Origin of the sequence: Halobacillus sp. K22, assembly GCF_052246795.1 — a bacterium.
Classification (GTDB): Bacteria; Bacillota; Bacilli; order Bacillales; family Halobacillaceae; genus Halobacillus.
Map to the genome: position 1 here is coordinate 1 of NZ_JBQQCN010000001.1, position 57671 is coordinate 57671.

General features: G+C 39.0%; 54 protein-coding genes, 2 pseudogenes and 1 riboswitch (1 of these 57 running past the window's edge). Of the genes and pseudogenes, 20 read left to right on the forward strand and 36 right to left on the reverse strand.

Going from position 1 to position 57671, the window contains the following annotated elements:
* Positions 1-758 precede the first annotated feature (758 nt).
* On the reverse strand, positions 759-1805 hold the full coding sequence (locus tag ACTWPM_RS00005) for a dipeptidase (RefSeq protein ID WP_443131023.1): 1047 nt from the start codon (positions 1803-1805) through the stop codon (positions 759-761).
* A 690-nt stretch (positions 1806-2495) separates the two neighbouring features.
* Between ACTWPM_RS00005 and ACTWPM_RS00010 the strand changes: the two genes are divergently transcribed.
* A complete protein-coding gene (locus ACTWPM_RS00010) occupies positions 2496-3644 on the forward strand; it encodes a glycosyltransferase family 4 protein (protein ID WP_443131024.1) in 1149 nt (382 codons plus the stop codon).
* A 209-nt stretch (positions 3645-3853) separates the two neighbouring features.
* Entirely contained in the window at positions 3854-5305 is a 1452-nt protein-coding gene (locus ACTWPM_RS00015; RefSeq protein WP_443131025.1) for a DHA2 family efflux MFS transporter permease subunit, read from the forward strand.
* A 17-nt stretch (positions 5306-5322) separates the two neighbouring features.
* Here the strand turns inward: ACTWPM_RS00015 and ACTWPM_RS00020 are convergent, their stop codons facing one another.
* Together ACTWPM_RS00020 and ACTWPM_RS00025 are read right to left on the reverse strand one after the other, a co-directional pair.
* A complete protein-coding gene (locus tag ACTWPM_RS00020) occupies positions 5323-6453 on the reverse strand; it encodes an NAD(P)/FAD-dependent oxidoreductase (protein ID WP_443131026.1) in 1131 nt (376 codons plus the stop codon).
* A 181-nt stretch (positions 6454-6634) separates the two neighbouring features.
* On the reverse strand, positions 6635-8311 hold the full coding sequence (locus ACTWPM_RS00025) for a peptide ABC transporter substrate-binding protein (protein WP_443131027.1): 1677 nt from the start codon (positions 8309-8311) through the stop codon (positions 6635-6637).
* 724 nt (positions 8312-9035) lie between these two features.
* Here ACTWPM_RS00025 and sppA point away from each other — a divergent pair.
* The 3 genes from sppA to ACTWPM_RS00040 all read left to right on the forward strand — a co-directional run bounded on the left by sppA (position 9036) and on the right by ACTWPM_RS00040 (position 12108).
* Positions 9036-10031, forward strand: a complete 996-nt coding sequence (gene sppA / locus ACTWPM_RS00030) for a signal peptide peptidase SppA (protein WP_443131028.1) — start codon at positions 9036-9038, stop codon at positions 10029-10031.
* 13 nt (positions 10032-10044) lie between these two features.
* The gene (locus ACTWPM_RS00035; protein WP_443131029.1) at positions 10045-10587 is read left to right on the forward strand and encodes an RDD family protein; all 543 of its coding nucleotides are present in this window, start codon (positions 10045-10047) and stop codon (positions 10585-10587) included.
* Positions 10588-10893: 306 nt separating this feature from the next.
* Positions 10894-12108: a cytochrome P450 family protein gene (locus tag ACTWPM_RS00040; protein ID WP_443131030.1), complete on the forward strand. Its 1215-nt coding sequence runs from the start codon at positions 10894-10896 to the stop codon at positions 12106-12108.
* 75 nt (positions 12109-12183) lie between these two features.
* Here the strand turns inward: ACTWPM_RS00040 and nhaC are convergent, their stop codons facing one another.
* From nhaC to ACTWPM_RS00075, 7 genes are all read right to left on the reverse strand, one after another.
* Positions 12184-13584, reverse strand: coding sequence for a Na+/H+ antiporter NhaC (nhaC, locus tag ACTWPM_RS00045; protein ID WP_443131312.1), 1401 nt, complete (start codon positions 13582-13584; stop codon positions 12184-12186).
* Positions 13585-13656: 72 nt separating this feature from the next.
* The gene (locus ACTWPM_RS00050; RefSeq protein WP_443131031.1) at positions 13657-14334 is read right to left on the reverse strand and encodes a class D sortase; all 678 of its coding nucleotides are present in this window, start codon (positions 14332-14334) and stop codon (positions 13657-13659) included.
* 84 nt (positions 14335-14418) lie between these two features.
* Positions 14419-15345 (reverse strand): DUF6612 family protein, encoded by a 927-nt coding sequence (locus ACTWPM_RS00055; RefSeq protein WP_443131032.1) that lies wholly within the window; start codon positions 15343-15345, stop codon positions 14419-14421.
* 223 nt (positions 15346-15568) lie between these two features.
* The gene (locus tag ACTWPM_RS00060; protein ID WP_443131313.1) at positions 15569-16921 is read right to left on the reverse strand and encodes an NAD(FAD)-utilizing dehydrogenase; all 1353 of its coding nucleotides are present in this window, start codon (positions 16919-16921) and stop codon (positions 15569-15571) included.
* 43 nt (positions 16922-16964) lie between these two features.
* On the reverse strand, positions 16965-17528 hold the full coding sequence (locus tag ACTWPM_RS00065) for a GNAT family N-acetyltransferase (RefSeq protein ID WP_443131033.1): 564 nt from the start codon (positions 17526-17528) through the stop codon (positions 16965-16967).
* 589 nt (positions 17529-18117) lie between these two features.
* Positions 18118-18825 (reverse strand): FadR/GntR family transcriptional regulator, encoded by a 708-nt coding sequence (locus ACTWPM_RS00070; protein ID WP_443131034.1) that lies wholly within the window; start codon positions 18823-18825, stop codon positions 18118-18120.
* Between the two features lie 575 nt (positions 18826-19400).
* Entirely contained in the window at positions 19401-20099 is a 699-nt protein-coding gene (locus ACTWPM_RS00075) for a DUF2294 domain-containing protein (RefSeq protein WP_443131035.1), read from the reverse strand.
* A gap of 489 nt (positions 20100-20588) precedes the next feature.
* Here ACTWPM_RS00075 and ACTWPM_RS00080 point away from each other — a divergent pair.
* Positions 20589-20654: pseudogene (locus ACTWPM_RS00080) on the forward strand (YjzC family protein); the annotation flags it as partial.
* Positions 20655-20735: 81 nt separating this feature from the next.
* On the opposite strand, the gene ACTWPM_RS00085 reads toward ACTWPM_RS00080, so the two are convergent.
* Positions 20736-21020 (reverse strand): hypothetical protein, encoded by a 285-nt coding sequence (locus ACTWPM_RS00085; RefSeq protein WP_443131036.1) that lies wholly within the window; start codon positions 21018-21020, stop codon positions 20736-20738.
* A 385-nt stretch (positions 21021-21405) separates the two neighbouring features.
* On the opposite strand from ACTWPM_RS00085, the gene ACTWPM_RS00090 reads away from it, so the two are divergent.
* Complete coding sequence (locus tag ACTWPM_RS00090) at positions 21406-22128, forward strand: 3-ketoacyl-ACP reductase (RefSeq protein ID WP_443131037.1); 723 nt, start codon at positions 21406-21408, stop codon at positions 22126-22128.
* Between the two features lie 114 nt (positions 22129-22242).
* On the opposite strand, the pseudogene ACTWPM_RS00095 reads toward ACTWPM_RS00090, so the two are convergent.
* A pseudogene (locus ACTWPM_RS00095) lies at positions 22243-22854 on the reverse strand (MetQ/NlpA family ABC transporter substrate-binding protein); the annotation flags it as partial.
* 193 nt (positions 22855-23047) lie between these two features.
* Between ACTWPM_RS00095 and ACTWPM_RS00100 the strand changes: the two are divergent.
* Complete coding sequence (locus tag ACTWPM_RS00100) at positions 23048-23962, forward strand: DMT family transporter (protein ID WP_443131038.1); 915 nt, start codon at positions 23048-23050, stop codon at positions 23960-23962.
* A gap of 123 nt (positions 23963-24085) precedes the next feature.
* Here the strand turns inward: ACTWPM_RS00100 and ACTWPM_RS00105 are convergent, their stop codons facing one another.
* Positions 24086-25159, reverse strand: coding sequence for an NAD(P)H-dependent flavin oxidoreductase (locus tag ACTWPM_RS00105; protein WP_443131039.1), 1074 nt, complete (start codon positions 25157-25159; stop codon positions 24086-24088).
* 173 nt (positions 25160-25332) lie between these two features.
* On the opposite strand from ACTWPM_RS00105, the gene ACTWPM_RS00110 reads away from it, so the two are divergent.
* The 5 genes from ACTWPM_RS00110 to ACTWPM_RS00130 all read left to right on the forward strand — a co-directional run bounded on the left by ACTWPM_RS00110 (position 25333) and on the right by ACTWPM_RS00130 (position 29095).
* Positions 25333-26004, forward strand: coding sequence for an LPXTG cell wall anchor domain-containing protein (locus ACTWPM_RS00110; RefSeq protein ID WP_443131040.1), 672 nt, complete (start codon positions 25333-25335; stop codon positions 26002-26004).
* A gap of 341 nt (positions 26005-26345) precedes the next feature.
* On the forward strand, positions 26346-26750 hold the full coding sequence (locus tag ACTWPM_RS00115; protein WP_443131041.1) for a flavoprotein: 405 nt from the start codon (positions 26346-26348) through the stop codon (positions 26748-26750).
* 511 nt (positions 26751-27261) lie between these two features.
* Positions 27262-27552 carry a hypothetical protein gene (locus tag ACTWPM_RS00120; RefSeq protein WP_443131042.1) on the forward strand — a complete coding sequence of 97 codons (291 nt, stop codon included), beginning with the start codon at positions 27262-27264 and terminating at the stop codon, positions 27550-27552.
* Positions 27553-27766: 214 nt separating this feature from the next.
* Positions 27767-28099, forward strand: coding sequence for a DUF4257 domain-containing protein (locus tag ACTWPM_RS00125; protein WP_224892683.1), 333 nt, complete (start codon positions 27767-27769; stop codon positions 28097-28099).
* 357 nt (positions 28100-28456) lie between these two features.
* Positions 28457-29095, forward strand: coding sequence for a FusB/FusC family EF-G-binding protein (locus ACTWPM_RS00130; RefSeq protein WP_443131043.1), 639 nt, complete (start codon positions 28457-28459; stop codon positions 29093-29095).
* A gap of 185 nt (positions 29096-29280) precedes the next feature.
* Here the strand turns inward: ACTWPM_RS00130 and ACTWPM_RS00135 are convergent, their stop codons facing one another.
* From ACTWPM_RS00135 to ACTWPM_RS00145, 3 genes are all read right to left on the reverse strand, one after another.
* On the reverse strand, positions 29281-30174 hold the full coding sequence (locus ACTWPM_RS00135) for an NAD(P)/FAD-dependent oxidoreductase (protein ID WP_443131044.1): 894 nt from the start codon (positions 30172-30174) through the stop codon (positions 29281-29283).
* Positions 30175-30261: 87 nt separating this feature from the next.
* Complete coding sequence (locus ACTWPM_RS00140; RefSeq protein ID WP_443131045.1) at positions 30262-30711, reverse strand: hypothetical protein; 450 nt, start codon at positions 30709-30711, stop codon at positions 30262-30264.
* Positions 30712-30827: 116 nt separating this feature from the next.
* Positions 30828-31196, reverse strand: a complete 369-nt coding sequence (locus tag ACTWPM_RS00145; RefSeq protein WP_443131046.1) for a hypothetical protein — start codon at positions 31194-31196, stop codon at positions 30828-30830.
* A gap of 92 nt (positions 31197-31288) precedes the next feature.
* On the opposite strand from ACTWPM_RS00145, the gene ACTWPM_RS00150 reads away from it, so the two are divergent.
* Positions 31289-31783 carry a L,D-transpeptidase family protein gene (locus tag ACTWPM_RS00150; protein ID WP_443131047.1) on the forward strand — a complete coding sequence of 165 codons (495 nt, stop codon included), beginning with the start codon at positions 31289-31291 and terminating at the stop codon, positions 31781-31783.
* 100 nt (positions 31784-31883) lie between these two features.
* Here the strand turns inward: ACTWPM_RS00150 and ACTWPM_RS00155 are convergent, their stop codons facing one another.
* The 3 genes from ACTWPM_RS00155 to ACTWPM_RS00165 form a co-directional block, all read right to left on the reverse strand.
* On the reverse strand, positions 31884-32375 hold the full coding sequence (locus tag ACTWPM_RS00155; protein ID WP_443131048.1) for a GNAT family N-acetyltransferase: 492 nt from the start codon (positions 32373-32375) through the stop codon (positions 31884-31886).
* Between the two features lie 33 nt (positions 32376-32408).
* Entirely contained in the window at positions 32409-33068 is a 660-nt protein-coding gene (locus tag ACTWPM_RS00160; protein WP_443131049.1) for a reverse transcriptase-like protein, read from the reverse strand.
* 1220 nt (positions 33069-34288) lie between these two features.
* Complete coding sequence (locus ACTWPM_RS00165; RefSeq protein WP_443131050.1) at positions 34289-35314, reverse strand: LLM class flavin-dependent oxidoreductase; 1026 nt, start codon at positions 35312-35314, stop codon at positions 34289-34291.
* 321 nt (positions 35315-35635) lie between these two features.
* Between ACTWPM_RS00165 and ACTWPM_RS00170 the strand changes: the two genes are divergently transcribed.
* Positions 35636-36529: a proline 4-hydroxylase gene (locus tag ACTWPM_RS00170; RefSeq protein ID WP_443131051.1), complete on the forward strand. Its 894-nt coding sequence runs from the start codon at positions 35636-35638 to the stop codon at positions 36527-36529.
* A gap of 858 nt (positions 36530-37387) precedes the next feature.
* Here the strand turns inward: ACTWPM_RS00170 and ACTWPM_RS00175 are convergent.
* Positions 37388-37633, reverse strand: coding sequence for a hypothetical protein (locus tag ACTWPM_RS00175; RefSeq protein ID WP_443131052.1), 246 nt, complete (start codon positions 37631-37633; stop codon positions 37388-37390).
* A 239-nt stretch (positions 37634-37872) separates the two neighbouring features.
* Here ACTWPM_RS00175 and ACTWPM_RS00180 point away from each other — a divergent pair, with 239 nt between their 5' ends.
* The gene (locus ACTWPM_RS00180) at positions 37873-39429 is read left to right on the forward strand and encodes an ABC-F family ATP-binding cassette domain-containing protein (RefSeq protein ID WP_443131053.1); all 1557 of its coding nucleotides are present in this window, start codon (positions 37873-37875) and stop codon (positions 39427-39429) included.
* A 29-nt stretch (positions 39430-39458) separates the two neighbouring features.
* On the opposite strand, the gene ACTWPM_RS00185 is transcribed toward ACTWPM_RS00180, so the two are convergent.
* From ACTWPM_RS00185 to ACTWPM_RS00200, 4 genes are all read right to left on the reverse strand, one after another.
* Positions 39459-40391 (reverse strand): GNAT family N-acetyltransferase, encoded by a 933-nt coding sequence (locus tag ACTWPM_RS00185; protein WP_443131054.1) that lies wholly within the window; start codon positions 40389-40391, stop codon positions 39459-39461.
* 297 nt (positions 40392-40688) lie between these two features.
* Entirely contained in the window at positions 40689-41474 is a 786-nt protein-coding gene (locus ACTWPM_RS00190) for a cytochrome c oxidase assembly protein (protein ID WP_443131055.1), read from the reverse strand.
* A 2-nt stretch (positions 41475-41476) separates the two neighbouring features.
* Entirely contained in the window at positions 41477-41971 is a 495-nt protein-coding gene (locus tag ACTWPM_RS00195) for a DUF2243 domain-containing protein (RefSeq protein WP_443131314.1), read from the reverse strand.
* A gap of 181 nt (positions 41972-42152) precedes the next feature.
* A complete protein-coding gene (locus ACTWPM_RS00200; protein ID WP_443131315.1) occupies positions 42153-42650 on the reverse strand; it encodes a hypothetical protein in 498 nt (165 codons plus the stop codon).
* A gap of 39 nt (positions 42651-42689) precedes the next feature.
* On the opposite strand from ACTWPM_RS00200, the gene ACTWPM_RS00205 reads away from it, so the two are divergent.
* A complete protein-coding gene (locus ACTWPM_RS00205) occupies positions 42690-43832 on the forward strand; it encodes a DUF2515 domain-containing protein (protein WP_443131056.1) in 1143 nt (380 codons plus the stop codon).
* Positions 43833-43927: 95 nt separating this feature from the next.
* On the opposite strand, the gene ACTWPM_RS00210 is transcribed toward ACTWPM_RS00205, so the two are convergent.
* From ACTWPM_RS00210 to ACTWPM_RS00240, 7 genes are all read right to left on the reverse strand, one after another.
* Positions 43928-44344: a VOC family protein gene (locus ACTWPM_RS00210; protein ID WP_443131057.1), complete on the reverse strand. Its 417-nt coding sequence runs from the start codon at positions 44342-44344 to the stop codon at positions 43928-43930.
* 110 nt (positions 44345-44454) lie between these two features.
* Positions 44455-44760 carry a hypothetical protein gene (locus ACTWPM_RS00215; protein ID WP_443131058.1) on the reverse strand — a complete coding sequence of 102 codons (306 nt, stop codon included), beginning with the start codon at positions 44758-44760 and terminating at the stop codon, positions 44455-44457.
* A gap of 673 nt (positions 44761-45433) precedes the next feature.
* Complete coding sequence (locus ACTWPM_RS00220) at positions 45434-46459, reverse strand: thiazole biosynthesis adenylyltransferase ThiF (protein WP_443131059.1); 1026 nt, start codon at positions 46457-46459, stop codon at positions 45434-45436.
* Positions 46456-47223, reverse strand: coding sequence for a thiazole synthase (locus tag ACTWPM_RS00225; RefSeq protein WP_443131060.1), 768 nt, complete (start codon positions 47221-47223; stop codon positions 46456-46458). Before ACTWPM_RS00225 ends, ACTWPM_RS00220 begins: the two co-directional genes overlap by 4 nt.
* Before the next feature lie 4 nt (positions 47224-47227).
* Positions 47228-47431: a sulfur carrier protein ThiS gene (gene thiS / locus ACTWPM_RS00230; protein ID WP_443131061.1), complete on the reverse strand. Its 204-nt coding sequence runs from the start codon at positions 47429-47431 to the stop codon at positions 47228-47230.
* Entirely contained in the window at positions 47428-48561 is a 1134-nt protein-coding gene (thiO, locus tag ACTWPM_RS00235; RefSeq protein ID WP_443131062.1) for a glycine oxidase ThiO, read from the reverse strand. Before thiO ends, thiS begins: the two co-directional genes overlap by 4 nt.
* Positions 48554-49171, reverse strand: coding sequence for a thiamine phosphate synthase (locus ACTWPM_RS00240; RefSeq protein ID WP_443131063.1), 618 nt, complete (start codon positions 49169-49171; stop codon positions 48554-48556). Before ACTWPM_RS00240 ends, thiO begins: the two co-directional genes overlap by 8 nt.
* 279 nt (positions 49172-49450) lie before the next feature.
* Positions 49451-49548: riboswitch (TPP riboswitch) on the reverse strand.
* Positions 49549-49904: 356 nt separating this feature from the next.
* Between ACTWPM_RS00240 and ACTWPM_RS00245 the strand changes: the two genes are divergently transcribed.
* The gene (locus ACTWPM_RS00245; protein ID WP_443131064.1) at positions 49905-50867 is read left to right on the forward strand and encodes a sodium:calcium antiporter; all 963 of its coding nucleotides are present in this window, start codon (positions 49905-49907) and stop codon (positions 50865-50867) included.
* Positions 50868-50935: 68 nt separating this feature from the next.
* On the opposite strand, the gene ACTWPM_RS00250 is transcribed toward ACTWPM_RS00245, so the two are convergent.
* The 4 genes from ACTWPM_RS00250 to ACTWPM_RS00265 all read right to left on the reverse strand — a co-directional run bounded on the left by ACTWPM_RS00250 (position 50936) and on the right by ACTWPM_RS00265 (position 53525).
* Positions 50936-51160 (reverse strand): YqkE family protein, encoded by a 225-nt coding sequence (locus ACTWPM_RS00250; protein WP_443131065.1) that lies wholly within the window; start codon positions 51158-51160, stop codon positions 50936-50938.
* Positions 51157-51492 carry an iron-sulfur cluster biosynthesis family protein gene (locus ACTWPM_RS00255; protein ID WP_443131066.1) on the reverse strand — a complete coding sequence of 112 codons (336 nt, stop codon included), beginning with the start codon at positions 51490-51492 and terminating at the stop codon, positions 51157-51159. The genes ACTWPM_RS00250 and ACTWPM_RS00255 overlap by 4 nt, the downstream gene beginning before the upstream one ends.
* A 268-nt stretch (positions 51493-51760) precedes the next feature.
* Positions 51761-52555, reverse strand: coding sequence for an SDR family NAD(P)-dependent oxidoreductase (locus ACTWPM_RS00260; protein ID WP_443131067.1), 795 nt, complete (start codon positions 52553-52555; stop codon positions 51761-51763).
* A gap of 7 nt (positions 52556-52562) precedes the next feature.
* The gene (locus ACTWPM_RS00265) at positions 52563-53525 is read right to left on the reverse strand and encodes an MBL fold metallo-hydrolase (RefSeq protein ID WP_443131068.1); all 963 of its coding nucleotides are present in this window, start codon (positions 53523-53525) and stop codon (positions 52563-52565) included.
* 222 nt (positions 53526-53747) lie between these two features.
* Here ACTWPM_RS00265 and ACTWPM_RS00270 point away from each other — a divergent pair, with 222 nt between their 5' ends.
* Positions 53748-55277, forward strand: a complete 1530-nt coding sequence (locus ACTWPM_RS00270) for an AbgT family transporter (RefSeq protein WP_443131069.1) — start codon at positions 53748-53750, stop codon at positions 55275-55277.
* 39 nt (positions 55278-55316) lie between these two features.
* Here ACTWPM_RS00270 and ACTWPM_RS00275 read toward each other — a convergent pair whose 3' ends face one another.
* Complete coding sequence (locus ACTWPM_RS00275; protein WP_443131070.1) at positions 55317-56936, reverse strand: M20/M25/M40 family metallo-hydrolase; 1620 nt, start codon at positions 56934-56936, stop codon at positions 55317-55319.
* An 82-nt stretch (positions 56937-57018) separates the two neighbouring features.
* Here ACTWPM_RS00275 and ACTWPM_RS00280 point away from each other — a divergent pair, with 82 nt between their 5' ends.
* Positions 57019-57671 carry the 5' portion of a glycerophosphodiester phosphodiesterase gene (locus ACTWPM_RS00280; RefSeq protein WP_443131071.1) on the forward strand. 103 nt of this gene lie beyond the right edge of the window, so the window shows 653 of its 756 coding nt (coding positions 1-653); the start codon lies at positions 57019-57021; the stop codon falls past the right edge of the window.

Below are 57671 nucleotides of genomic sequence, written 5' to 3' on the forward strand. Positions count from 1 at the left end.
GAATAACGAACCCTGCCAGAATAGAGTGTGCTCTTTTTCTTAACAGGTCTTAAATGCTCCTATGACAGGTTATTCCCCATCTTTATAGCATGACAAATCCTCATGCTCCCATGCTCATTTTGTGCATTGAGAAGATATCTTAAGTGGTTTCGAGTTGCTGATTTGGCAAGGTCCGGAGGGGGACGATGCAGACTCCTCGGTTAAAAGCGGAAGCACCTTGGGCAGCGGCGTTTGGACTGGACTGAGCTGACGGAGATAAAGAAAACACGAAGAGCGAAGCGATTCAATGTTGCCTTATCGTACAGAAGCGAGGGAAGTCTCACTAGACGCTAGGTGCTGGAGCTGGATAGCACTCCTTGTCGTTTATGCCCTGATGTAAGCTTAGGATTAATAAAAGTGTAAGAACGGGATGAACATGATCGGTGAGATCCCGCAGGGCTGTTAAGCCCGAGGAAGCTCAGCACAGAAGAGGAGGTTCGACTAAGAACGCCACGTCGTGTGGCAACGTCGAACGACCCTGCGTCGTGCAGGGCCGGAAAGCGAAATCGTCCCCCTCCGGACCTTCCTCATAACCAATATCTCGAAACTGAGTCTTAAAGTAAACGGCCCTATTGCGTAATAAACCTCTTATGAATAATCAACAATAAACTTTAACAGACCCTTATATTAAAAAGCTTGCTTCAGTCTTTTGTAATAAACAAACGAACGCTTAGAGCTTTATAAGCTCTAAGCGTTTTACATGCATGATTATCCTCTTATTAAGTCCATGTTTCTTTTAAAACACGAAGCCAGTTTAAGTGGGTAAGTTTATCAATATCTGCTTCCGTCCACCCTTCTCTCACCAGCTGGTTCAATAGCTTTGGAATCCCGGTTACGTCTTTTATTACATCTGGAATTGTACAACCGTCAAAATCAGAACCGAGCGATATATGGTCAATTCCAATACGGTCTGCGATGTAATGGATATGATCTGTTATAGCCTCTAATGGAACACTGATATCCATTCTGCCATCAACTCTTAACATATTCGCACAAAAAGTTACTCCAATAACTCCATTGGATTCTTTAATGGCATCGAGCTGTTTATCTGTTAAGTTCCTTGATAAGGGGCAGAGTGTATGAGCGTTAGAATGTGTAGCTACAAGTGGATCGGTGGATAAACGTGCCGTATCCCAGAATCCTTTTTCGTTCATATGGGACAAGTCAATCATTATCCCTAGTTCATTACAAAGTCTTATGAGCTGCTTTCCTTTTTCGGTCAGGCCTGGACCTGTATCAGGACTAGAAGGAAAATGATAAGGGACTCCTTCTCCAAAAGCATTGGCCCGGCTCCAGACAGGCCCCAAAGACCGCAATCCTGCTTGATGGTATACATAAAGAGAATTAAATTCTAAATCAATCGCTTCTGCTCCTTCCATATGTATAATTCCACCAATCCTATTTTCGTCCAGACAATCGCGTATCTCTCTTTCACTGCGTACAATTATGAATTGCCCTCCTGCATCTTGTTCGAGCTTTAGCATTGTTGCTAATACTTTGTTGGTGTGAAATTGAGCATAGGACGAATTAATTTGATCAGGTAAAGGCATGAAATAACCTTTATCTGTTATAAAATTACTGATATGAGGAGGACTTACCGGATTTGGAGTAAATATAGCAAAAAACCCTCCGCTGAACCCACTTTTTTTAGCTCTTATTAGGTCCAGATGGCCCGTCTTTGATTCCTTTAAAAAATCAAATCCACTTGTTTGATCCATATAATTTAACAAAGTATCGTTATGTCCATCAATTAGTTTATACTTCATCAATCTCTCACCCCTTTTAAGGTAATTTCCACATCTTTATATATTTTACCTTCTCCCCCTTCTTAGTAATTTCAATAGTTTTCCAAGAGTAATAAGTTAATAGAAAATTTTCAAATTCTAACTGAAGGATTTTTGACAATTCCTTCACCCAACTTACAAGATTCACTTATTTATATTTTCCTTTTACCTTTTAAATGACAGTAAGTTACTAAATCACTTACTCAGGAAGCTTTAAACATCGAACATTGTAGAAATTTTTGTTGTTTATAATGGATTAAAAAACGGTATATGCTAAGTACAAGTTGAATTGATCCATTAGCCATGACTCTCACTTAAATTTTTCTTAGGAGGAGAAGAGAATGAAAATCAATGCAGGTATCTGGTGCAAACTGACAATCAAGGATAAAATGATCTTATTGAAAACCATCAGTCAGCAATCTCTTAGTAAAAAAGCCGCCTAATGTCGTCATTGAGCTAAGCCTATTCAACTCACTCTTATACTTACTAAATACACATACTATATAGTGCTCTCTAAAAAACCTGCTGCCAAGTAGGTTTTTTGTTTGGTTTTTATTAAGAAATCCTTAGAATTATTCCCTCCTGGCATATCTTTCTGAAAGAAGGAATACATAATAGCGTTGGATGGCCTTCAGCCATATAGCGTGAATGGACCAAGGAGGGAAGTTAATAATGAAAATTGCCATTTTCAGCGACACATTCACTCCGCAAGTCAATGGAGTATCTCTTACCCTGGAAAGACTAATCAACCATTTGGAAAATGAAAAAGTTCATTATCGATTATTTGCCCCTCTTTTGAAAGGATCTATAAACTCTAACTGTATCCGACTAGTACCTAGTATTCCGTTCTTCCTGTATCCTGAATGTCGTCTATCATTTCCCTGCGCCCCCGGTATAAAAAAGGAACTTGAAGCTTTCAATCCTGATATTATCCATATTGCCACTCCATTTACTATAGGTTTGAGTGGACTTTATTACGCAAAGAAATTAAGTATTCCAATCGTAGGGTCCTACCACACCAATTTCGATCGCTATTTGAAGTATTATAACCTTCCTTACTTGTCGAAATGGATGTGGAAATATATGAAATGGTTTTATCAACCTTCCAAAAAAACTTTTGTTCCCTCCTATCAAACACGCACAGAACTTCTTCACTATGGTTTTCATAACATTTCCATTTGGAGCAGAGGGGTAGACTGTACCAAATTCCATCCTTCTAATAATAAAGTTAACATCAAAACATTGTATGGTATTGAACGGCCATTTCTACTAACCTATGTCGGAAGGCTGGCACCTGAGAAAGATCTCGACATCCTTATAGAAGCAGCCAGAAATCTACCACCGCCTTATAAAAATAAGGTCCATTGGATAATAGTTGGACAAGGCCCACTGTTTAAAGAACTTACTAGAGAAAAACTGCCTAACATGACTTTCACCGGCTATTTACACGGCAGTGAATTAACAGATATTTACGCCAATTCTACTTTACTCGTTTTTCCTTCGACGACAGAAACCTTTGGAAATGTAGTTCTCGAAGCACTTGCTTGCGGAACTCCTGTAGTGGCTTCAAAATCAGGCGGTGTGCAGGAAATTATAGTAGACGGGAAAACAGGATTATTGTGCGAACCTAGAAACTCTTCGCAAATGATTGATGCTATCTGCAATCTATTATCGAATCCATTAAGATTAGCAACTATGGGAAAAGAGGCACGGGAATATGCCCTGGCTCAATCCTGGGAATCCATCTTTAACAAGCTTTTGAACGAGTATAAAGAAGTTATAGATCAGTCTTTTTCATCAAACAGCAAACAAGATACTTAATCTTAACTGAAACAAGCTCCTTAGAATCCGGATAGGAGCTTGTTTCTTATTTAGTTTACATAACATTTTTATAATAAACTTTAAATTATTTGATTTTTCTAAAAATACAGATTTAAATAATTATTTTGTAAGTGGTTGTCTGCCTCAAAGGTTCAGGCGTATAATAACGGAATTGATCTAAATTAATCCCAAAAGTTAGGAGGGTGCCTATGACCACTAATCATTATAATAAAGTACTGATCGCCGCTATATTACTAGCAGGGTCATTTATTACTATATTAAATCAAACTTTAATGATTACAGCGATTCCACCCATAATGAATGAGATGAATATATCAGCCAATAGCGCCCAGTGGCTCACTACCGTGTTTATGCTTGTCAATGGAATAATGATTCCGATCAGCGCATTTTTAATAGAACGTTTTACTACACGACAATTATTCCTGGGAGCTATGACTATATTTACAGTCGGAACTATATTAGGCGGGGTAGCCCCTAACTTTGGTACTCTTTTATTAGGCCGGGTTATCCAGTCAAGTGGCGCGGGAGTTATGCTTCCACTTATGCAAACCGTTTTCTTAATGATTTTCCCGATTAATAAGCGCGGAGCGGCTATGGGCTATATTGGTCTTGTTATTTCTTTCGCCCCTGCTATAGGTCCAGCTCTTTCAGGCTGGGTAACGGCGGCTTATTCTTGGAGGCTATTGTTTCTTGTAACGCTTCCGCTTGCACTTGCCATTACTGTATTAGCTTATTTCTTTCTAAGGAACGTAACTGAACTTACTTTTCCTAAAGTTGACCCCTTATCTATTGGATTATCTTCCATTGGTTTCGGAAGTCTCCTTTACGGATTTACAGTAGCAGGAAATGAGGGTTGGACAAGCGCCACTGCCATACTCGTGCTGTTAATTGGCTGTATCGGTCTGTTTCTATTTATAACTAGACAATTGCGAATGGAGCATCCTATGCTTGAATTTAGGGTATTTAAATATCCTGTCTTCACCATTAGCACGATTATTGGAATGATTGCTTTTATGGGCTTAATTGGAGTAGAAACTCTCCTCCCGCTTTACATGCAGAATATGAGAGAGTTTACTGCTTTACAGTCAGGACTTGCTCTTCTGCCCGGAGCGATTATCAGTGGCTTTATGTCACCTGTGACAGGGAGAATCTTTGATAAAATCGGCGCAAAAATGCTAGCTTTGACCGGGTTATCTATATTAACAGCAGCGTCAGCAGCTTTTGTTTTTCTAAATATTGAAACAACCTTCACTTCTATCACAATCCTATATTCTATTCGCATGTTTGGCTTATCGATGGTTATGATGCCCGTCACAACTGCAGGGTTAAATCAGTTGCCTCAAAAATTAATAGCGCATGGCGCTGCTATGAATAACACCATGAGGCAGGTAGCTGCTTCTGTTGGAACGGCCATCCTCGTGACAGTGATGACCACTTCAGCCCAAAGGGCTCAGGGAAATCCAGGAATAGATTTTCCAGGCATTTATGGTGTCAGCATAGCTTTTATCGTGATCACACTTCTCTCCCTTGCAGGAATTTTGCTCGCACTATTTATTACTAAACCTCGGGAAGAGGAGAAGAAAGAGAATTCTATTTCTCACGAAGTGCATCCAGGTGATAAAGTGAAGAAACACGCCTAATTTAAAACCCACAAACTCTAATGAGTTTGTGGGTTTTTATCAAACGCTTTTGCAGGATCATAATCAGCTAAATTAAATTCAATTTTTTCTCCTGCCGCTAAGGACGCAAGAATAGAACCGACATACGGACCACTTGTTAATCCTGAAGCACCAAGACCATTTGCCATCCATACATTCTCAAGACCCGGCACACGGCCAATAACAGGTAAAGAGCCTGGAGTGAAGGGACGAAAACCAACTTTTGTCTCAATATAAGCTGCTTCAGCAAGGCTAGGGGCAACCTTTAAAGCTTTATTTAATAATTGATGAACAGCTCCCATCGTCACATCCGTTTCAAAATCCTCACGATTTTCCTTGGTTGCACCAATTAGTAATTTTCCATCGCTAAAGGTGAGCATATAGTGATTAAACGGTGGAAGCATAACCGGCCATGAGTCTGTATCCTTTTCGGGCACTTGTAAATGAACGATTTGAGCTTTTTCGTAGGTCACATTTGTGTTTAATCCATAAGAAGCGAATAATTGTTTGGCCCAGGCCCCATTTGTAACAATTACTTGATCTGCTTCTTTCCGCTCTCCATCTACGAGCACACCTGTGTGTCCCTTTTCATCGTTAACTAGTTGGACCTCTCCTTCATTGAAAACCGCGCCATACATCTCTGCTGCAGAAAGCAGCGTCTGTGATACAGCCTCTCCATTTACTTTTGCTGCCCCGCTAATATGTAGAGCTCTATAATGATCAGCTACCGGGGGAAACAACGCTTTAGTCTGCGCAGGAGTTAGCTTTTTTATTTCCCCCATTTCCGGTGACTGTTGTCTCCGTTCCAAAGCAACCTTCATTTTCCGCTCCAATTTTTCTTCGGTATCAAAGATGTTGATAGCCCCAACTTGCTCATAACCTGTGTTAGTTAACCCAAGCTTTTCAAGATCTTTGATAAGGAAAGGGTAATACCTTGCCCCTTCTATTACTAAATGATACCAGGATTTATTCGTGCGATTTGTTAACCAGGGGCATATGATCCCTGCAGCAGCCCTCGTAGCCTGCCCGCTGTCTTTCCGGTCTACAATAAGAACTTCTTCTCCTTTTATAGCCAAGTGATAAGCTGTGGAGGCCCCAACTATACCTGCTCCAATAATGATATGTTTCATATATAACACCTTTTTAATCTGACTTATTTCCTGCATATATTGTATAGAATGAATACTACGAAGTAAATTATCCATTAGAGTATTCTTAAGTAAAGGGTTCCCCAAAACTAATAGCGGATTATTTTCTGAGCCAGCTAATAAAAAAGGAGCCAGTCCCAGGGGACTGACTCCATCCTATCACTTATTCACCTTCAATATACGCATACTTGTATGTGTAGTCAGGTCCCATTGGATTCGTGGTTACCCCTTTAACATCCGGCTTCCACAATTGAGCTCTTGCTCTTTGATAAAGAGGAGCTATAACTGCATCCTCTTGAATAAGAAGCTTCTCAGCTTCCAAAAATGCTTCAAAGCGTTCCACAGGTTTTTGAGCTAATTCCTCTCCTGCTTTTTGAATTAGAGAATCGTACGCTTCACTTGAATATCCTGTCTTATTGTTTCCACCATCGGTTACCCATAGATTTAGGAACGTGTTCGGATCGATATAATCTGGTCCCCAGCCATAATTTTCGATATCATAATCCATATTTTTATCACGATCTAAACGAACTTTAAAAGGAACACTTTCCACTTTAACTGACAAACCTTCTAATTTTTCAAGCTGGTCTTTAATGTAAGCATCCAGGTTTTTAGCAACCTCCGTATCTCCGCCCAAATAACGAAGTTCTGCATTTTCTATGTTCAACTCTTCTTTAGCTTTTGACCAATACTCCTGTGCTTTCTTCAAGTCGTGCTCCACTAATGGACCATTAATTTCGCGAAAATCCTCCCCAGATTCTGGGTGTTTTGTAAAGTTAGCAGGTACATTTCCTCCTGCAATGATGGAACCATTATTTAATATAACATCAACCATACTTTGACGATCCACCACCATTTGAATGGCTTTACGCGCATTCAAATTAGATAGAATTTCATTTTCCTGATTCATTTTCAGGAAGAAAATTGTTGGTTCTTCTTCCACTTTCAATTCTTTAGAAGAACGATATTCATCCACGAACTCTGAGGATAGGTTTACTCGATCTATTTCATCTGTTTGATATAGATTTACAGCTGCAGCTGTCTCTTTCACTACGTTTACATTAATCTCTTCCAATTGAACAGCGTCAGCATCCCAATAATCAGGATTTTTCTCAAGTTTCCATCCTTCCCCATGACTCCACTCTGTCATAATGAAGGGGCCATTGGAAAGGAGTCCGTCAGCTTCCATTGCGTATTGATCGCCTTTTTCTTCAACAAATTTTTGATTGAGAGGCAGGAAGGTGCCAAATGTAGTCATGGATTCGAAGTAAGGTGTAGGTTTTTCCAAAGTTACTTCGAATGTATAGTCGTCTACTGCTTTTACACCAAGATCCTCGAGAGGCTTCTCTCCTTTAGAAACGGCCTCTGCATTTTTAATTACTCCACTCATCATATAGGGGCCATACTCAGACCCAATTTCAGGGTCCACCGCACGTCTCCAGGCGTAAACAAAATTGCTGGCCGTTACCGAATCTCCATTGGACCATTTAGCATCTTCTCTCAAATTAAACGTCCAGGTAAGCCCGTCTTCGCTCTTTTTATGATCCTTTGCTATTCCTGGTTCCGGTTTGCCGTTTTCACCCAGTCGATAAAGACCGTCTTTCGTAGACCCTAACCATTGAGAAGCTAGTGCATCAATCGTTAAGGAAGAATCCATGGATGGTATTTCTGCACCCTCAGAAAGATGCAGAACCTGCTCACTGGACTTTGTTTTACTTTCCTGGTTTTCTTTGTTCCCCTCATTACTGCTAGTTTCAGAATCATTCCCACCGGAACATGCAGCAAGGAATAGACTGGCAATCAGAACTAGTCCTACCCATAGCCATTTAACTTCTTTCATTTAAAGACCCCCATTTTCTTATTTTTATGTATCTTTACATACGAACCAAATTATACCTTTAGTGGTAATAGTCTGCAAATTAAAAAAATTAAGTATAATTGCATACATATAGCTACTATCGGCGGTTTATATAATAAGTTTATATAACTTAAGAACTATATAATTGGACAAACCACCACTCATTAAGACTTAAAAATCTGATTTCCAGACCAGTGAAGCGAGTACACGAGCGTTACTCATGAGCCTTTATACCAAAAAAAGACTCATTAAAAAATTCTCGATGAATAGTTATATATTCACAGAGAAGTAGAGGATTAGGTTGTTTAAGTGTAACCTCCTCCCGAAAACCTGACATTCTATTGAGAACACGGTTTCACCAACATTATAGCCTTGTTCAATTTCCATGTTTACATATAAATATAAAGTTATGATTTGTCAGTCTCAGTTCCAAAGTATCCTTAGGAAAATGGCGATGGGGAAAACGACTCTCCTTCCCCAACACCTCCTACTCAGTGCCAGTCGTTCGCTTTCTATGTTGAACCCGGATGAGTTAACCGTTATTTAAATTTTGGCGAAACCTTCTCCGTTTTCATCCGTATAAAATATATGTCAGGAACTTCAGTCAGTACGATTATGGTATAGTACTGAGGAACCCTAATAAATTTCTTGCATCATTTCTAAAAATCCTGATAAAGTTACATCATTCAAGAAGGAGGATTTACATATGAATAAACGTTTAGGCGCAAGTATTATTGCAGGTGGTATTCTATTAATAGCTATCGTTTTCCAGGCGATTAATGTATTCACCACTGATGAGGATTCAGAGAATATGGCTTCTATGTTCTCTGGAAATGAGAAGCCCCAGGAGAAAATCATTGAGCAGGGCTCTGCCTCTAAGCGCATTGCACAAATTAATTTAGAAGGTACGATTATGAACAATCCTGGCTCTAACCCTAATCCATTTGGCGGGGGAGGCTATCAGCACGAACAATTTCTAAAAAAATTGGAAACCATCAAAGAGGATCCTTCCATTAAAGGCGTACTTCTGCATGTAAACTCACCAGGTGGAGGAGTTTATGAAAGCGCAGAAATTCATGCCAAACTTTTAGAGTTAAAAGAAGCCGGCAAAGAATTCTATGTTTCCATGGGAAGTATGGCTGCTTCAGGGGGCTACTATGTCTCCACTCCTGCTGATCAAATTTTCGCTTCGAACGAAACATTTACCGGATCTCTAGGGGTTATCATGGAAAACGTTAATTATCAGGAGCTGGCAAACGAGTATGGTGTCAAATTCAATACGTTTAAGAGCGGCAAATATAAGGATATTATGAGTCCAACAAGAGAAATGTCGGAAGAAGAACGCGAGATCATTCAAACGCTTGTAGATGAATCTTATGAAGAATTTGTGGATGTCATCTCAAACGGTCGTGATATGCCGGAGGAACGTGTACGAGAACTCGCCGATGGGCGAATCTATTCTGGAAAGCAAGCAGCAGAGAACGACTTAGTAGATCAAATAGGTTTTCAGGAGGATGCCTTAAATGCACTTAAAGAACAAATTGGCGGAAACCCGCAGATAATTAAATATAAAAACAGTGTAGGCTCATTCTTCAACTTGCCGCTAGCAGAAAGTTTCTTGCCAAACAATGAAATTCGTTATATAGAGCAACTCATCAGTGAACGGCAAGGACCGAAATTAATGTATTTATATAACGAGTAAGGGGGGGAGTCATATGGAAACCACAGAGCAGCACCCAAGTGTTAAACCACCTCTTTCTTTAATGAGGGGACAAAAGGATGATATTCAAAGGTTATTATACGCCGGTTTCTGGACACGTTTTTTCGCGTATATTATTGATTTACTCGTTCTTTGGAGCGTAAACACAGTTGTCACTAAACCTTTAATAGGTTTATTGAATTTAGAAGGGGCAGAATTATGGATAGAAATGTTTAGTGCTTCCAATTTACTTACCTCCCTTCTATTTTTCCTTTACTTCATTCTAATGACAAAGTTCTTTAGAGCAACTTTGGGAAAAATGATATTTGGTTTATCTGTAGAGTCACTAACTAGTAAACCTTTAACCAACGGACAGATATTCTTCCGTGAGTGTATTGGCAGATATATTAGCATGGCTATTTTCGGAATTCCTTATTTAGTGGTGGCTTTTACTAAGCGTCACCAGGGAATTCATGACTTATTTGCAGATACCTCTGTTATTAAAAATAAATTTAAGCAATTGAATTATTTGATTGAAGATAAATCTAATGATGAATAACCAAAAAAGGCCGGACCCCTTAACGGGCACCGGCCTTTTTTGTCTAACGTGAAGGATCCTGCTTTCCTGTTCCATTCTTTTCGCCTTTTTCTCTCTTCAATGCATTCAAGTCCTCTTTACTTTTGTTCTTCTTCTTTTTAGCCACTCTATCTCCTCCTTTCCTTCTTAGTTTGGCAGCATTTATTGAATTCATGTAATTAGAAGGAAACAATAAAATACATTAACTTACCAGATATTGGTTGTTCAATACGAGCCGATCCTTTACTATAAAGATATGTTTGCAATTACTTAGAGGAGGAAGATTTAATGGAAAATACAGAAACTATTTATAGATCTAATTTCAAAGTAGGCGCCTACTCTTTTTATCAACATTTGCGCTTAAATCATCCTGTTTTTCCTATGTCCAAGGAAACTTCAAATACCTCCTGGATCATAACCAAATACGATCATGTTAAGGAACTATTAAAATCTCCCAGTTTTATTAAGGATCAGAAAAAATTATTTTCTCAATCTTCACGAGAAGATATGAATGAAGAGGAACTAAATATATTTCAAAACATGATGCTGGACGTTGACCCTCCTGATCATACCAGACTCCGCAAGCTGGTCCAGCCTTATTTTAATCCTAAAACGATTAAACAAATGGAACCTCGGATTATTGAAATTGCGCAGGAATTACTCTCAGAAATGAAGCATAGTAAAGAGCCTATAGACCTGATTGATGATTACGCTTTTCCTCTTCCTATAATCGTAATTAGTGAACTTCTAGGAGTACCCGTTGAAGATCGAAATAAGTTCAGAAAGTGGTCCAATACCATAGTAGCTGCCTCTGATAATGGAGCTGTTGATTTTCAGGAGGATGTAGAAGCTTTTACCGCATACTTAACCAGGCTTTTCGAGATAAGAAAAGCTGAACCTAAAGAGGATTTAATTTCTTATTTACTGCAAACCATGGAAGAGGAAGAACAATTGACCACAACGGAATTGTATTCTATGGTTGTCTTGTTAATTATCGCCGGCCATGAAACAACGGTCAATTTAATTTCTAATACCATGTTTGCCCTATTTGAACATCCTAACCAACTGTCTAAAATTCAATTGGACAGAACACTCATACCGTCTGCGATTGAAGAAGGACTACGTTATTATAGCCCCGTTGATTTTTCAACAGCGCGATGGGCAGAATCGGACATGGAGTTACACGGTCAAAGTATTCGGCGTGGGGACTTAGTTCTAGCATCCATAAGTTCCGCAAATCGTGATGAAGAGAAATTTAACAATGCCCATCAATTTGATGTTACGAGAAATAAGAATGCCCATGTAGCTTTTGGGTTCGGAATCCACTTTTGCCTGGGTGCACCTCTTGCCCGTCTGGAAGGAAAGGTAGCTATTGAAGAACTTCTGCACACCTTCCCAAATATTGATTTAAACCGTACAATGAATCCACCTGAATGGCGACAGGTATTTTTACTGCGCGGACTCACACAACTTCCGGTTATTTTAAACCAAACAAGTAACTAAGAAACCACTGCTTTCGTAAGCAGTGGTTTCTCGCACATGTTTTCTTTCCTTTTTTCTATCATATGATATATACGATCATCCGATATTTCTATTCTTATCAGAAGAGCTTTTTTCTTCCATTCGAGCTTTGGCAATGCTGAATCCGGTCAAGGCCAATAATATCGATATTACTGGTGTTGCTAAATTAAAAAAAGCATATGGAAGATAGGAGAGGGTTTCTACTCCAAGTGTCCCTGCTACAAATATTCCTCCCGTATTCCACGGGACCAGTACGCTTGTTACGGTCCCTCCATCCTCTACCGCACGCGATAAGTTTTTTCTATGGAGGTTCTTTTCGTTATAAGTATCTGCATACATACGGGCCGGAACAATAATAGAAATATACTGTTCAGCCATTGTAATGTTTGTACTGATAGATGTAAGAATTGTTGCAGGAACCAAAGCCCGAGTTGAGCGAACCAGTTTAATGATTCCATCCATCATCTTCTTCATCATTCCAGTACCTTCAATGACTCCTCCGAAAATCATAGCTACAATTGTAAGAGAAATGGTGTACATCATACTGCTAAGTCCACCCTGATTTAATAATGTATTCATTAGATCATTTTCAGTATTCAATTGATATCCATCATAAAGAGATAACACGGCCGTTCCTACCGCATCTCCTTGAATTAAAACCTGACATAAAAAGCCTAAAAGAACACCTACACTAAGAGCAGGCAACGCAGGAATCTTTAAAAGTACCAATGCAATTACAGCTACGGGAACAAGTAATAGCCAGGGAGAAATTATAAATTGAGACTGTAAGTTATCCATAATCAATGAAATTTGCCGGCTTTCATACCCTGAAACCGAAAACCTCTGTCCTAATATCCCAAAAATAATTGCAGTTAATACATAGGCGGGCAGTGTGGTATAAAGCAAATGTTTAATGTGCTCAAATAAAGGTACATCTACTATCCCTGAAGCGAGATTTGTAGTGTCGGAAAGAGGAGACATTTTATCCCCCATATACGCACCGGAGATTATAGCTCCCGCAATCATCGGTTCAGAAATGCCCATGCTAATTCCAATCCCCATTCCCGCTACGCCAATTGTAGCCATTGTCGACCAGGAACTGCCTATTGATAAAGCGACCACTGTACAGAGAAGCATAATGGATATAAGAAAAAAACCAGGAGAAATCAGCTTGAGTCCATAAAAAATTAAACTTCCTACAATTCCTCCTCCTATCCATGACCCGATGATTAAGCCAACTAAAATTAATATAACAATGGCGGGCAACGACTTATGTATACCAGAGTAAAAACTACTCTCTATTTCCTCCCAGGAAAACCCATAAGATAACGCAATAATAGAGGCTGAAAAAGCTCCTAATAATAAAGGGATATGAGGAGCTCCTTCATATTTTATTATCGTAAATCCCATAGCTACAATCATGATCAACAGTGGTAATGCGGCCATAAATATAGGCATACTTTTCTTTTCACTCAAAAAATCACCCTACCCAATAAATATAGAACCTAATAAACCGTTTACTATTCCTGCTTATTTGGCCAAATTATTAACATTTACCAATTTTGACTGAATGATATATCTGTCAGGTGCATCTCCAATAAAATCCAGCGGATAACAAGTGGACAGAGTCAAAGTAGCTTCGTCTTTTTTCACAATTACGCTACGGTCATCTGCATCAGTCACCCACATTTTCTCAACCTTATACTCATACCTCTTTCCACCATATTCTACAAATATAGAGTCACCTTTCTTTATGTCTCCTAACTCAGTAAATACGGTCTCTCGATGCCCACTAAGTACTGTATGTCTTTTTTCATCAGGGGTCGTTGTCCATTCACTGACGTACATCCCTACTCCCTGTTTTAGAACTTCTGGATCAGCCCCCCAAAATGTGGTATACCCCATTTCGATACTAGGAATTACAACTCTCCCGACATTTTCACCTTCTTCATACTTGGTAACTTCTTCACTCATAGTGACCGGCTCAGGTGAATTACTTTTTTGTGTTTTCTGCTTTTCTATCTCATTTATATTAGAAGATGTATCTTTGGTATCTTTATTCATTGAATCTTTATCAGGCTTGCTCCAATCCTCGGTTTCTTCCATAGGAACTTTTTCAGCCGCTTTCGTTCCATCCCACCACTGATAACCATAAAATCCAGCCATTAAGACTCCGAAGAACATAATTACTATCAAAACTTTATTCACAATTTCACCTCTATTATTTCCTTTTCATACCATAATAAAGGAAGAAAAGCCGCATGTACACATGCGGCTTTTCTCTACCATATACTAGGCACGACTTGTTTTCTGTCTTCTGTAAACAAATATTCCACCAGCAATCATTGCAAGGGACGCTCCGGCTAAAGCTAGAGCAGGATCGTTACTTGACGTGTCCGGTAACTCGCCGCCTTCAGGTATAGTTTCTTCAAATGATTTTGCGTTGTCCAGTATTTGCTCAGGGATGGTAATGGTTTCAACTCCATTGAAATTGTCGATAGACATATCAAAAGTTTGAATCATATTGGTTGTGTTTCCTTCCACTTCCATATCCATATCGAGCTTCATCATCATTCCTGTCATGTAATGGTTTTCTTTATCAATCGTCACTTCATACGATAGTTCGTTGATCGTCATTTGGTCCATCATTTCTTCCATCATCTTTGCCATTTCTTCGTCATCCATACTGGTTTGGAAAAGTTGTTGGGACGCTTTAAGAAGCTTTTCCCCATCCCCTTCATAACTTACTACGTAGGATCCTTCCGCTTCCTCCACACTCATATCCTCTGCAAATTCTGATGCTTGGGTTACCTGGGATTGAGCTGACATCATCTCTTTAATATCCGATTGACTCATTGGAAAGTCTTCTTCAAATTTAACCCATCCACCTTCAGGGTTCTGTTGGTAGAATCCTTCTTTAGTCCAGTATGACTCAAGTTTCAGCTCCTCGCTTTCAGGCAAAGAAGTTGTAACCGTCTGATGCATAGCAAATGGATCTAAAGTAATATCAGCTTTGGATTCTGTGGAAATAATCTGTTCTGTTCCCTGCATTGGCATCCTTTGCTCCATTATGGAACGCACCGTGTAACTATCCAGTTCCATCATAGCTTCATTAGATTTTTTAAAAAGCTCTTCTGCACTCATCTCCTCGGCTGCGACCTGAATCGGTAACATCACTACTAATAAAACTGTGATCAAGCTGGCTAACTTCTTAAACATCCAAACACTCCTAAAATTTATTAGGCAATCCATAATAGGGTGTTTCCTAACTACTTATGTACTAAATCAAAGATGCTGAATAGCGGACCTTTTCCCCATCATTTCGTACCCACTACTCTTTACCCATTAATTCCAAAATAAAACATTTTTTCATTAATTTACTTTGATCGTAAAATTATAGATCATTCTATTACCAGCGTTTATCACAAAATGAGATGATTTACTAAGGCCCTAATTCTCTTTTTAGTATCCTGTCCGCTACGTAAATTCCACTTGCAGCCGCTTGAGATAAGGAGTGGGTTACACCTGAACAATCTCCTATTAAAAACAAGCCTCTAATTTCAGTTTCGAAATCTTTCGTAGTATTAATTTGTGGTTCATAGAACTTAGCATCCATACCATATACTAAAGTATCGGGATGAATCGGTTTTCCGATAAGGCCCTGCAATTTTCCCAAAAATTCCTTTACTGCACGAATATATAAATCAGGTATTTCACCTACTAAATTTCCTGGTTCTGCATACAGACTGGGCATAATCGTGTTAGCTGAGAGCTCAGAGGATGGACGATTGTAATATAAATCACCTAGTCTCTGAATAATGATTCGACCATTACTTTGGTTAATTCCTCCTATTACATATTGAGCTATCTCCATAGCTTTGTTATAAGAAGCAAAATAACGTGGTATAAACAGAGTGAAATTTAAATTACCGCTATCTGTTTCTTCTTCATTTTTATTCTGACCATCAGGCATTACGAGACCATTCTGGTGCTTCCGAATGATACGTCCTCGTGGATTCATGCAGTATGTAGTTGCTTCATAGCCTTGCCCATGATACCTGAGCTTCGTCTCAAATGTTTCCTGTAAAATAGGGTCCAGCTGGTCTTCTTTCATCTCCATTCGCAACCCTAGATCGAGCCTGGTTTCACCAGTTTGAAGACCCAGGTTATGCATTTGTTTCTCAAGCCATTTGCCTCCACTCTTTCCTGTCCCCACAATTAATTTTTTGCTCCGAAAAGTTCCCATGTTTGTCTCAATAACAAAACTTTGAGCTTTCGGTTTAACTGATGTAATATTTGTTTCAAATGTAAAACATACATGTTTTTTCAGTTTATCGTATAGTCCCTGGAAGACATCCACAGCTATTTGAGTTCCTAAATGTCTTACTTCTGTAGACAAAACTTCTAAACCATGGTTTTCAGCTTTCTCTGCAAGTAAGTTATTTTTTGTGCTGTACAGTCCTACCTTATGTGCACCGAACGTATAAAGGGTATTGTCCACTTCTTTCATCAACTTTAATGTCTTTTCTTCCCCTATCTTACGTCCTAGCTCTCCTCCAAAATCATTTGTATAATTAAACTTCCCTTCTGATTTTCCAAGGCCGGCATATCCTATGTATTTTCTGCAATCCTCTCCGCAAGTACAAGGTAGCCCCTCATCTAATCCACAATATCTATCCATTAGTGGTTTTCCTTTATCTATAATCCGGATGGATAAATCATTATTTTCCTTAACCAGTTTATGGGCAAAAAATATGCTGCTAACACCAGCCCCGATGATGATGATATCTTCGATACGCTTACACCCCTATTCTTAAACTAATTGGCAGCACTTTCTTCTACAGTGCCACCATTGCATAAATATATGTATCTGTGAGTCTTTGACCATCTACCGACAAATCTTCATTTCGAAGAATACCTTCTAAATCATAACCCAGTTTTTCAGGGATCAACCGGCTTTTAAGATTTTCGGATTCACAACGGATCTCTACTCTTACACAATCTAATTCCTTGGTAGCATAGTCAGTCAATGCTGCCACAGCTTCTCTCATGTAACCGTTCCCACTTTTTGAGGTGTCAATCCAGTATCCTATCTCAAGTTTCGGAATTTTCCAATCAATATTATGAAAACCTGTAGAACCTACAAATTCTCCAGTTTCTCTTAAGAAAATAAGATATCTAAGATTTTCGCGCGTGAGAAATTTAGCATGGGCCTCACGGGTATTAACTTCTGTATCTTCCGGCGTTGGAACATCCTGCACAAAACCAAGCCATGGGCGGAGCTGCTCTATAGATGCCTGGATAGCCTGATTGATCACAGCGCCGTCGCCTGGTTCCGGCATTTTCAAAACTAACCTCTCTGTTTCAAGTTTTGAACGAACATCTTTTAAAATCGGATTCATTCTTTTATCCCCTTTACCAATGAATTTACAAGCAGACCCAAACTGCTTGGGAAGGGCTCGCTTTCGGGCGGCCTTGCGCGACACAGGGTCGTTCGGCGTTGCCGCACGACGTGGCGCACCTAGTCAAGCCTCTACTAGACGTAACCCTCTCAGTCTTCGACTTCAGGTAGCTCGTCTTGATTCTTGCGATAAAAGTAGCCCGAGGTACCTTAGAAAGGCTACAGCTATTAAGGTGAAGAAACATTTGTAGTTATCGCTGTACTCAATACTAGCCCTTTTGAGTCGCTGCAATGTGTACGCAAGACCCCGAATAGTCCGAATCCTCAATACCTTTAATCTCCTGTTCATGCCTTCTTTAGCTTCTTTTAAATAACCACTATAAAAAGCAGACAATCCGCACCAGGGTTGGTTAGCTGAAAAATCTACTTCAAAGCCAAACTGCAGTAGTAATTGTATAGCATCTATCCCTATATTGGGTTTAATCTGGCACAGAGAAAAGTAATTAATAGAGAAACTTTCATACCTTTTCCTCACAGCTTTAACCATAAGGTCATCTGATGATTATGAGAAGTTGACTCCTTACTGTCTTTTAACGCTCTAATATGTGCGAGACTGATTTCTCTACATTTCTTAGATGGATCGTCATTTCTTCACGCGCTTGAAGTTCTGAACGGTTTTGAATGGCTCTGAAAATTCGGCGGTGCTCTTGCAAAAGTTTTTCAGTTCTTTCTTTCGAATGTAACAGTTTACGGGTTTCACGCATTGCCTGCATCATGATTTCGGAAACACTATGCATTAATTGAATCAACATTTCATTATGCGTAGCCTTTACCAGTGCCATGTGAAAATCAAGATCCGCTTGTTCTCCAAGTTCTCCATTCCCATTAGCTTCCGCCATTGCGCGCAAAGCTTCTTCCATTGGCTGTAAATCTTCAATTCTGTGCTGCAGTGCAGCTGAACCGGCAGCTCCAACTTCAAGAATTTGTCTAACCTCCAGCAATTCTTTCATATCCTCTGCTCTCATTAGAAATGCAGCGGAAACCGGTAGTGAAAAACGTGAGGCCTCGAATGATTTAATATACGTACCCTCACCCTGGCGCATTTCCAAGATCCCCATGGCCCGCAGTGCACTTAAAGCTTCCCTTACAGCTGAGCGACCTACATTAAAATTCTTGGCCAAATGTTCTACACTATGCAGTTTATCTCCAGGATTCAGTTCTCCATTCTTCAGCGATTCTAATAGAGCATCTGCTACTTGCTCATATATTTTCTTTGGTCTTATAGGTTTATAATCCATAATAGTTCCTCCAGCTTTCTATCACATTTCATATTCTATTTCATTTTACTTTAATATAGGTGACAGGGAAAGCAGAGGGATAATATATCTTTAGAAAATTGATTCAAATAGTAAGACAGCCACTCCAGCACATATTCCATAAAGTAAAGCAAGACCAATGACTTTACAGACAATATCCCCTTCTTTACCGGAGAGCACACCACTGCACAGCGGCCACCACATTATGAACCCAAATTACTTACTCCTGCGGCTCTCATTTACTTGTAATGAAAGAATATATTCTTAAATAGCATAAGAAAGACAAATGGAAATGTGAGCGCACATAAAGTAACAGTCAACAGCATTCAGATTCGTATTTCCATTTTTTAAATATTACATAATTTTTTACAAAATAAGATTATCTGAGGACAAGTATATGTGAGTCTATCATTAATAACGAGAATCTTAACCTTTTTTTGCATTTAATGTTATTCCCCACTTTACAATATATTAATTAACTAAAAAAATGCCCACATATACGTGGACGATTGGGCCATATTTTAGTTTTCTACATTACAAACGACGGTCGTTGATTATTATTTTGGTTCTACAATCAATATTAAATAACTAATATCCAAATAAAAATCCCAATCTACGAAGACGTCTCTAATGTGTACACCTAATATGGACTCAAATATTTTCAAATCCATTAACCTCTTTTCAAGCTGTCTTTTACTCAATATTAATTGCTCTTCATTACCACTACGAATTAGTTCTTTTTCGAGCTCTGTTAAAATCCCTTTACGTTCCATGACTAGAGTTCGGTTATTCAAATAAATAGAGTCAAGATGATCCGGAGCTTTTTGAGCTATTTCACTTACCTTAATCATTTCTTCTTCAAGCTTTTCTTTATTAGTAAATGCAGGAAACTCTTGTCTAACGCAACTTTCATTTTTATCCATAACTCCAAGTAGTACACCAGTTTTATTTTCCAGAGACCAATCATAATAAAAATTTTTTATATGTAGATCTGCTGAAACTCTCAAATTTGCCTTAATCTCCGGGATTAACTCTTCCAACATTAAGTCCCGTGTTTCTTCAACTTTGTGATAATTTTTCTGTCCTACTAATAATCGTTCGATAGGCGCTAAAAAATCTTTTAGATAAATCGAAACGAATGGATCTTTAATAGAAACATATACTGATGTTGGCCCTTTCCCAAAGTTATCTCGAAGCAGCTTCCCTATATATCCTGCTATTTCTGAATTTAAAGACTTATTTTCCAATACTCTCATTCCTTATTTCAATAATTTACACTCCATCAACATATTGCTAAATTACACAATATGATATTACCCCACTTTTTTTATATAATAAACTTCTAACCAGCTATTGCTTTAAACAAATTTAACATCTCTTTACTTATATCATTAGTACATACTACAGCTTTCAGAAAATCCCCATACTCCTTATAAATTTCTAATTATTTATTTACTATTCTTAATCTTACTCCTGCTTGTTATGACCTGAGATCTGGCGTTAACTCAACACCTAATATTATATAAGAATATAAAACTCCGAAAATAACACGTTTATAAATTGGAAGATATGGAAATAGATAGGTGAGCAAGAAATTAAATCATTTAAAAGGAGATGTTTTACATGGCAGATCGTTACAAGACAGGCGAAAACGTACCAGAAAATGGAACTTACGAATTTGATGGACTTACAGACGGCCGAAGCAAAGCAATCCTACTGAGGATGAGAAACAAGTAAAACTTGAAAGTGGAGAAACATTTCCTCCTCTTCGCTCCAGTAAAGAAGGAGCTTACTGGAAGAAAGTTAAATAGTTAAAAATTAAGAGAGCCCCCATTCCTATAAGGAACTTCCGGGGGCTCTTTTCATGCTAAGGAACGGAGTTGAATCCGCTTCTATTTATCATTCTTAACCATACTTATCATTTCCTCACATAAAGTTGCATTCACCAGGCACAGTTCAATCATTTTATCCATAGAATCATCCTTCGCAGAATGAAGTTTTTTCGCAGAATCTCTACAAATCGCAGCGCAGGCCTTACAAATATCCTCTGAAATTGGAGATCCAGATTCCACTATTTCTTTTGCATGCTCGTAAGCTTCCTTACTTTTTTTAACTAAATGAACGCACGTTAAAAGATGAAATGATTGTTGCTGGATATAACTATTCAAGTGCTTCATTGAAAAAAACCTCCATTTTTTTCCATTAAAAAAAGCCAAAAAAGAAACTTGTGTCAAAGTTCTTTTTTGGCTTATGTCTAGCTCTATTTGTCTAGCTTATTCCCACCAATAATTTCTTATTTGTTGTATTATATTTTAAAGTTTATTATATGCAGATAAAAGTACTATCCCTTTTAACCATATCTTAAACTATCATGGATTAGTTGTTTTGTAAAGGATTGGATAACATCAGGAATGGTTTCTTTTCAAACTTTTTTGTTCACATAATATTTTATTCGTAAATTGAATCAAGAGGAAATTTCAAATTAATAAATCCATATCTTTGAATCTTCTTTTTCATAAACGTAAACTTACATTGAAAGATAATTAGAAAGGATGAGAGGACATGGGACAACCTATCGAAGGAAAAATAGCTTACATTACTGGAGCCGGACAAGGAATCGGCCGTGCTACTGCTATTCAGCTTGCGCGTGCAGGCGTGAACGTGGGTCTAATGGCACGCACAGAAAGTAAGTTATTAAAAGTAGCTGAGGAAGCGGAATCATACGGAGTAAAGGCAAGTATTGCTACCGTTGACATTGCGGATTTAAAACAAGTAGAACAAGCTGTATCAAGTTTACAGGATACACTGGGGAATGCGGACATCCTTATTAATAACGCAGGTATTGGTACTTATGGCTCTTTCCTTGAAATTGAACCGGAAGAATGGAAACACACTCTAGAGGTCAATGTATTTGGAACTTATCATGTAACCAGAACGGTCTTACCGCAAATGATTGAAAAAGACCAGGGTGATATTATTAATATATCATCCAGCAGCGGACTTAAAGGAACAGCCGGATCCACTGCTTACAGCGCCTCTAAATTCGCTTTGCAAGGTATGACAGAAGCTCTTATGCAGGAAGTTAGGAGAAATAATATTCGTGTATTTACGCTTAATCCTAGCCTTGTAGCTACTGAGCTTTCCTTTGGTGACGAATTGAGTGAGCAAGATAAAGAGAAATATATGCAGCCGGAAGACCTGGCAGAATATATGGTTGCTCAACTCAAACTACACCCTCGTATCTTCATCAAGACATCGCTACAATGGGCTACTAACCCTTTCTAACTCAAAATAATTTAGACAATCTAAATTGCATTTAACTACAGAAAGCCTTCCACTTACCTAAGTGGAAGGCTTTAATGATTTCAGTATTTATTTAGTCTGCGGGAAGGGTACTATTTATTTTTCTTTCATCCATGCAGGCTTCCCAAAGCCTTTGAATTTCTCATCAATAATTTTCTCAAATTCCTCGGATTGAATAACCTCTTTTATATCCTTTACAAAAGGTTTTTCTAAATCTTCTGTTTTAACAGCTACTCTGTTCCGGTAATCGTCCGGCATATCCTCTAACTCTAGAGCGTTTGTCAGGTCCATCTCTGCAGCCAGAGCATAGTTTCCTGGTACCGCTGCTAAGTCCTCACTATCTACCAGACGTGGGAGCTGACCAGCCTCCACTTCCACGAATTCCAAATTCTTAGGGTTCTCCTCAATATCCTTAAGAGAAGCGCGTAGTGGGTCCACATCATCACTAATTGAAATCAGTTCTTCATCTTCTAAAACTATTAGTGTTCTTGCAAGGTTAGTGGGATCATTCGGCACTCCTAACGTACTTCCTTCTTCTATACTTTGAACATCTTCAAACTTATTGGAATAAAGACCCATTGGTGCTGTTGACACAACAATAACTTCGGAAAGTTTTAGGTTATGTTCCTCTTTAAATGAGTCCAAAAATATTTGATGTTGAAATAGATTAGCATCTAAATCTCCGTTGGCTAAAGCTTTGTTCGGTTGACCTAATCGGTTTATACTCTACTGCTCTGGGTGAGTCTATTCATATCATTGGAATTTAGGATAAAAATGAAGTGAAACAGGCGATTTATAGGCTTGAGGAGCTTAGCTGCTAAGTTATTTATTACTCATACTTCTATCCACCTTCCTTTTTTTGTATAATAGACGAAAATCTTTAAAAGAAAAGGGGGATAGAATGAACCGTAAATTAGCATTACTCTCAATTTTTATCGCGGCGGCGTTATGGGGGGTTATTGGTATTTTTGTAACCTACCTCTATAGAATAGGTTTTACTCCTTTTCAAGTGGTCGCAGTAAGGGTTTCTACCGCATTTTTATTTCTCCTTACATATACCCTTATAAAAGACCGGCGTTATCTAAAAATAAAACTTGTAGACAGTCGTTATTTTTTGGGTACTGGGATTATAAGTATTGTATTATTCAATTGGTGTCTATTTAGTGCCATGGAAGAGACCTCGATCTCAATTGCTTTCGTCCTTCTCTATACAGCGCCTATTTTTGTTACCATTATTTCAAAGTTCCTTTTTGGTGAACCCTTTACTATTCGAAAAACAGCGGCACTATTTCTGACTTTCTCAGGATGCACGCTCGTAATCGGAATGTTCCCCGACGTGAAAGGATCCATATCTTTATATGGACTCGTTCTTGGTTTAGGATCTGGATTATTCTATGCTCTCTATAGTATCTTAGGAAAATATGCTCTAGTGAAATATAATTCATTGACAGTTACTGTTTATACTTTTTTATTTGCTTCTCTCGCAGCCATTCCATTTAGTCAGATATGGAACACCCTCCCTCTTTTTGGGGAATTTACATTACTTATCGTTATAGGACTCGGTTTTTTATCCACGATGCTTCCCTTCCTTCTTTACACCAAAGGATTGGAAAGTGTTGAGTCCAGCCGTGCTTCTATAATTGCTACAGTCGAACCTGTTGTAGCTTCCCTTACAGGATATTTAATTTTCGATGACCAACTTGATGGCTGGCAATACTTTGGAATTGCTCTTGTTATTGCTTCTGTCATTGTTATTCAAGATACCTCTAAGCCTATGCAGCGAAAAAGCCAGGTATCAAAAGCTTCCAGTATGTGAATTTAATACGTAACTTCACATAGGATTAAAGATTCCCTCACCTCATGTATAGGTGGGGGATTTTCTTCCTTTAGAAGGAATGTGAAATAACTCGGTATTACCTCATATAAAAAATTATGATTCTTAGTTACTCCTACCATAAAGCTTTTCTACTCCGTCTATTACTTCCCTTACAACATCCGAGGCATGCTTGCTCCTGCTCAGGCGTGGGCTTTGCCCTGACCAAAGGGACATCCACTCCGGTTTATTTCTTTGAGCCGCTTCTTTTCGTATTTCCTTGGTTAACTCATTTTGTATAGGATAATCCGGCAATTCCTTTTGATAAGGTTTCATTTTTTTTATAAATTCATTGTCTATCCCTCTGGCAGGTTTTCCACTAAACACTGAAGTTATGGTTGTTTCATTTTCTTTTGCATGTAAAATTGCTTCTTTATGCTGTTTCTTTGCTCCACTTTCCAAGCTTGTCACAAAGGCTGTGCCCATCTGTACCCCCTCAGCACCGAGCATAAGAGAGGCTGCTAAACCTCTCGCATCCATAATTCCTCCGGCTGCAAGAACAGGAAGACTTACTTCATCAACGACTTGAGGGACTAAAGACATCGTTCCAATCATGCCTTGATCAAATGAAACGTTGAAAGTACCCCGGTGGCCGCCTGCTTCGCTTCCCTGGGCAGTAATAATATCAACTCCGGCTTCCTCGTTAATAACAGCTTCTTCTACTGTGGTTGCTGTTCCTATCACCTTAACCCCATTCTTATGTAATTCCTCCACCAATCTTTTGTCAGGCACCCCAAAAGTAAAACTGCAGACCGGAACTTGTGATTTAATAATTGCATTTACTTGTTCCTCAAAAATAGATTCTGAACTTTTCATTACCTGTCGAGGCGTGAGATTTAACTCTTGTTCATAAGGTTGCAGCAGCTGACGGGATCGAGCGACTTGGTCCGGATAATAGTGAGGGAGTTTCGGGATGAAAACATTTACCCCAAACGTTTTCTGTGTCTTATTCTTGACTGTCTTAATCATTTTCACTAATTTATCAGGTGCCAAGTAACCTGCTCCTATCGTTCCTACCCCTCCCGAATTTGACACAGCTGCTACTAGTTCAGGAGTGGTCACTCCCCCTGCCATCCCTGCCTGAATAATCGGATAGTCACAACTCAGCAATTTTGTCACCTGATTATTGTTCCATCGCAATTGAAACTTCTCCTTTCAAATGGAAACTAAATATTATAATTATCTTAACTAAAAATGACTAAATATTCAAAATATTTATCAAAAATTACATTATTCTCTTGTAAAAAGCCTTGTTTCCATGTTTTACTAGACTTATGCCATTGGGATGGATTGGTAATTCTGGGAGGAATTTGATGATAAAGAAAATGTTCGCTGTTGGTCTGCTCTCCCTTGGTATGGTAGCAGGCGGTGCCTCAGCTGTCAGCGCTGATGAAGATAAGAACTGTGATGATTTCTCGAGCGGTGACGAGGTAATGGAGTATTGGAATGACAATAATTTTTCTGCTGAAAACGATCCTGACGGTTTGGACAGAGATTCAGATGGTCAACCATGTGAAAGCCTGACTGAAGACTGGGAACCTTCTGAAGATCAAGAATCAAATTCGGAAGAGACTAGTGAATCTTCCGAGTCAGCAGTAAGTAACGACAAAAACTGTGACGATTTCGAAAATCATGAAGAAGTCATGGCCTTCTGGTATGAAAATGATTATGACGAAAATAATGACCCTCATGATCTAGACAGAGACAATGATAACTTACCTTGTGAAGTATCACAGAGTGAGTGGGATTCTTTTGTAGCTGATAAAGAAGATGGTTCAGAATCCAGTAGTTCAGATGAAGACACTTCTTCTGAATCAGATGAACAAGAAGCTACTGATTCTGAGGAAGAAGCTTCTGCAGAACAAGGAGAAGAGGGTGGCGAATTACCTGACACTTCCTCTAACAACCCACTTATGATGTTAGTAGGTTTGATCATATCTGCGGGCACTGGGCTTTTCCTTATTCTAAAAAAACAACTTACTTAATACTACTATAAGTCAATCCTCCCAATGAAAGTTGGATTTTTGAGCAGGCAATAGGCCTGCTCTTTTTTTATTATATGTCTTCAATCAGCTGTGAGGATTACTAAGTTCACTATTCAGGGAGAACAGAGTCGAGACATTCTTAATAAAAACAGTGGTATGGAAAGCGAGTTATTTCCCCACCAACTCTCATTCTTTGGCAACTGACCAGAGTATATCGAACCTGAGTCTTAACAATAAACAGAGCCAATACTATGTAAATTAAATCAGCCTTTAATCTATTTGAAAATTCATCCAGTTAATGTTTTAATAGTTGTCAATATTTGAAGGGAGTGAGTGTTTCTTTGGTAACGAAAAATAAAACTGATTTTTATTCGTTTCTAAACGATTATCTTCAAAACTGGAAGCAGTTAAACTCTGACTATATGAAAGCTGTCATATCTGATGATTTAATTGCGCGAGAAATTCGTCAAGGTGAAGCTGAAGACTACGGTTTTGAGGAATCGGTAGAAGGATGGACTCAAACATTTGAATACTTTAAAGACCAAGAGATGGAATGGGTGTTAACAACCCAGTCTATTATACCTCTAAAGCCAAACGAACGTATGGTTATTATTCGCGCTACTCTTACAATGGAGGGTAAGTTAGTTGAAACTTCTAATTTATTCTTCCAAACATTTGTACAGGATACAGCAAACCACGAGTGGAAGCTTAAACGTACATACGTGGAAACTGGCATTCCAAATTAATAAAATTAAGATTTGTATGAAGTGAAAGGCCAGATGGGTAGTTTGATATCTTTCAGGCCTTTTTCCTTTTGCATACAACTTACTCAAGATCAAATGGAATTATAGTGAATTTTCATCCTGTTTAGCATAAAATTATAATACTCCTTAAAAATCTCTGTTAAACCTCCGTGTTGATTTTAAGATTAGGCTCCCGTTTGCGTAACAACGGTTTCGTTCATTTCGTTTGGAAAAATGTGAATGGGGAAATAGATCCCTTTCCACGGGCCCTCCAGGGCTTGTGGAAAGGGAGTCGTTCCCTGAAGCCCTATTTACCACATAATATCTCGAAGTCGAGTCTTAAAGGATACGACACTATTCTGTAATAAGTCTCTTATGAAAAATCAACCATAAACTATACAAGAGCCTAATAAAAAGAGTTTTCTACATAAATTTAACAGTAGTCGTGTGAAAGGATCATGTTGGTGGTAATAAGTGAATATGACTTAACATACGAAAAAGGAGGATCAGGCTGTTGATCCAAATGAATGAAATTCAGAAAAGACAATTCGACCACATGCTTTCTTTATTAAAGAACGCCTCATCTCCTGAAGAAGTCCGTTACTATTTTAACGAGATTCAGCATTTTTTGGATACATTGTACACAAACGAGAAACCTCGATTAGACGAAATGGAAGCCAAGGATCTTGAAAAGTATGAAAACCTGCACAGAAAAATGTTGGAGGCTTCGACAAAAAAAGAGGTAGTTTATTATGAAAAGGAATTACATGAGCTTATCAATAAAATCAATCCCATAAATTACTAAGTAAAGTAAAAAATATCCAAAAAAGTCTTTATTTTCTGACAAATTAGTTGTATACTGTTTCCATAGTGTTCATTATAGTATTATTGGGTATCTTTGGATAAAAGTGCTCGTTTATAAAGCGGATCTTTGTCGATGATTAGTGCATATTTGCTTATGTTCCTAAATATCTTCGCAAAGCCGCTTTTTTTCGACTCTAAATTTAGGGGGAATATATGTGACTAATACACTAATGATCGCCGGGTTAATTGGAGGTCTGACTGGTGTAATTGCCCATTTGATGAGAAATGGCAAAGTGTTGGTCTTTCCCAAAAAAAGAATAAGGCCACAGGGACTGTATTTGGGTTTTCTAGCCGATTTCCTCATTGGAGCAGCTGCTTCCATATTTGCGGTTACCTACTTAGTACCTGACCCCGAAGTATTGCGCACATTAGTGGGTATCTCAATATTGGCAGGTATGACAGCTGAAAATGTTTTACTGAGAAGAGAACTGAGTACTGAGAAAGCAAAAATCGAAGGATTGGATCGCATTAATCAAAGATTAAAATAAAAAACTCGATTCCAATCCTGGTCTTTTTAACCTTCTTCCTCTTACATACCCCCCCTCTTTTAGAATGTAATTTATATTCCTGAATCAGACTATTAGACTTCCTTCACTTTCCTTCTACTCATGCGCCTTTTTGCATTTTTATAAAGAAACTTCAGCTTAATTTTTATTACAGATTTAGTGTGCACTTTTTTCAACTATTTTCTCCCATTTCATGTTCATTAACTGTCTGGATCCCAAAGTCTTAAAACTTGTATAACTTTTCATATGTTTTGTAAAATAATAGCCAAGGGTCTCGCAATGTTTCCCTCTACAATTCTTATAAGCGGCTTTTATTTTAACGATCACGGAGGTATGAATATGGAATCTTTCATCAGAGCTGATCAGTATAATTTCATAAAGGAGCAGACGACAACTCTTTTAAGTACACACACGTCCACCAACGATCAGGCTGTTACTCAAGCCTTAAAATCAATTACCCGAGAAAAAGTCATCGATTTATTTTCCGACTTATCAGATGATCAAAAAGAAATTATTGAACAAGTACAGGAGGTAAAAGATGAAACCGACGCAATCTTCTTCCTCTCTCGCTTAAAACAACACGTATTTGCATTTCATCCGCTTAATGAAGAAACCATAAAAGGATTATTCCCTAAAGTTAAAAAACTCCAAGTTCCTTCATTAGAAAGTATTGAATGGAGCACTCTTTCCTACTTAGGTTGGAACGACACAGGGGCTAACCAGAAATATATTGCAGCCTATAAGAATGGGGATTTAATTGGTATTCGTGGGGACTTCAAACCTTCCAGGCAAAGTGGGATTTGTGCAATCTGTAAGGAACATGAAGAAGTTGGAATGTTCACCACCTCCCTTAAAAAATCGACATCTGCAAACTCAATCAGCCGCGGCAATTATATATGTAAGGATAGCAATCGCTGTAACGAGAACTTGAAATCCCTGCATTCACTTGATAACTTTATTGAGTTAATGACAGAATAACAGGAAAAAGCTCCACGAAACATTTGGTTTCGTGGAGCTTTTATTATACTTCTACTAATAGCTTTCTTTTCCTTAGCAACTCGTATTCTTTCTGCAACTAACCGCGTAAAACGAGAAGTCCAAAATGGCAGCAATAAATATGATAATAGAGGAAGGAAGAAGCATTTAACTATCTCTTCCTTTTCTTACTTCAGTAACTCCTTATGAATCCAAATTGCAGCGAGGGAACCTTCTCCCATCGCAGCCGTAACTAATTCTGAATGAGCAGCAGCATCGCCTGAGGCCCACAAATTAGGGACACTCGTCATTTTGGTTCTGGAATCAATAACCAGATGATGGTTTTCATTTGTTTTAGCTCCAAGCTTTACAGCCAACTCTGTACGCACATGGTTGCCTCCAAATGCTAAAAAAGCTTTCTCTATTTGAAGACTCTTACGGTCCTTCATTTCTATATTGTATAAGTTTCCCTCTTTTTCATGTAATTCCTTAACCGTAGCGGATTGCACTTCTATGTTCTCACCCTTTAGACGTTGCAACCATTCCTCGGAAATTTCTTCAGGCCCATGATTAATAAATATAATATCCCTACTCCAATAGAGAAGAGTTGCTGCCATAGCAGCCCCCACGTCTCCAGAACCGATTACTGCAGTCCGCTGGTTTACAATTTCATAACCATCACAATCCGGACACACATAGACTGAAAGTCCAAGACAAGGTTTAATTCCGGGAATGGAAGGGATATGGTCTTTCAAACCTGTGGCGAGCAGAAGGTTTCTACCGCTGTACATTCCTCCCCCTACCGTATATACCGTGAATTCGCCACTATTTTTATGCACGTCCTTCACCCTGTCTTTACGTATGTTTACTCCAAGATTTGAAGCATGCTGGCGACCTGCTTTACGTAGTTCTTGGCCACTTACTCCATTAGGAAATCCAAGAATATTACTGTACTTTCTACATAAAGAAGATCTGCCATCCTCAGCATCAATCAGCAATACAGACCTTTTATAACGTCCTAACTGGATAGAGGCTTGAAGGCCTGCAATGCCCCCTCCAATAATGATACAGTCGTATTTCATAAGAAGGTCTCCATTCCATATTCTTCTTTCTAACTTACTTATTGAAATAATTTATGCTATATACTTCCTACTTATGCGTCCTCGTCCCTACTCTATGAGCCGGTAACGTTTTAAAAGTCCGATATATCCGTAGCAGACTATAAATCCTGCTAAGTAAATGAAGAATGAGTAGATAATATTCCACCCGTTATAGTAATCAATTTTACCTAGAGATACTGCGGTGTACTCCAGCACTGAAAAAATAAGAGAAGAAAGTAAAATCAGAGCTTTATAATTCACGACCCTAGTTTCATTTATCAGGGCAAAAGAACTTGTTATTAAAGGAAAATAGCCAATATTGAAAGGAAGAGCAGGTAAGGAAGGATTTTCATGTGTAGGATTTACTTTCCAAAATAAATCATACCCCCAATCATTAGCTAAAAAAGCAATTGACACACCTAAAGGATACATAAGTATAACTAGCACAGGTCTTCGTAGAAAAATAAGCATATTTATACTAAAAGGTAGGATGAAGCCAAAGAGTACATTGAAAATCATTAGAAATCACTTCTTTTTTTCATAGTATGCACGTAAAACTAGCAGATTATTAAACGTAACTATAAAAAGAACAAGAACCGTCATCTGACTAAGTACTTGTTCTTCTAAAAAAATTTTTATATTCGCTTTCCATTGAACCAATAGGACTTAACTTCCTGGTCAGGACGAAATTCAATTACTTCCACTTTCATCTGACTTTTTATATCGTCTTCAGGTTCTCCTTTGATCTTGTATTTAAAATTTAGGGCCTGGTCTTTATCAGACATGTAATACACTTGATCAAACTTTACCGATTCTCCATTATGCACAACAATAAATGCGTAATGTTTGCCCCCTTCTTCAAATACCCCTTTTCCTCCTACCATTAGTTTTTGTTGTTCTAACAAACCAGGAAGTTCATCTACATTTTCAAAGGTGACTTCTTCTTTTCCGCATCCCGACATTAAAATGAACATAAGGATGGCAAGCATGATTTTAATTTTCATTCAAATTCCTCTTCTTCCTATTTAGAGAATAATTTCCTCCCCATCCCTCATATATCTTGTATGAATACCTAGAATAAAGGGAGGCTTTTCTCTTGATTCATTATGTAAAAACAGGCGACACACTAACTCAGATATCACGAGATTACCGAACACCTTTAATGGAAATTATCAAAGCTAACCCCACCATTAATCCAAACATGATTTTCCCAGGACAGCCTATTGTCATCCCTGGGTTTCCAAGTGCAGCAAGCATCCCCTACAATATTGATATTTCTCTCAATGAACGTAAGCTAACTCTTTATAAAAATGGAGTCAAGCAAAAGCAGTCTCCCATTGCTGTTGGCAGAATGCTTCAAGGTACACCCACTGGCAGCTTTATTATTATTAACAAAGCGCCGAATCCAGGAGGACCATTTGGAAGCTTTTGGATGAGTTTATCAAAGGAACACTATGGGATCCATGGTACAAATGATCCTAGTTCGATTGGTAAAGCCGTCTCGAAAGGATGTATTCGTATGTATAATCAAGATGTAGAAGAATTGGCCAGCATCATTCCTATAGGGACCCCGGTTCTTATCCATCGTTAAACAGCCATTCTAATACTACGGGGGTGAAAATAAAACACTCAAACTTTACTCCATAATTAATTATCTTACAAAAGGATGGTACTCTATAAAAGTGGATTTTCTAATTAACCAGTTCCAATTTCATATCCCACGAGGTTCCGCTTTCCCCTATTTTCACAAAGCCTTTTCTTTCATAAAAACGTTTCGCCGGATTGTCCGGATCTACACTTAATGATAAGGAGGAGTATCCTTTACACTTAAGTTCCTCCATAAATCGGTCAAGCAATAAACTCCCTATGCCTCGGTTTCGGTGTTCCGGCAAAAGGGCCAAACTTAATACAGGGATATCACGATTTATAAAACCATGGGGAGCACCCTCTTCCTCAAATAATCGGCACCAGACAGCACCAATTCGCTCTCCACCACGAACAGCGAGGATAGCAACATCGCCTGGTCGTCCCCATCCTGACAAATAGCTGGCTATATCAGGGTGATTTAAAATATCTCTTGTAGGTCTGTTGCTATGGTCTGCCACATAAATCGCCTGATATAACATTTCCCATAAAAAATCAATGTCCTCTGCTGAAGCTTGTATCACCTTATACTCTTCCATAAAATTCATTCCCCCATATAAACAGATTAAGGTCTAACTAAATATCTCAGTGGTGCTAGTAATCTCGATATTATTTAAAGCTTGAGAGGCTAAACGATCTGCTTCTCTGTTATCTTTTCTAGAAATTAAGTGATATTGAGGTTGAATCCCTAATTGACTAAGCTTTTCTTCAATTCGATCAGCCCATTTATCCAGTGATTCTTCCAGACACGGCCATTCTCCAATCAATTGGTTGATAACTACTTGAGAGTCACCGATAAACTTTACGGGTAAATGATGTACCCCTAAAAAATCCAGTTCAAGCAGTGTATTGTGAAGGGCAGCATATTCTGCTTCATTATTTGTGTCAAGCTCATGTACCAAAACATTTTTTCGAAGACGAAAAGATTTGCCGTTCTGATCATAGTAGATGGCGCAGCCGAGCCCTGAATTCTTAGTTTCCAAATCAAAACCTCCGTCAAAATATACCCTTACATTATGGGGTTCTGTTTGGATTCCTTTGATATATTCCTTCAGTTCTTTTAATGTCCATTCGGTGTTATAGCTGTCTAGAAAAGTAATCGAATCTGTACGTTTTGTCTTTAACATATCTTCTGCGATAAGGATGGCTTCTGGGACATGCATTTCATCAGAAGTAAATTTTGCCTTAGGACCTTTGGGAACGTGGTACATAATTTCCATTCGTACATCCATGAGATGACCCCTTTGTTTTCATAGTCTCCTTACTTTGTTCTAAAAATTTTCTTCCTCCGCTCTAAGAGCAGTCATATAAATATTTTAATCAAAACTTCCAACAATATAACACTAATGGTTATCATGAGTCTGCTTGGTCCTCCTTATATTATGCTAAACAAGGAATTAAAGAAAGAGACTCATTTCAACTTGATTTTCTTCATGAAAAGGAATGTTTATAAGATATTTCGAAGCCTATCATATCAATTATGATATCGTTCTTCAGAATGGAACGAAATACTACTTAACAAAAAAATCCTCTTATCTTGATTAATTTCCTTCTCATTTTATAAACCAAACAGGTAAAGTGATAAAAAAAAAGACGCATAGACGTAGTCCATGCGCTTCTTTACTCACTACTTAACTCAGGGAATACTCCATTTCTGCGTGTGGTGCACAATTTCTTTGTAAAATAGGACAAGTGTTGCAGCGATAGCAAAAATAGTTAATGGTAATGCGGCTGCTCCACTTTGTAATGTTCCAATAATGATCGCAATAAAGGCCCAAGTCAAGGTTAGAAAATAGGTTAAGCTGAATTAACAAAAACCGCTACTGTTGTCCATCCAAAATATAATGCAAATGTAAGATAGACAATCCCTCTTTCCGAGTAGCTTAAAGAGACCGAAAGAAGTTCCAGGAATACAAACCTAAGTGCCACTCCCATTGCAATAAAAATTAAAACGGTGGCATGAAGCCATACGTTAAAAGCCGCAATAATCCATAAATCAAAGCCTAAAAATACAAATATTGACGGCAGAGAGATTTTATCCAAATTTTCATATTTGTAAGTAAGAGGTAATAACTAGTAAATTCAGTGAATTATTGTACCGGTAACGATGACAGACCAAATTAGAAACGCATAACCGGCTGGAATAATAAAAGGGTCACTTCCACTTTCCGCAAAAAGTGGACCATAACGTTGGGAAATTATTACCGTAACGGTGAGATAATGCTGTCAGCAATACCAAAAAAAGCTTAATAAAATTCCATTTATCTTTCAGCTATTGCCTCAGTTTCACTTGGCCCCCTCCCTATTTACCTTCTTTGTACTAATGTACCCCTTTTTTTATCAAAGAAACTAAAAGCATCCGTTTTATCCAAACCTATTATTGCTCCCTCATCGGCATACTGCCATTACATAAAGTTAAAAAACACCTGCCTATAAGCAGGTGTTTCTATTACTAGGATGCTTCTTTAAATAGTTCGGCTACAATTTCATAGGAGCGAACTCTTGCTTCGTGGTCATAGATTTGAGAAATGACCATCAATTCATCAGCCTGAGTCTTATCAATAAACCTTTGAAGCTGCTCTCGAACGGATTCCTTACTTCCAATGATAGAAGACCCTAACTGCTGGCGCAATGCCATCTTTTCTCTTTCCGTAGCCACTTCATCTATACTGGCAACTGGCGGCTGCAAAGGAAGTTCCGTATTCCGGATGAGATTTAAAAACTGTTGATACAATGAAGTAGCTAAACGCTCAGCTTCCTCATCTGTATCTGCCGCTATGATATTGACACCAAGCATCGCATGAGGATTTTGCATTGACTCAGATGGTTGGAATTGACTGCGGTATAATTCAAGCGCAGCCAGTGTATTATTTGGAGAAAAGTGACTAGCATAAGCAAAAGGCAGTCCAAGCTGGGCAGATAATTGTGCACTGAACCCACTCGAACCGAGCAGCCAAACAGGTATGTTTAACCCCGTACCGGGAATGGCACGTACTTTCTGCTTCCCGGAACCTAAGGAAGGATTAAAATACGTTCGAAGTTCCTTCAACAATCTCGGAAAATCCTGACCGTCACTTTGCAGTTCTCTTCTCAAAGCCTGGGCCGTTACTCCATCAGTACCGGGTGCCCGCCCCAGCCCGAGATCAATCCTCCCCGGGTGTAATGTTTCAAGAGTTCCAAATTGTTCAGCAACGACTAGAGGAGCATGGTTAGGCAGCATAATTCCACCGGAACCCACTCTTATTGTATTCGTATTTCCTGCTACATGGCCTATTAATACAGAGGTAGCAGAACTAGCGATAAAAGGCATATTATGGTGTTCAGCCATCCAATATCGATTATAGCCCCATTTCTCTACATGTTGCGCTAAATCTATTGTATTTTGAAAAGACACAGCTGCAGATCCTCCCTCTGTAATGGGAGATAGATCCAATACTGAAAAAGGAATAGTATGAATCTTCTTTTGTACTTCGGACATAAACTTCATCTTCTTTCTTTTAGATTAATATCAGTAAATCCAGTACTAAAAGCGTATCAGGGACTCTAATTTTTTTAAAATAAAACGATTTAGACCAATTTACCAGGTTGCACATGTCTTTTCTCAATTGCTACATCATCACTACTATAACAATATAATTATTCGCTATCTTGAATTTTTTTGAATTTCATGTTTATTCTGAATATGAAAGGGTATCAGTTGGAGCACAAGGAGATATTTTTTTCCAGATATTATTCTTGGCTAATGAATAACCTCGATGAGACACACCATGAGTCAAAATTTTAAAAGGAGTGTTTGATTGTGGAAGATCTTTATCCATCAAGGTACAGCAGTGAACCCGAAATTGTAAAAAGGAAGGATCCTGTTATTCATACGGATCGTTCAAAAGACCACGAGTCCCCTTTATCTACCGAGCAGCTTGATTTTTATGAGCAAAACGGTTTCCTTCAGATTGAAAACTTCTTTTCTGAAGAGGAAGTTTCTGAAATGCAAAAAGCAATATTTGAACTCCAAGAATCTAATCAGGACAGTGAATCGGATATGATTATCCGCGAACCGGAAGGAAATGAGATTCGATCCATTTTTAAAGTTCATGATAATGATGAATATTTTAAAAAAGTAGCCAACGATCAGAGAATTCTGGACATCGTAAACCACTTACTCGGGAGTGAAACATACATTCATCAATCCCGTATTAATTATAAGCCCGGGTTTACTGGGAAAGAATTCGATTGGCACTCTGATTTCGAAACGTGGCATGTAGAAGACGGCATGCCGAGAATGAGGGCGGTAAGTTTATCTATTGCTCTTTCAGATAACTATACTTTTAATGGTCCGCTCATGCTTGTACCCGGTTCTCAAAATTATTACGTGAAGTGTGTAGGTGAGACTCCAGAAGATAATTATAAAGAGTCTTTAAAACGGCAGAAACTGGGAGTTCCTGATAAGGAAAGCATGAGATGGCTCGCCGATCAGGGTGGTATCTCTGTACCTACAGGTAAAGCCGGAGCTATAACGCTGTTTGAATCCAATACTATGCACGGTTCAAACGGGAATATAACACCTTATCCTAGAAATAACATGTTCATGGTTTACAATAGTGTGGAAAATCAACTGGTTGAACCATTTTCCGGTAACAAGGCCCGTCCTGATTTTATCGCTGAACGTAACCCTAAACTTAAAGTAAACAAGTAGGTTATAAAACCCCATGCCTCTAAAGGCATGGGGTTTTATTTATCTTAAATAAAGGCTCTGTTAAAGTTTATTGTTGATTATTCATATGAGGTTTATTACACAATAGGGCCGGATAGTTGAAGACTCGATTTCGAGATAAATCGTGGTCCGTTACTTAGAAGGTATAGGGTGGGGGGGGAAATAACTCGCTTTCCTATGGGGGAACGGTGAGCTTCCTCGCTCGTTTCACTCCCTGTGGGTTCTCCCCTGATTCCTTCTCCCATGGGTGTCTCGCCATTTCCCCACCAACCCAGCCACAGGAGAATAACGGACCCTTCCAGAAGAGAGAATGCTATCCCTCTAAATAGGTCCTAAATACTTCTATGACAAGCTTTTTTACGTGGTTCTAGCATGAAGATACACTCTTATCCCATGTTTTTTCTCACCAAGCAATCCGTGTATGAAGTGGTTTCGAGTTTATGATTCGGCCAGGTCCGGAGGGGGGACGACAAAGACTCCTGCGGGATGAACATGATCGGTGAGATACCTCAGGGCTGTTAAGCCCGAGGAAGCTCACCACAAGGGATGTTCGACTAAGATCGCCACGTCCTGTGGCAACGTCGAACGACCCTGCATCGTGCAGGGCCGGAAAGCGAAATCTTCCCCCGCAGGACCTAATTCTCACAAAAGTCTCGAAACTGAGTCTTCCAGTAACGGGAGCTTATCCTTAAGATCAACACGGAAGTTTAGGAGCCTAAATAAAAATAGCTTTAGACTAAACATTATAAAATCTTCAGTAATCGAAAAAATTCCTTGTGAGTAGAACGAGAATGTAATGACCAACTGTAGAAGGACACCTCGGGTATAGTACTGGGAGCGTTAAATTAAATTAAATAAGTCTCTCAGTACTATTGAAAAACCGATTACAAAAGTGAGCAGATAAATGAATCCTTCGCTTTTATGTTTAGCTTTAACATTTTCAAAACCAAAAAATAAGAAAACTACAGGTAAAAAATAAAAAATGAAGTTTGGAAGCGGATCAAAGTTTTCATTCATTAATCTGTAAGTAAATAAAAAGATAGAAATAATAGCTAACAAGAGAGTTATTTTCCGAAACAACCCCACATTCCCAGCCCCCTTTAATAAAATTTATGCTCAAACAACGTTCAGGTAATTTTTCAAAAAAACACCTGTTATATTGTACTATAAATTCCACACGTCCCAGAAGATTAAACCCTATAGCAAAATAAAAACTTAAAATTCTGCTCTCTTGCTCACCCCAAACAATCTCTACTATCACTTTCTTCTAATCCCCTTTATAATGATAGAGGTATGGATTTTATAGAAGGAAAAAGGAGTTTCATATGAGTTTACTTACAGTAAAAGAATTAAGTCACGGCTTTGGAGATCGCGCTATCTTTGAAAATGTTTCTTTCCGTCTATTAAGAGGCGAACATATAGGGTTAATTGGTGCTAATGGTGAAGGTAAATCCACCTTTATGAACATGATTACTGGTAAAATAGAGCCTGACGCCGGCAAAATCATTTGGTCTAAAAACATACGAATAGGTTACCTGGATCAACACGCGGACCTGCAGCAAGGTATGACAATAAGAGATGTCTTAAGGACTGCATTCCAATATTTATTTGATATGGAAAATGAAATGAACCATCTCTTTGGAAAAATGGGCGAGGCAGATCCGGAGGAATTGGAAGCACTTCTTGAAGAAACCGGAAGACTGCAAGATACTTTGACTAACAACGATTTTTATACGATCGATGCAAAAGTTGACGAGGTTGCTAATGGACTTGGCCTTGATGAAATCGGACTTGAGCGTGATGTTACTGACTTAAGTGGTGGACAGCGTACAAAAGTGTTACTGGCCAAACTCCTTTTGGAGAAACCAGATATACTATTATTAGACGAACCTACAAACTATCTCGATGTTGAACACATAGAATGGCTAAAAAAATATCTTCTTGAATATGAAAATGCATTTATACTCATTTCACACGATATTCCGTTCTTAAATAGCGTCGTTAACATCATTTATCACGTAGAAAATCAGGAATTAACCCGTTATCCGGGCGACTACAACGAATTCCTAAAAGTGTATGACATGAAAAAGCAGCAACTTGAAGCCGCTTATAAAAAACAACAAAAAGAAATTGCTAACCTGAAAGACTTTGTAGCTCGTAACAAGGCCAATGCAGCAACGAGTAAGATGGCGATGTCCCGGCAGAAAAAACTTGATAAAATGGACGTCATTGAACTTGATTCCGAAAAGCCTAAGCCTCAGTTTAATTTTAAACAAGCTCGAACACCGGGAAAATATTTGTTTGAAACGAACGATCTTGTCATCGGATATGAGGAGCCTCTGTCAAGACCGCTCAATTTATCTATGGAACGCGGTGAGAAAATCGCTTTGTCTGGAGCGAACGGCATTGGTAAAACTACTCTTTTGAAAAGTATTCTTGGAGAAATAGAACCTGTTGAGGGATCGGTTCAATTAGGGGATCACCTTCATATTGGTTATTTTGAGCAAGAATTAAAAGAAACGAGCAAAAATACTTGCATAGAAGAAATTTGGGAGGAATTTAGACATTTCACTCAATACGAAGTGCGTGCTTCCCTGGCAAAATGCGGCTTAACCAAGAAGCATATTGAAAGTAAAGTTCAAGTACTGAGCGGTGGCGAAAAAGCAAAAGTACGTCTTTGTAAATTAATTAACAAAGAAACAAACCTTCTTGTCCTCGATGAACCTACTAACCACTTGGATGTAGATGCGAAAGAGGAACTGAAGCGCGCTTTACAGGATTATAAAGGTAGTGTCCTTCTTATTTCTCACGAACCGGAGTTCTATATGGATGTTGTCACTGATGTATGGAATTGCGAAGATTGGACCACCAAAGTATTCTAATTGTACAGAGAAAACGTCCAGAGCGTGTATCATGCTCTGGACGTTTCTTTTTTATCCTTCTTGGTTCTGGTTCTCTTTGTTATCTTATAATAGTCCATTGTAGAGGCTTCTTCAAATCCACAAGACTGATAAAGACTTAAAGCATTCTTGTTTTTTACTGCAACTTGTAACTTGATCTCATGGACTTTCATTTCTTTCAGTTTCTCTATAGCTCTCAATAATATCTCTCTTCCATACCCCTTGCCCCGATACTCAGGGAGTACTCCCAACCCATAAATTGCCCCTGTGCTGTCTTGCTTATCCAGGTGCACCTTCCCTATACATGATTGCTCAAGATCAGCCAAGTAAATATCCACCCCGCGTTTAGCTTCTTCTTCCGGGAGAGTTAACTCTGTGCTCGACTCAGTTTGAAAGTATAAGTCATTCTGTTTTGCAATTTCATTTGCGTCCTTATTCATTGCTCTTCTTAGGAAAACCGGCTCGGTTACAATCTTCTCTTTTGGCTCATCCGTTAGAAACATTTCGTATTCAGAGCTGTCATATTGAGCTCCAGTATACTTAATGAATGCTTGACCCGAAAGGGAATTATGATCAGATAGTAAAAGCATGACTTCAGTTGACCTTTTACACCACTCATCTTCGACCAATGCATATAGACGGCTGAAAACTCCCCTTCTTCTGTAATCCGGATGAACCATTCCATTCACTTCCAGCGCCTCTTCTCCAAATTGACATACCCCTATATAACCTATAAGCTTTCTTCCATCATAAAACATAAATTCGTTAGCCTGATTTATATCTTTCATTTCACACAATGCATGGCTTAATTTAAAATCAAGCTCTAGTTTTAGCGTCAGATTATCATGTGCAATACAATATTCCTTAAGCTTGTTAATGCTTTTATAATCGTCATACTCCAGGAATCCTTTAATGACTATACCGGGATTTTTTAATGGAATCATACATTCTCTTCTCCTTTTAAGTCTATTTAGTTATATGTTTCATTATACGACACCGAAAATTTAATACACTTAATAATTGATGCTTTCTTTAAAACCGGGAGCTTATATAAGAAATTCTCCTGAGACAACGCCATAAAAAAAGAACTCCTTTTAACCAAAGAGTTCTTCTATCATCATAAGCTAATCACCTCTCAATTGCCTGCAGAAGTTCTGGCTGCAATATCCTTAAATTCTTATTTCAAGAAACATTTAATTTAATAAACGGGAAATATTACGACTCATAACATAATAAAGTGTTTAAGCTACTGCCTCACGAGGGTTTGTAGTTTTATACCAGTGATAGCATAGGAATATTATAATGATCAGATCAATAAAGTCTCCCCCATAGTACATAAGCATTCCACCAGCCTGCGCTTCTTGTACACTTACTCCCTCAGGGGGATGGGCATAGATATATTTAGAAAGAATGCCGTGAGCTGCAAGTGCGCATATTAAAATGACGGACCTGTATATATAGCTGAACCGGTGTGGAACAGGATCGATGTAGATTAAAGAGGCTGTGAAAATATAACCTGCTGCAAAAATATGGATATGCACCAGAATATGAACCAAAAGGTTTGTATGCATCCAGCTATACAAATTGGTAGTATAGAGAATCCAAAGACCACCTATATTCAGTAATGATGCAATAATAGGATGGCTAATAATCCTCAAAGGATAGCTACGAAGCAATCTAGTTACAACTTTCGCCTGCCTTACAGCAAGCGACCGTAAAAGAAGTGTAATGGGGGCAGACAAAACAAGCAAGACTGGAGCAAGCATACCGAGTAGAAGATGGCTCGTCATATGCATAGTAAAGTTGTTCATTGCTTGAGCTGCGATTGGTCCGATAACGGATATAGTGGCAAAGCTAATACCAAGTACGAAACTAACATAACGGTACCAGGGCCACACTTTCAATCGATTATGCTGGCTTGAGCGCACCCCTGCCGCAATGTATAAGGCAGTTATAAGTAGAGCTCCAATACCTACAAAAATGGCGGGCAGGCCGGTCGTAATATTCAGAGTATGACCATGATCCATTATTAATTTCTCCAGTCAGAGGTGCCGTTACCTTTACGAGTTTTATAAAAGAAGACGCCCCCCGCAATGATCATAAGTATAGCTGTGCCATTCCATACAAGATCATATAGCCACAAATTTTCTACGTACCTTATCTGATGAATGCGCAGCAGCTTATGTTGAATGGTTCCGTCATAAAGTTGGAATCCTCCCGCTCCCAATAACACAGCACCCCACCATCTGAACGGCCAGAAAGCATGTCTGCGGCGCAGATCAGCCACTAAAAATAATGCAGCAACCGTAGCAAACCAACTGAAAGCGTGAAAAAATCCATCGGATACTAACCCTGCATTAGTAGTTGATTTATCATAAAAATGATGCCAATGGAGCAACTGATGAAAAACGGTTTCATCTATAAAAGCAGCAACTCCTATACCAAATAATATTCCTGCTCCTACGTTTCTTGCTGAATACTTTTGCTTGTTTTCTCTGTTCGAGACTTTATTCCTATCTACTATTCCATCCACCTTCTATAGCCTCCTTATTACGTTTTTAACCTTGCTATAAATAAATACCATTTTTACCCATACCTTATAATGTAAGGCAGTAAACCTGAAAAAGGACCTCTATTTCTTAAATAACTCTGCTTAAAGTGCCGGCTGTCAGTTATTGTGAACTTCTAAAGATAAGAACCTTCCACTAAAACCATTTCGGTCTACTCATTTCGCTGCCATAAGCTCGTTCAGATATATCATAAAGTTGTATAGGAAATGAGGGAGGCCGGAGGATGACTTCAATTGGTACAGGAAATTTATCCGACCACCGGTATTGACCAGTCAAACTCAATAATATTTTGGTGAACATAGAGGCATTTTCCAACCCTCCATGCTTCTTGATAAAAGTTCTTGCTTTTTCAAGAGAAATATCGTCTCTCTTGTATATTCCAGTAAATAGCAAAGCATAATAGGCTTCGATGGTTGAAGATAAGTTACCGTTTTCTTCATCGTGGAACAACTTCCACGCCTCTTTTCTTTCTTGTCTGCTTATAATACGTTTGGTAAGTCGTTGAATTAATTCTTCTTCATGAAGATTAAGGGTCCGCAATAAGATAATCATATAGGCATCCGTAATAGTTTCAGTTTCAAAAGGATAATCCCATGATCCATCCATTGTCTGCTGTTCTTTAAGGAGTTTAATAAGCCGCTACATACATTCTGCTAAAGGAGGTTGAAGTTCTTGTTAAGAAAGTGGATAACTAATCGTAATCAGTACTCATTATTAAAGGCAGAATTGAAAAATAAACTAAAAGAAAACCCTACATCTATCCCTACTACAGAAGAAAGCAGACTTATCTTAGACATCCGTGATCAAACAAAAACTAAAAACAGGAACAATGTTACGAGAACCACGGCTTACCAGGAATATTTCACCTTCCATCCAGAGGTCCACTGGGCTTTATTAGCACATTTGGTTTCTAGAAATGCAGGTTGGAATATGACGGATTTAAAAGGAGAATTTTTGCCCAGACTGCTTACCCCTAAAGAACAAATTGATTTTTATCTTTTTCTTGAAAGAGGAAACTGGCTCATATTTCAAGATGCCTATCCTCAGTTATTGCTTTACGAGGCGAGCAAGAAAAAAAATATTCCTTTGTTCCACTTACTGCCTCATTTAAATGTATCCCCGTTTATGGAATCTTTTTGGATGCACTTCTGGAATAACCACTCAAGTTCGCTGCTGACAACAGCTCTAATTGTAAACGAACAGAATTATATTGAGAGCAGGGTAATCCGCAATGAGCAGTATCAAAAAAATGTACTAGACACAGTATTATTTAGACTTCAGGATGTATTTGACTTGAATCATATTTTAATTCCTTATCAAACTCCAGGGATTAAAAAAACAAACTTAATAGGAGGCACCGTCCACCATTTCTCTTCATTAGAAGATCGCATTCTATTAGGAAAAAAACTTTATCTCGATCTTTATTCCATAAAAAGCCGTCTGAATCAAATCATCACTTGGACAGAGCAGTATCCTCATACGGGCTCTCGTCATGATTATTGGCCTCTTTTATTTACTAAGGTGAAAAATACAGCCCCCGGTCCTAATCAAATGCTCCCTCATACGCCAGTTGATTTGAATAAAAACAGCCCGCGCATATACAGTCCTAACCTGGAAGATGCTTGGAAAGATTGGATTCATTCTTCTGCGGAAGAGGGAGATTGGTTCAAGGATATGGCCATGTTTGCACTAGTTAAGAAAAAAATAAACCCTAAAGAGGAAAATGTACTGAATCATTATTGGAATACGATCGAAAAGCTTGAGATAGCGGTTTTTGCAAAAAATTTTTTCACTCAACGTCATTCCCAGAATTAGAAAAGTGATTTCAATTTAAATTATATGAACATCCTAACTGAATAGAAAATGAAAACATCCCTTCCATAGCTTGAAGGGATGTTTTCATTTTCTATTCAACCAATATCAAACTTTTCTTTAAATACCGAACTCAATTCACTCCATACATCAAACATGTTTCCGTCTGCATCGTAAAAAATAAAGTTTTTGCCTGCATGGCCTCTGTTTTCAAATGGTCCCACTTGAACTCCAAGAGCAGCCAATTCGTTATAAAGTACTTCAAGCTCCTCAACGCCATTCACTTCAAAGGTCAAAGAAAAACACTCTTCCCCAGCCTCGTCAATAAAATTGGCTGTTTCTTTTTCCTTTGCTTTTATTAGAAAGAAACTCAGATTCGCCATATTAACAATGGCTTTGTTTTCATCCTTATACGTCACATGCGCATCCAATTTATCTACATACCATTCTGCCGCTTCATCTACCTGTTGAACAGGCAGATAGACCGTGCCAACCCTGAGTAGATTCCTTGCCATATTTGGGATCTCCCCTAACTTTTCTTATATTGTATAAAAGATAAAATAAATGGATAAAGCCTCTTGGCTAAAATCTTTAAACATATAGAATTGATTTACGCTGTTCTTATTTAATAGGAGAAGCCAGAAATTATTGCCCCTAAGATCGTGTAAAACCCCCAGGCAAGTAGTAACAGACTTAGAATAAAAACTACTGAAAACTCGAATCTTCTTTCCTTTCGTCTCATTTTCATAATGGAATAACCACTCATCAGTGAGGCTGCTATAATAATTGCTACGCTCTCATCTAATGTAGTTTCTGTAAACGAATGTAAGAGCGCAATGATTACAATGCCTAGAATTGCCACCCCTTTTTTCTCTACTGAATAGACTTCCTCCTTTAGAAATATATCCCTCATTTGTTTCCATTTGGGCATTTTTGACCACCTGTCCAACCCTTTAGGCTATAGTTAACTCTTTATTTTCATACTTCCGGTATAATTCTTATAACTTCATCAAAAAACATTAAAGAGCACTCATCAAACCTATATCTTTATTGTTTGCGTTTAAAGGTTAACCTTAATTTTCTGATCTCCATTCTGTGAAAGGGGCTCGTTCCTTTTTCCTGGAGAAATAGGAGTTGAAACACTAAACGGTCGCTAAGTGAAAAGAAAGTAGAGTAGAAAAGATCCCATGCAAGTATTAGAGTGCTTTTGCGCTTCATTTATTTGAACGAATCGGGGCTTTTGCTGAGAAGCTTAAATCCTAAGAGGTGCAGCGAACAACAAGAGGTGATTCAGTGAACTATCCATCACATTTAAGTCAGGTATATTCTCTGATAAGATAGTACATCGCTGGATCTATTCAGTGGAGTGACCTCTAAAATTATATTGCTTATTGCTTCAGAGTGTTTCTTTACTGCTCTTTAGTCAGAAACTTTTGCTCAAATTATTGAAACAAACTTTACGATATTAGTCGACAGGATTGGTTACCTTTTTGAGCTCATTTCCCAACTATAATCTTATTTTCTATTTCCAGACTTAATAATCCTTCTCTCTGTTCAATAAAAAACGCTCTCCATGTAAGAGAGCGTTCTTTAAAAAATTAAGGTCAGCCTCCAATATAGCGGTTATAAAGGGATTTAGCTTCGATTACATCTTTCGTACCATGGACGAGCACTCGTCCGTCCTGAAAAGCCACCAGCCGTCGGTCTTCTATCGTAAGATTCACAAGAAATGAATTAGCTTCTACTTTCCCATCTTCAATGTCTTGAAGCCTATCGGACAGGTCATTCAGATTTCTACTTTTCTTGTTTGCTGGACGGATTTGTACTGTGTCCCGTCCGCACAACACTGCGGTTCTAGATAAGTTTACTGGGTCGAGATTAGGATAAGTGGCTGCCTGACCGCACGAAGGACAATCCTCTTTTTTTAATTTTTCCACCTTAATGGTTGACTGTTGGTTTCTCCAAATATCGAAGAAAAACAGGTTTTTTCTAAGGGATTTAAAATCTTCTACTAGAAGTTTCAATGCTTCCGTACTTTGATAGGCAGCGACAATTTGAACAGCTGGACTGATAATCCCAACGGTATCACACGTTTCCCCTCCTAAGGGAACAGAGCCTAATAAACATGAAAAACATGGCGTTTGGCCAGGAACTACCGTATATGAGAGGCCGTAACTGCCAGTGCAGGCTCCATAAATCCAAGGGATTTGATATTTTTGGGAAGTATCATTAAGAAGCATTCTGGTTTCAAAATTATCGGTAGCATCAATAATTACGTCTACTCCTTCCACCAGTTCAGGAATTTCATAAATCGAAACATCCATAATCTTACCTGATATATCAATTTCTGAATTTACTTCCTTCAATCGCTCAGCTGCAGCTACTGCTTTTGGAATACGCTCAGCCGCATCCTTCTCTGTGAACAACTGTTGACGCTGCAGATTGCTCCATTCGACATAATCGCGATCGACTACCGTTATTTTTCCAATACCTGCACGAACTAGCATTTCAGCATTACTTGTCCCTAAAGCTCCTGCTCCAATCAAGAGCACATGCTTTTCACTTAGTTTACGCTGTCCATTTTCACCTATAGGTGAAAATAAGACTTGTCTAGAATATCTTTCCTTCAACCAATGCTCATTCCTTCCATAGGACTGCTTGCTGTCGCGTAAGTTTTCTTAGGTATTCTCCCAGATTCATAACCTAATCGGCCTCCCTCGATAGAGAGCTTCATCGCCAGGGCCATTTTTACAGGGTCCTCCGCTTGAGACACAGCCGTATTGAGTAAAACACCGTCAGCTCCAATTTCCATCGCCTGTGCTGCATCTGCAGGTGAACCTATACCCGCATCCACAATAACCGGAACTACTGACTGCTCTATAATTAATTGTAAGTTTAACGGGTTGAGAATTCCTTGGCCAGAACCAATAGGCGAAGCCCCTGGCATCACTGCATGAACACCTAAGTCTTGGAGCCTTCTTGCGAGCATAACATCATCCGAAGTATAAGGTAACACAATAAAGCCTTCTTCCAATAGTATCTCAGAAGCTCTCAACGTTTCAATTGGATCAGGAAGCAAAGTACGCTCATCGCCAATAACTTCTACCTTTATCATATCGCATAATCCAGATGCTTTAGCAAGTTTGGCGGTTCTTACTGCTTCCTCTGCCGTTTTTGCTCCTGCCGTGTTGGGAAGGAGCGTGTACTGATCCGTATCAATCATTTCTAAGAAATTGGGCTGATCTGCTTCAAAGATATTCATCCGGCGAACGGAAAAGGTTAAGATTTCGGCTTCTGAAATTTCTACTGCTTGCTTTTGAGTGGTATAATCAGGATATTTTCCGGTACCCAGCAACAACCTTGAATTAAAATTACGATTAGCTATGGTTAACATTTCCTCATCCTCCTCCTACAAAATGAACAATTTCAATTCGGTCTTCATTCATTATAGCTTCCTCAGCGTATAACGATTTTTCCACAATAGCTTGATTTCGCTCGACAATCGCAGCCTTATTATTTAATTTGAAATGCAATAATAACTGCTCCACGTTCTTCACGTCATCCGGTACCCTCATTTCATCACCATTAATAACTAGTTTCATACCGAAGCCACCTCCCTATGGTTTTGAAAACGAGCAGGAGAAAAAGCTGAAATATCCGTAATAAGATTCGATTCTCCTGTAATAAGATCTGCTAACAGTTTCCCAGTAACTGGACTTAATAATATTCCGTTACGATAATGCCCTGTACTAAAGTATAAGCCTTCCCACTCTGGATGCTTTCCCAGAACCGGCAGTTCGTCTCTAGTCATAGGTCTTGTTCCAGCCCACATGCGCTCAATTTCTGCTCCCCCTAATAAAGGCAGGAGTCGTTTGGCTTTTTGGATCAAGCCTTCTATTCCCTCTATGGTTACCCGCTTGTCAAATGTATAAGGAGTAGTCGTCGCTCCAATAATAATTTCCCCGCCTTTTTTAGGGACAAGATAGCAGTCATCCGTAAAAATGGTTTTATTTAGTAGTGGTCTCTTAGTTTTAACGGCTAGTGCTTCTCCCTTTACAGGATACAGTGCCTGTCCTTCCTCAGATAAGAAACGCTGACTCCATGCACCTGCAGCCACTATAACGGCATCTGCATAAAAAGCTCCCCCGTCTGTAGCTGCCCCTATCACTTGATTTTGTTTGCGCATTAATTTGTACACATCCGTAGATTCACGAAAAGTCACTCCGTTTACAGCTGCTGCACGTGCAAAGGCTTGAGTAAGATCAGGAGCGGACACGTGCCCTTCTTCAGGAAACAACATACCTCCAACTACCGAATCAGTTAGGCATGGTTCCAATTCGAGTAATTCCTCTTTATTTTTACATAATGCTTTTTCTCCTTTTTTCATTTGATTCGCCGCAATTTCCTGATAACGATCCAACTGTGCTTCTGTAAAAGCCAATTTCATCATTCCCTTTTGTAAAAGCCCAATGTCGATTCCAGTTATATCTTTTAATTCTACTGATAACTCCGAAAACATCCCTCGACTGGTGCGCGCTAGTTCGAACATAGGGCTGTCCTCATCCATTTCCGCTTGGACTCCTAGCATTCCTGCAGCTGCACTGGAAGCTTGGTTTCCTATGCTGCCTTTTTCCAGGACCAAAACCCGCTGCCCTTTCTTCGATAGATAGAAAGCTGTGGAACAGCCTATGATCCCTCCACCAAGAATAACCGTATCGTATTTCTTAGGCATAATATCCACTCCTTTGAATGCTTGCTTGAAACCTTGAGGCTGTTAGCTCTGGGTCGTGCGCTTCACAAATGGAAGACATAACTGCTACTCCTGATACATTGGTTTGAAGCACTTTTCTCAAATTCGACAGTTGAATTCCTCCAATTGCTATCACTGGTATCGAAATCGCTTCTGTTAATACTTCTAACGATTTCACACCCTTCCCCCCAAGCCCTTCCTTGCTCTGTGTCTGATAGATATTACCAAAGAGAAGATAATCAGCACCTTCCTGCTCTTTTTGGATCCCCTCTTCCAACCCATGTATCGAACAGCCGACTCTAAGGTCAGGATAGAGGCTTTTCACCGTTCCCGGAGAGGGTGCGTCTCCGGGCAGCTGTACTCCTCCTGCTCCCCACCTCCCCGCTGCCTGGTAATAAGAATTCACAATAATTTTTGTCAATGGTATTCCATGTTGGATAAGAGTGGAGAGCCACTCCTCTATTTCTTTTTCTGAACGATGCTTTTCACGAAGGTGAATGACCGTGGCAGCTGATTGGATCAACTGGGCCATGTGGAAGAATTCTGCTAACTCTTTTTTTCCATTGGAAAGTATATGAAGTTCACGAGTCACACCATCACACTTCCTTTTCCTTAGTCTCTGTTCATTATTGTCGATTTTTATTTTGGGTTAGTGACGATATAGGGCCGAATGGTTTAACACTTATTATTGAGATATTAGTTTACGGTGAACATAAATGAATTCGCTTGCCGTGCCCCCTCACGTGGCAGGGGCACAAAGTTAATTTTTCAGACTCGGAACTTAACTTAAAAAGAAAATTTACCAGCTCCTGCATAAAAAAACCGCTCCCCCATAGGGAAGCGGTTCTATAGCAATAATTTGTAAGTACATATGCTATACCCTCTACTTTCCTACGCTGGTATCGTCCAGATCAGGTTCTAGGGTTCAAATGTAATTGTCTCAGCCCGAAGGCACCCCTAGTAGAGCTTATTTAATATTTATTTAAATTCAGTATAACATCGCTCTTTATAAATTCCAATATTATACAGGTTTCACATAGAAAAAATATGCTTCTAAAGATGTGATGAGTAAAGAGAATCATTGGAAGAATTATGATTTATTAATTTTTCATTGTGAAAACACTTAATCTTTGACTCTTTGTTCTGCTCAAGCTATATTAATAGTAACAAGGGGAGTAGCGACCGGATATCGGCTGGTGAACCGTCAATACGGTATTTTTAATACCTGGTTCATTGGGCTAAGTTCTGCTTAGTACGCAAGACCTTGGTACAATTTATTTTTTGTGCCAGGGTCTTTTTTATGTTCTGGCGGAAAGGAGAACGCTATGATTTACTTTATATTCATCCTTGCTGCAGCTATCGTGGTGGTTAGTGCTGTATACCTCAACCAATTCGGAGACGTCATTAGCAAGAAATCTTCCTTAAGCGGAGCTGCTGTAGGTACATTTTTAATTGCTGGAGCTACTTCACTCCCAGAATTAACAACAAGTTTAACAGCTGTCTATATTGACAATCCAGATATAGCGGTGGGAAATATGCTGGGGAGTAATGTATTTAATCTTCTCATCCTTGCGAGTATGGATATCATCTATAGAAGACAACGATTATTTCAAAAAGTGAATAATAAGGAAAATATTCCGTCGGCTTCTATCGGGTTATTTTTCCTTCTTATAATTATTTTTTCACTTTGGATGCCCGGTTCCATCGAGATTTTTGGAGTGGGTATTGAGATGATCGTTATCGTAATGCTTTATATCTTCAGTATGAAATTTATATCTGGAGGAGAGTCCGATCAAGAAGTGGAAGGACTGACTAAAGATTACTCGCTGCGAGCAGCAGTTATCGGCTTTATTATTGCGTCAGTCATTGTTTTCATTTCTGGTAGTGCCTTATCGATTTCAGGTGACCGGATGGCTGAAGCCTCAGGACTTGATGCAAGCTTTGTCGGGAGTTTTTTAATAGCAGCATCTACTTCCCTGCCTGAGCTAGTAGCTGTGTACGCTGCCTTCAGATTGGCCAATTATAATATGGCAATTGGTTCTATACTGGGAAGCAACTTATTTAATATCCAACTGTTAGCTTTGACCGACTTGTTATATAGAGAAGGAGCTATCCTCTCCTCTGTGCAAGCTTCTCATATTTTCATTGCAAGTCTTGGGGTCGTTATGACTTTGATTATGATCTTCCTGCTTTTACGACCGGCTAATATGACCAGTCACTGGCGTTATGTGGCGCCTTCTCTTTTGATGACCCTCATTTACTTTGTCGCTTCTTATGTATTGTTTTAGTATAGAGACTTTGATAGATCCAAATATAAGAATTTAAAAAAACAGGCTTCCATTCGATATATGGAAGCCTATTTTTTAAACGTTTTCCAGTCTAGTTCACTTTCATTCAAAAGCTCTTCGAAGCTTTTATTTGCTTCTTGTTTTTTTCTTTCCTCGAGGCGGCGCTGCCTCTCTTGCTCATGACGTTCTGCTTCATGCTGTTTCAGCTCAGACTTTTTGGAGCGGAGACGAGTCAATACATCTTCATTTAACTGCTCACTTAGCGATCCTTCTTTTTGTCCTTTCTTACTCATACGGCTTCGCCTTCTTTCACATCTTTTGGAGAGATAATTGGATTTAGAACCCCGTCAGGACTTGAAAGACGGAAGCTGCTTTTAATGAAATCCAGCTTCATATCCGGCTTAAAGAAAGTGGCTTGTTGATGATCAATGATAACTTTATACTCAGCATTTACTACCAAGTTATCTGTATTCAAAATTTTGTCGGTAAACCGAATGGTGGGAAGCCCGTTCACTCCACAACCACATCCCTCCGTATCATAATACAGCCGGATAATAGGACGACTGGGATCTTTCAAATCTTCAAGCTTTTTTTTAGCCTCATCAGTGATACGTAATTTCATCATTTATCCCTCCTAATTCTATCATAAGAAATTGCTCCTCTTATGGCAATTCTCTTGCTTATTCTTCCAAGCCGCGTTCCCCCGGCCACCTGGTAATGGAAGAGAAAACCTTCAGTCCTAAAAAGTGTCTAGTCTTTTTTTAAATATCTCTTTCCGTTATAAACAGGATATGGTCCCTTATAGAATAGTTCTCACTGAATTACCTTAATCACACTATCAACAAATTCAGGGCGCCGAGAAAGTATCGCCACCCTTTAAAAACTCAGACTCTTTATTTCTTATTAAATTGACGTTCCATCGCTTTTTCCAAAAAAACAGGGGCAAGAGAGTACACTTTACTTCCCGAATTCATCCATGCCGGAAGATTGATTTCCCTTTGCTGAGTAAATAAATGGCCGACCACCTCAGCCGCTACTTTATTTGGATCCAGCATAAATCGATCTACCGCTTTTTCATAGGCTCCTGTAGGATCTGCTTGATTAAAGAAGTTCGTACGTACTGGACCAAGGTTCACAGAAGTCACGTAAACCCCCTGATTTTCCACTTCCATACGAAGACCATTCGTAAAACCTATTACAGCATGTTTAGTAGCAGCATAAACAGAGGATTTCGGAGTAGCTATCTTTCCTGCCTGTGAAGCGATATTCACAATGTGTCCTCTCCCTTGCTGCAAGAAATGAGGGAGCAATTGGTGAGTCGTTCGGAATAACGATTTTACATTGATGGATAGCATTCGATCGATATCCTGCCACTTTGCTTCTGAAACCAGATCGAACACAGCCATCCCTGCATTATTAATCAAGCCATCAATCGATCCATGATCATAGCATATTTGATCAATGACATCTTTCCATTCGGCATCGTTTGATAGATCCGCTTTGTACCAGTAACAAGGAACGGAAAAAGCAGCTTCTATTTTTTCTTTAATAATCGCAAGGCGATCCGCAGACCGAGCAACTAAAATAGGAGTGCCTCCTTCATGAGCCACATGAATAGCTAAATATTTACCAATTCCACTAGAAGCTCCCGTTATCAAGACTTTTTTTCCTTTGACCAATTCATTCATATAACTATCACCTGTTTACATAATATTTTTGTTCCTCTATAAATTCAACATTTAAAGAATTTATATGTTCTAAGTAATCCAATTGACCTATGGTTTCAGACATCGTCAAACCAAACTGACTTTCTACGTGTTTTGGGAACAGCCGCCTGCATACATCATATGCACATAATCTCTCTTCTTCAAACATATTTAAGACTTTATGCGCTCGCTCCTCTTGCTTTTTAAGACGCTGAATAACTAAATCATATGTGTTTTGGAACGTCTCTCCGTGACCCGGATAAACCATATGGATTTTTTTATCCAATAATTTTTCCATGGAAGCCCGGTATTGCAAAAGAGGGCGGGGACGAGGCCTATCCTTGGCATATGAAGGCTCTAATAAAGGATTTGAGGAGATATGAGCAAGTAAATGATCACCGCCAATCAAGGTTCCATCAGTCTCACGATAAAAAGAAATGTGACTCTGTGCGTGGCCTGGTGTTTCTATTGTTACCCATTCCTCATGACCTGGAAGCCTGTCACCTTCAATCAGTTCAAGCGTTAATGTGCCTTTTGCACTCCATTTTAGCGGTTTACGAAGGGATTTTAGTAAGCCAAAATATTGATTCGGTACCCCTGATTCTTTATACATCTGGTGAAAAAATTCTTCATACCTCAAAAAGAAAGCCTCTTCTCTTTCAAGCCAGGGTCTCAACTTTGGGTGAGCAGCAACTGTGCTTAGGTTAGGAAAATGTTCAATTAAACCCATATGGTCTGGGTGGTGATGAGTTAATATAACTTGCTCTATATCCCTAGGGCAGTAACCAAGCTCGTTTAACTTAAATTTCAATTCTTTCCAAGCATCATCGGTTTTTACGCCTGCATCTACCAGAGTGAGACGCTCTCCTTTTAGTAAATAGACATGCACATCTCCAACCGCATAAGGTGTGGGCAGTGTTATTTGGTATATAGTATCTTTTAAAGTTTTCATTCGGAATCCTCCAAACTGAATGAACATTCATTTTGTTTATTGTAGCATGCTTTCATGTTATATACCTCTCGAATTTTGAAATTATTGCTACTATTTTTAAATTCACAACATTCTTTCTAGTGAAACATTTTTAAAAAGTCTTCAAATCTACTTCTTTAGCAATTATACTTTAACGCGTTATTGTAAAACTCTAATACCTTATGATCTTTAAGGAGGAACATCATGGAACAACAGGAAAATAAAAGTCGTACCATGCGTATACTGGACTGGATTGAACGTGTCGGTAACAAACTTCCCCATCCAGTAACGTTATTTGCTATATTTGCTTTACTAGTCATACTAGCATCCTGGATTTTTTCAACTCTTGGGATTCAAGTAGAAGATCCTGCAACTGGAGATACTCTTGAGATTACCAATTTACTATCTAGCGAAGGAATCAAATACATTTTTGAAAGTATGGTAGAGAACTTTGTAGGATTCGCTCCACTCGGAACCGTTCTAGTTACGATGCTCGGAATTGGAGTGGCTGAAAGATCCGGTCTTATCAGCGCAATGCTAAGAGGGCTGGTTACATCCGTTCCACGTTCCTTAATGACAGCTGCTCTTGTATTTGGAGGTATCATGTCAAGTATGGCTGCAGACGCAGGCTACGTGGTACTCACACCTCTGGGTGCTGTCTTGTTTGCCGGTTTAGGCCGTCATCCTTTAGCAGGTATAGCCGCGGCTTTTGCCGGTGTATCTGCTGGGTTCAGTGCTAACTTGCTGCTTACGGCTCTTGACCCTCTATTGGGGGAATTAACTAAAGAAGCAGCCAAAACTATTGACCCCGGCTATGCAGAGAATATTTTATATACGATGAACTATTACTTTATGATTGTATCTGTATTTGTGCTTACTCTAGTTGGTACACTCATAACTGATAAACTTGTCGAACCTAGACTTGGAACTTACCAAGGCGGAGTGAAAGAAGAGGTCAACTATGTAACAAAACTTGAAAAGAAAGGAATGATTGGAGCACTTCTAGCCCTGATTATTACAGTCGGACTGTTGTCCCTTCTCGTTGTCCCTTCCTGGGGTCCAATGAGAAACCCTGACGACTTTCTTGCCTCCCCTTTCTTCCATAGTCTTGTACCTGTAATTCTGCTGATTTTCTTTATTCCTGGTTTGGTTTACGGCAAAATAACTAAGGAAATTAAAAATGATAAAGATGTCGCCAATCAAATGTCAGAAACTATGGCGACCATGGGAATGTATATTGTTCTTGCTTTCACTGCTGGGCAATTTGTAGCTTATTTCACGCATACCAACATGGGTAAAGTGATCGCTGTAAGCGGAGCTGAATTCCTTGATGCTATTGGTTTAAATGGAATAGGTTTAATTATCGCGTTCATTTTCGTGGCGGCTTTCATAAACCTGTTTATTGGAAGCTCATCCGCAAAGTGGGCAATCATGGCTCCGGTTTTTGTGCCGCTAATGATGCAGCTTGGCTATTCTCCAGAGCTGACTACTTTAGCGTACAGAATTGCTGATTCAACGACGAACATTATTTCACCGCTTATGCCTTACTTTGCCATTGTGATTGCTTTTGCTCAAAAGTATGACAAAAATGTGGGGATTGGAACCCTGATTTCAACCATGCTACCTTATTCCATTGCTTTCTTTGTTATATGGATCGTTATGCTGTTTATATGGATGCTGACAGGATTTCCGATTGGTCCTGATGCAGGTTTTTATTATGACCCGAATAATTAATATCAAAAACGTCCGCATGCTGGTGGCATGCGGACGTTTTTAATATGAACTAAAAAAATGGTGGATGGTTTCCGTTAAAATCTGCGGAAGCTTATCAAAACTATAGGTTAACTCAAGTCGCTCTGTCCATTGATGGGCATCTCTACCGCGTGGACCAATATTAATGATAGGCATCGTAATGGTTTCCATAATTTTAGCGGGTAATTCATATCCTTTTCCTTGAATAGGCATCTGATTAAGTAAATGATCAATAGAAGACTTCATGGATACAGGGCCAATAAAACTCAAATCTGAGAGTCCAGTAAAGTATTCAACTTCAATCAGGTCAACCCCAAATTTCTTACGAGCTGTCTCGATCGCTTTCTTGGCTCCGCTTTGGATAAGCGGATCATGGTGGGAAGATACAGACGGATAAAAAGGTGGACTGTAGAATAAAACAATCATCGGACTGATATCCTTACATAATGATGCGAGGTTTTGTACAAGACTCGTAGAGAAATCGCGGTCTCCTTCATCCCGTTGATTAATCAGACGATTTTGCCTACGTTCCACCTCCCTCGTTCCATACCGTTCCACTGCCTCCTTGTACAGTTGCTCGTAGGTCAAGATCTGAATTTCTGGTGAAAATGTTGAAGTTTGCGTGCCTTCCAAATAAAAAGAAGCCTGATGATGGTAATGATTAATAATTTTAGCCTTGGCACGCTGAGCAGCTAACAACAGCTTTTCATTCAACTGCTCGATCGTCTGTTTCATATATAAAACATTATACATAGCAACTGCAGACTGTGGAGTTTGAACAGAGTACTGATGCTTTAAATCGCGCTGCATCAGACTGATAGGCGGCGGTGTTCTCTCACCATCCACTTGCTCAATAAAAGTTTCGTTCAATTCCATCTCCTGTGCGATATAGCTGATCATTAAATTAGCATTCAGACCAGCAAAAGGTTCGCCGGCATGTGTTTCTTTGCCGTAACAAAAAAAGCCGGGAAGAGTCTTTCCAATTGAACCCGTATAAAGGTAGTTACCTGGGTCACCCGGGTATTTGCTGAACATCGGTTCTCCATTTATTGCTGTTTTGTAAACCAGGTTTTCGTTATCCTTAATCTCTGCCAGAGCTGGCAGAGCAGCAAGCATCCCTTCTGAATTAACTTCTTCATCAGGTACGGCCACTAGGAGCAGATTTCCGTCAAACTCGCCTTCCATTGCTTTTTCCAACAGGGAAAGGTGCAGGGTTAACCCCGCTTTCATATCCATCGTACCTCGCCCGAACAACCAGTCGCCTGTTAATAAATCTTTGGCTGCGTCTTTAGGCAGGACGCCGGGATTTTTATGAAGTTCCTGAGTCAGTTCCTTCGGGTAAAAAGCAAGATTCTGCCAGGATCCATAATCTTCGACACCTACTACATCCGCGTGCGCAATCAAAACTATTGTATCTTTGGCTTCATCTTGTTTTACAAGGGCGGTAAGCAGTTGGCGTCCGTCATCCAGAGGATGAAGGTTTAAATGCTCAGGACGATCCTGATAATATTTGCGATCCTCCAAAATATAATATAAGTATTCGATGATTGCGATCTCAGCATTACTCCCTGTAATACTTGGATACTCCACTAATGAGCATAGTAAATCGGTTAACTGCTCTTTTGTCTGCCAATGTCCCATATCTTACACTCCTTATTGACTTTTTCTGGTTTTTCGAACACAATCAAACTCGAGGTCCAACCTGAATAAGAGGTGAACTTTATTGAATAAAACGCTGATTTACGCGCACAGGGGCGCAAGCTCCCTTGCACCGGAAAACACGATGGCCGCATTCGAATTGGCGCGCTCTGCTCATGCTGAAGGAATTGAAACAGATATTCAGCTGACGAAGGATCAAATTCCTGTACTTATTCATGATGAGAACTTACGCAGGACGACGACTGGCACAGGGTTTGTGCAGGATTATACATACTCGGAACTGCGCCTGCTTGATGCTGGATCCTGGTTTTCCCCAGAATTTTCTGATTCTTATATTGTAACACTAGACGAATTCCTGCGCTGGTTCAAGGAACAGCCGATGTTTCTTAATGCAGAATTAAAAACCAATGTAATTGAATATAAAGATATTGAAAGAATTGTGTATGAAATGCTAAGAAAATATGATGTGGTTGAACGGACCGTGATTTCCAGTTTTAACTCCGACACCATCATGCGAATGAATCGTATAAATCCTTCAATTAAAACGGCTTTTCTGACCTCTACAAAGATGATTAATCTTCCGGATTATGCTAAGTCTTTAGGAGCAGATGCTCTTCATGTAAAGTATCGGTTATTAGATAAGAAATTAGTAAAGAGCTGCAAAAAAGAAAATTTGAAGCTTCGCATATATACGGTCAATCGTCCTTCGCATATGAA

Bases quoted from the DNA above. Each gene is read 5' to 3' on its own strand.
- ACTWPM_RS00005 (WP_443131023.1), bottom strand. From the start codon at position 1,805: ATGAAGTATAAACTAATTGATGGACATAACGATACTTTGTTAAATTAT.
- ACTWPM_RS00010 (WP_443131024.1), top strand. From the start codon at position 2,496: ATGAAAATTGCCATTTTCAGCGACACATTCACTCCGCAAGTCAATGGA.
- ACTWPM_RS00015 (WP_443131025.1), top strand. From the start codon at position 3,854: ATGACCACTAATCATTATAATAAAGTACTGATCGCCGCTATATTACTA.
- ACTWPM_RS00020 (WP_443131026.1), bottom strand. From the start codon at position 6,453: ATGAAACATATCATTATTGGAGCAGGTATAGTTGGGGCCTCCACAGCT.
- ACTWPM_RS00025 (WP_443131027.1), bottom strand. From the start codon at position 8,311: ATGAAAGAAGTTAAATGGCTATGGGTAGGACTAGTTCTGATTGCCAGT.
- sppA (WP_443131028.1), top strand. From the start codon at position 9,036: ATGAATAAACGTTTAGGCGCAAGTATTATTGCAGGTGGTATTCTATTA.
- ACTWPM_RS00035 (WP_443131029.1), top strand. From the start codon at position 10,045: ATGGAAACCACAGAGCAGCACCCAAGTGTTAAACCACCTCTTTCTTTA.
- ACTWPM_RS00040 (WP_443131030.1), top strand. From the start codon at position 10,894: ATGGAAAATACAGAAACTATTTATAGATCTAATTTCAAAGTAGGCGCC.
- nhaC (WP_443131312.1), bottom strand. From the start codon at position 13,584: ATGCCTATATTTATGGCCGCATTACCACTGTTGATCATGATTGTAGCT.
- ACTWPM_RS00055 (WP_443131032.1), bottom strand. From the start codon at position 15,345: ATGTTTAAGAAGTTAGCCAGCTTGATCACAGTTTTATTAGTAGTGATG.
- ACTWPM_RS00065 (WP_443131033.1), bottom strand. From the start codon at position 17,528: ATGAATCCGATTTTAAAAGATGTTCGTTCAAAACTTGAAACAGAGAGG.
- ACTWPM_RS00070 (WP_443131034.1), bottom strand. From the start codon at position 18,825: ATGGATTATAAACCTATAAGACCAAAGAAAATATATGAGCAAGTAGCA.
- ACTWPM_RS00075 (WP_443131035.1), bottom strand. From the start codon at position 20,099: ATGAGAGTATTGGAAAATAAGTCTTTAAATTCAGAAATAGCAGGATAT.
- ACTWPM_RS00085 (WP_443131036.1), bottom strand. From the start codon at position 21,020: ATGAAGCACTTGAATAGTTATATCCAGCAACAATCATTTCATCTTTTA.
- ACTWPM_RS00090 (WP_443131037.1), top strand. From the start codon at position 21,406: ATGGGACAACCTATCGAAGGAAAAATAGCTTACATTACTGGAGCCGGA.
- ACTWPM_RS00100 (WP_443131038.1), top strand. From the start codon at position 23,048: ATGAACCGTAAATTAGCATTACTCTCAATTTTTATCGCGGCGGCGTTA.
- ACTWPM_RS00110 (WP_443131040.1), top strand. From the start codon at position 25,333: ATGATAAAGAAAATGTTCGCTGTTGGTCTGCTCTCCCTTGGTATGGTA.
- ACTWPM_RS00130 (WP_443131043.1), top strand. From the start codon at position 28,457: ATGGAATCTTTCATCAGAGCTGATCAGTATAATTTCATAAAGGAGCAG.
- ACTWPM_RS00135 (WP_443131044.1), bottom strand. From the start codon at position 30,174: ATGAAATACGACTGTATCATTATTGGAGGGGGCATTGCAGGCCTTCAA.
- ACTWPM_RS00140 (WP_443131045.1), bottom strand. From the start codon at position 30,711: ATGATTTTCAATGTACTCTTTGGCTTCATCCTACCTTTTAGTATAAAT.
- ACTWPM_RS00145 (WP_443131046.1), bottom strand. From the start codon at position 31,196: ATGAAAATTAAAATCATGCTTGCCATCCTTATGTTCATTTTAATGTCG.
- ACTWPM_RS00155 (WP_443131048.1), bottom strand. From the start codon at position 32,375: ATGGAAGAGTATAAGGTGATACAAGCTTCAGCAGAGGACATTGATTTT.
- ACTWPM_RS00160 (WP_443131049.1), bottom strand. From the start codon at position 33,068: ATGGATGTACGAATGGAAATTATGTACCACGTTCCCAAAGGTCCTAAG.
- ACTWPM_RS00165 (WP_443131050.1), bottom strand. From the start codon at position 35,314: ATGTCCGAAGTACAAAAGAAGATTCATACTATTCCTTTTTCAGTATTG.
- ACTWPM_RS00180 (WP_443131053.1), top strand. From the start codon at position 37,873: ATGAGTTTACTTACAGTAAAAGAATTAAGTCACGGCTTTGGAGATCGC.
- ACTWPM_RS00185 (WP_443131054.1), bottom strand. From the start codon at position 40,391: ATGATTCCATTAAAAAATCCCGGTATAGTCATTAAAGGATTCCTGGAG.
- ACTWPM_RS00190 (WP_443131055.1), bottom strand. From the start codon at position 41,474: ATGGATCATGGTCATACTCTGAATATTACGACCGGCCTGCCCGCCATT.
- ACTWPM_RS00210 (WP_443131057.1), bottom strand. From the start codon at position 44,344: ATGGCAAGGAATCTACTCAGGGTTGGCACGGTCTATCTGCCTGTTCAA.
- ACTWPM_RS00215 (WP_443131058.1), bottom strand. From the start codon at position 44,760: ATGCCCAAATGGAAACAAATGAGGGATATATTTCTAAAGGAGGAAGTC.
- ACTWPM_RS00225 (WP_443131060.1), bottom strand. From the start codon at position 47,223: ATGTTAACCATAGCTAATCGTAATTTTAATTCAAGGTTGTTGCTGGGT.
- thiS (WP_443131061.1), bottom strand. From the start codon at position 47,431: ATGAAACTAGTTATTAATGGTGATGAAATGAGGGTACCGGATGACGTG.
- thiO (WP_443131062.1), bottom strand. From the start codon at position 48,561: ATGCCTAAGAAATACGATACGGTTATTCTTGGTGGAGGGATCATAGGC.
- ACTWPM_RS00245 (WP_443131064.1), top strand. From the start codon at position 49,905: ATGATTTACTTTATATTCATCCTTGCTGCAGCTATCGTGGTGGTTAGT.
- ACTWPM_RS00250 (WP_443131065.1), bottom strand. From the start codon at position 51,160: ATGAGTAAGAAAGGACAAAAAGAAGGATCGCTAAGTGAGCAGTTAAAT.
- ACTWPM_RS00255 (WP_443131066.1), bottom strand. From the start codon at position 51,492: ATGATGAAATTACGTATCACTGATGAGGCTAAAAAAAAGCTTGAAGAT.
- ACTWPM_RS00260 (WP_443131067.1), bottom strand. From the start codon at position 52,555: ATGAATGAATTGGTCAAAGGAAAAAAAGTCTTGATAACGGGAGCTTCT.
- ACTWPM_RS00265 (WP_443131068.1), bottom strand. From the start codon at position 53,525: ATGAAAACTTTAAAAGATACTATATACCAAATAACACTGCCCACACCT.
- ACTWPM_RS00270 (WP_443131069.1), top strand. From the start codon at position 53,748: ATGGAACAACAGGAAAATAAAAGTCGTACCATGCGTATACTGGACTGG.
- ACTWPM_RS00275 (WP_443131070.1), bottom strand. From the start codon at position 56,936: ATGGGACATTGGCAGACAAAAGAGCAGTTAACCGATTTACTATGCTCA.